Source organism: Lachnoclostridium sp. Marseille-P6806, assembly GCF_964238185.1.
Taxonomy (GTDB): domain Bacteria; phylum Bacillota; class Clostridia; order Lachnospirales; family Lachnospiraceae; genus Brotaphodocola.
The window spans coordinates 403700-460845 of sequence record NZ_CAXSLG010000001.1; the positions used below are offsets into that span (position 1 = coordinate 403700).

Genomic DNA, 57146 nt, shown 5'->3' on the forward strand with positions numbered 1-57146 from the left:
ATTTTCTGACGGAAGCTTCTGATTTTCCGTAAATTTATTCTCGTCAATATAGGATAGCAGCCATCGATATACTCGCTGCCATTTTCTGTTTGAAATATCCATAGTGTCTCACCTGTCCATCTTAGTCCATAATCACAGGCCGGGCTCCCTCTGCTTTTTCAATCCAGTCTAACAGCCGCTTTCTCATATCAGCCTTTGCTTCACTGTAATCCGGACTGGTCACAACATTTTCCAGCTGCCAAGGATCCTTCTTTAAATCATACAGATAATCATCTGCATATCTATCAGAAGCGCCCTTTTCACCGCCGTTTACTCCCGGTGCATATACAGCATACAGGAAATCTGCTGTCCGCACAACCCTTCCGATGCGGCTTTCTGAAATCTGGGCAAATACCTGGTTTTCTCTTCCTTCTGTTCTTCCTTCCGCTACATCCAGAAGATTTTCTCCAATCATCTTGTCACCTACATCAACTCCCGCCATAGCGAGAATGGTTTTGGGAAGACTTTCTGTGCTGACCAGATCCTGAATTGCTTTTCCGCCGGTAAACGGACCGCCTGCAATTACAAGGGGCACGTGGAGAGCCCCGTCATGTCCGGTTCTCTTGTAATCATCGTAACCGTTTAAGTGGCTGTCTGTATTTCTTGTCTTAAAATGAGAGCCATGGTCAGATGCATAAATAATAATTGTATTCTCATATAGTCCCTTTTCTTTCAGCTTTGCCACCAGGCGTCCCAGATTTTCATCCAGGCTCGCACACTGCCCCAGATAATCCGGATATTCCTCTGCTGCATTGCCTTTTAAGACTTCCAGATCATGAGGCAGTACAAAGTTGGCGTATTTCTCCTTGGAGCCTTTCGGTCCCTCATAATGATTATGGTCGTTCTGGTGATGAGGCTCAATTTGGGAAACGGTCATGAAAAACGGCTTTTTCCCATCATACTGATCCAGGTATTCCAGGGCAAAATCGTTAATGCAGTCTGCCCGGTATCCCTTGAAATCTACCCGGTTGTTATTTTCATCAAATACATATCCGTCATAGCCATGGGAGGTAAACTCCAGCACATCTGCAGTTCTCCAGAAGCCTGTGTAGCCGCCTCTCAGCTCTGCAGGAATTGCAGTTATTGTATGATCCACAGTTGGAGCCTTTTCCAGTTCTCCGTCACTGGCCAGATGCCATTTTCCCACATAGGCAGTTTCATAACCAGCCTCCTCAATATAGTTTGCCAGGGTTTTTATCCCTGACGGAAGCATCAGGTTATTGCGGAAACAGCCTGTTTCTGTAGGATATTTTCCTGTCTGGAACAAAGCCCGACAGGGACCGCAGACCGGCTGCGGAGAAAATGCATTGTCAAATTTCACTCCCTCGCCTGCCAGGGCGTCTAGATTGGGAGTAATAGGAAGAGGCTGTCCAAAACAGCCGCAGGTATCCCATCTCTGCTGATCAGAAAAATAAAAAATAATATTATATGCCATAATTGTTGTCCCCTTTATTCTGTCCTGTTATCATGCTCCTTTTGCTGCCTTCTGCTCTTTCAGCTTACCGCGTACAATCGCAGCTACTGCAAATATGATTAAAGCAACAAAGATCCAGCAGAAAATACTGCTGAAGAAAATGCTGGGATTTCCATTGGAAATCAGAAGAGCTCTCCGGAAGTTTGTCTCTGTCATACCTCCCAGAACCATTCCCAGAAGAATCGGTACTGCCGGCAGATCCAGTTTTCTCAGAATCCATGCAAGAACTGCAAATACCAGAGCGATACCTACGTCAAAATAGTTTCCGTTTACAGAGTAAGCGCCTGCAAAACAGAAAATAACAATAATCGGTGTCAGAATTTCCTGAGGAATGGACACAACCTTTGCAAACAGGCTTGTCAGGAATTTACCCTGCAGAAGCATAAACAGGTTTACCAGAATTAGGCCCAGCATAATTGCATACATAATATCGCCGTCTGTGGTAAACAGACTGAGCCCCGGATTCAAACCATTGATCATCAGGGCTGACAACATAATTGCTACCGTTCCATCTCCCGGGATACCAAGAGTCAGAAGCGGAATCAGAGTTGCTCCGGTTACAGCATTGTTCGCGGATTCTGCTGCTGCAATACCTTCTACAGAGCCATGTCCGAACTCTTCCGGATGCTTGGACATATTTTTTGCCTGGGAATAACTGAACCAGGAAGCCTCAGAAGCACCAGTGCCGGGAATGATTCCTACCAGGGAACCAATAATCGAAGACATTACTACAGGACGAATCATCCGCTTGTATTCCTCCTTGGTAATCTTTCCGTCATCCTTGATTTTGGCAGTATCCAGCTTCAGGGAATCCAACCGGCGCTCTGATTTTGCCATAATTTCAACCAGAGCAAAGAGACCAATCAGACACACAGCCAGATCCATTCCAAGATACAGGCGGCTGATACCAAAGGTAAATCTGTCGTAGCTGGTCATGGGATCAGAACCAATACAGGAAATAAACAGACCCAGGCAGGCAGAAATCAGGCCGCGGATAATACTCTTCCCGGATACACCGGCAATAATTGTAAGACCAAATACACATACCATAAAATATTCCGGAGTTCCCAGCTTTGCTGCCATTCTTGCAACCTGAGGCCCTAAGAACAGAAGCATCAAAGCGGAGAATACACCTCCAAAGGTAGAGGCATACAGTGCAATCTTTAAGGCTGCTTTGGTACGGCCCTGCTTTGACAGTGGATGACCGTCCAGCATAGTTGCCGCTGCGTGAGGCGTTCCCGGTGTATTAATCAAAATTGCGGAAACACTGCCGCCATATCCTCCGGCACAGTAAATACCCAACAAAAACATCATTCCAGGAATTGCCGACATGGTATAGGTTACCGGCAAAAACAAAATTACGCAGAGAATTACGCTCAGTCCGGGGATTGCAGCGAATACCGAACCGATAAATACTCCGATATTAATCCACAGGATGTTCTCTAAGGTGAACAAAAGCCCTGTGGCAGGAATCAGATACTGCATCATAACGCTTATTTCCCCCCTTCTTAGAACTCAACATTCAGCACAAAGCGGAATACTGCCCAGATCGCCACAGTCAGTACCAGCGTAATCGCATAATAGCTGCGTTTTGTACACCGGAAATACAAGAGAAAGCCCAGGCTGCAGAAAATTGCTCCGATTACAAACAGACCGGTCAGTTTGCTCAGCATATAGGTGATAAACAGAATACCAAAAATCACCAGCGCCTTGGCTTCTGTCTGAAGATTAATAATCTTCCATTCCAAAGGCTGTTTTTTCACAATTTTGTAAACATCCTTCAAAACAAGAAGTCCGCTGCACAGCATCATAATCCACATCAAAAGAGAGGGAAACGCCCGCCCGTTAATTACGTCTTTTTCTGATACTGCCACCTGCTGCGGCATAATTGCAAGAATAACGATTGCTAAAATGAAAAAAACCGCTCCCGCCGTCATATTGATGGGAATTCGAATTTCCTTTTCTCTGAGCTTGTTCCCTAATACATCCATGCGGTTATGAAACGAATTTGCTCCACTTCCCATTTTCTTTCCTCCTGACTCTCTTTTTTAAAAAACAGAGGGAATGGAAGCCCATTCCCTCCTTGCGTCATTCTTATCAGCCAGTAACAATGTCTTTATATTCGTTAACAATATTTTTTACATTCTCAATATGCTCTTTTACCTGATCCTCGCTCATGGTATCTACTTCCAGAAGCATGGTATCCTGCAGCCATGTCTTTACTTCTTCATCTGCCAGAATGTCATCGTACAGCTTCTTTAACTCTGCAACCTTTTCTGCATCGGTTCCTGCACATGCCATTACGAAGCAGCGATTGCGGAAGTATGGATACCCAAACTCACCCACACCCTGAACGCCTGCGAACGGACCGTGCTCCAGAGGTTTCTCATCAAAGGCACATACAATGCTTACTCCGCCCTGCTGGTATGTTTCCAGAATCTGGGACTGATGAGAAACCGCAAAACTGGTTTCTCCCTTAGCAACTGCCTGTGCTGCCTCTGCGGCAGAAGTATAAGCAACCAGTTTCACCTTGTCGCCTGCTCCCATGGAACCAAACAAAGCTGCTGCCAGGAATGCTTCCGAGCTGGTAGAACCATTGACTGCTACACTGATTTCCGATCCAGTCGATGCAAATTCTTCCAGATCCTCTATATTCTCAATCCCCAGCCCTTTATCTGCTGACAGAACGAAGATAGAAGAATACAGATTTTCTACATACGCAAAGTTGCTGTAATCAAACTGCATTTTTGCCGGATCCAGAATAGAAGTAATGGAAAACAGGCCCTCGCCTGCAAATACCAGCTCTTTGGAATTTGCTTTCGTATCAGCAACCCAGGTATTTACAGTAGCTGCATCTCCCTTTACAGCCTCTGCCACCAGAGTAATTTTTTCTGAATAGCTGGGGGATTTTTCTGCTGCCTTCTGGCTTACCATTGCTGCAACTCCTGACGGAGCCCATGGACAGGTTACTTTCCAGCTTTGCTTCTTAGCTCCTCCGCATCCTGCCAATGCTCCTGCAGCCATTACCACTGCCAGTGTCAGACTTAACAGACGTTTCTTCATGTTTTTTCTCCTCTCTTTTTTCACGCTTCATGTTTTTAGTTAGACAAGTATTGCTATCTGATTACAAAGTTATATGATTTTCAGCGATAAGTCAACAAGTTTGATTATTTTATTTATAAAGTTGTATGTTTTATATTCTTTTTCTTGTTAGTTGTAATTTTTCCCTCATTTATTTCGTCATTTTCTATAAACCGAACCCAGGATTTGTTGTGTTTTTGTTTGTTTTACGTTCCATTATTCTTCTATTTTGTACACTTTTCAACAAAATCCATCTGGCAGAGATACAGGTTGATTCCGAGGCTGCTTCTCGCTCTGGGGAGACTTTTCGCTCTAGGGGCGATTTTCACTCTGGGGCCATGAAGAGTAAAAAACAACTATCCTATCTCATTAAAACTTTATTTATCACATAGCCCAGAAGCTTTTCTATTTGCTTCTGTGCTTATGCTATGCAGGATTTCAAGTTTTCTTCTTTAAATGCACAATCTCTGGCTGAAATTGTGCAAAATCCAGCTTTTTCCGCTGAAAATGCACAATCTCTAGCTGAAATTGTGCAGAATCCAGCTTTTTCCTCAGAAAATGCACAATCTCCAGCTGGGATTGTGCAGAATCCAGCTTTTTCCTCAGAAAATGCACAATCTCCAGCTGAAATTGTGCAGAATCCGGCTTTTTCCTCCGAAAATGCACAATCTCCAGCTGAAATTGTGCAGAATCCGGCTTTTTCCTCCATAAATGCAAAATCTACTCCCTACTTTATGCAGGTTCTCACCTTTTCGCTTGTAAATGCAAAATCCCAATCTAAAATCTACTCTATCAGGTGGGCACGCCAAATATATATTGATATCCTAAATCCTAGCTAGTTCCTTTTTAAGATACAAAAGAAACTATTGATGATATCTAATTCCAAATCATTATTCTGACTGTCCCTTCTTTTCAGACAAACGCTATCTTCTCTTGTATTGATCTTGTTACAATCCAAACAATAAATATAGAGACATTTTATGGTTGAAAAAATTTCATAAGAATCTTTCCGTAATATCTCCCATCCGTCGAATACAGCAAAATTATCTTTTATTCTTTAAGTAATCTCTATCTCTTTTTAGATGTATTTTATTTATAAAATGTAACTATTCAGGACAGCTGAAAAGCTGGCTTGTAAGCAGATTTTTCTGCCAGTTCTCACATCAGAGGCATCTCCGATGCTTCTCGTTCGGCTTTGCAGGACAAAAAATGTCTCGTTCTGAACAGTTACTATAAAACAAAATACTCCTGAATCAAATTTTCAATATTTTGTGAGGTAAGAGGATGTTCTTTAGTTTCATAGGTTGTGATTAAATTAATGGTAGGAATAATGTTATGTTGACAATAGATATTCAATTTCTGAAATGCATTTTTCGAATAACCAGGAGTATCCATAAGACCAAAATGCTCCCAATAAAAATATTCACCTGTTTCGGGGTGGCGAATAGTGAAATCAGGATAATAGGTACTGTTTTCAAGTTTCAAAGCACATTCGTAACGAAAGGGAATTTTATGCATGAACAAAGCCTGAGCAATCAATACTTCTGATTTAGAACGAACCGTATGGCCTGAAAGGCAGGAATGGATCAGGTTTTCTGGATGCAGCAGATTTCTTTCATACTCCGCCCTGCTCCACTCCTTCAAATCCTCTGATACTGGCTGAAAAGCCTGAGCAATAACTGTTTGATAAGAAGACTGTGAAAGTAATTGTTCAACTTTGGAGGAACCTGATTCATAAGATTTTAGAAATGCGTTTACTGCTTTCAGCTCCTTCTGCAAATCCTTAAGAAACGCACATAACAATGCTTTCTCTCCAAGCATCTTTATAAAATCAACATTCTTTTTCGGAATGCAGGTGTACGTTCCATTCAATAAATGTTTATAAACAATATATTTTCCATTTTGGGAACAGCTAAGTTTTCCATCTGGATAAGCTGCCAGAGCATTTTCCAAATTCTGAATCTCCTCTAATAAATTCTTCTTTCTGTTAATCATTTTATAATATAACAATCGGCTTCCTCCTGAATATGTATTACAAAACATCTAGTGACACGTAACCTGAAACGCAACCACTCAAAACGGCTAAAAATTTGGAAAAAACTGTGTCAAGCTTGCTTGTAAACGGATTTTTCCACCAAATTTCACATCGGCGGCATCTCCGATGTTTCCTGTTCGGCAAAGCCGGACAAGAAGATGCTGTCCTGAACAGATTATTCTAAAACATATTTCCAACTACATAATAAAAATCACATAAACACATATACTCGAATGTCATAAAAATACACAAAAAAGGTACAGACTCCGATACACAAAAACCTTTTTATCTGTCGAAATCCATCACAAATTGTTTCATAAAATATTTTGCAAAAAAATGGAAATAATAGAATACCATAAAATTGAGAAATCCTGACACGTAGATAAAACATTTTAAACACAAGAGACGAGTAATCCGTACCCCTATTTTTCTTTATAAAAAGAAGCTCGCTCGCGAGCTTCTCCGCCTGCGGCGGGTCGCTTCTGCGACAAAATTCTCTGCCGCCAGCGTTTGACTGGCGGCATAATTCCCGGCAGATAGCATGTTTTTCCGACAACGGGATGCATCTCGCCCACTTTTCAGCAGTGTTCCTACAGCACATGCCCCTGGGCCTTCATAACCTCAATTACCTGATCTACATAGCTTTCGCACATTTCTTTGGTGGAGGCCTCTACCATTACCCGGACAACCGGCTCTGTGCCTGACTGGCGCAGCAAAATCCGTCCGTTATTTCCCAGAGCCTCTGTCACCTTTGCAACCTCTGCCTGAACAGCCGGATCATCCTGAGCGATCTGCTTATCATGTACCCGGACATTTTTCAGAACCTGGGGATAAATCTCCACTTCTGATGCCAGCTTTGCAAGGCTTTCCTTTTTCTCCAGCATAACCTCCATTACCTTTAAGGAGGTCAGAATTCCATCTCCCGTTGTGGCGTGCTTGCTGAAAATAATATGGCCGGACTGTTCTCCGCCCAGGCAGTTGCCAAACTGGGACATGTTTTCATACACATACTTGTCGCCTACTGCAGTCTTTTCATAAGAAATGCCTTCCCGATCAAAGGCCTTGTAAAGACCAAAGTTAGACATTACGGTAGTAACAACTGTATTATTAAACAGAGTTCCGTTTTCCTTCATATATTTTCCGCAGATATAAAGAATCAGATCTCCGTTGATTTCATTGCCGTTTTCATCTACAGCGATACAGCGGTCTGCGTCTCCGTCATAGGCAAAGCCCACGTCACATCCGGTATCCTTTACATACTGGCAGAGAACTCCAATATGGGTGGAACCACAGTCTGTGTTAATATTCAATCCATTGGGCGCATTGTTAATCACATGAGTTTCTGCTCCCAGAGCATCAAACACATTTTTTGCAATTGCGGAAGCGCTGCCGTTGGAGCAGTCCAGAGCCACCTTTTTGCCCTTAAAGGAACGGGTAGCAATAGAAATCAGATAGCCGATATAGCGGTTTCTTCCTGCGGCATAGTCCACAGTTCTTCCAATATGATCCCGAACAGCATAGGGAATTTCTCCGGTAACTCCGTCCAGATACTTTTCAATCTCCTCAATCACACTTTCTTCCAGCTTTTCTCCCCGTCCGTTAATAACCTTAATTCCATTATCATAATATGGGTTATGGCTGGCGGAAATCATAATACCGCAGTCAAAATCCTCGGTACGCACCACATAGGATACGCTGGGAGTCGTGGTGACATGAAGCAGGTATGCGTCAGCGCCGGAAGCCGTAAGACCGGCTACCAGAGAATACTCAAACATATAGCTGCTTCTTCTTGTGTCCTTGCCGATTACAATCCGGCAACGGCCATCTGGATTGGTCTCTGAGGCCTTTGCCTGCTGTCCATAATACCAGCCGAGGAAACGGCCTACCTTGTAAGCATGCTCTACTGTCAGGTTCACGTTGGCTTCTCCGCGGAAACCGTCTGTTCCAAAATACTTACCCATTCTCTTAATCTCCTTCATAAAGACAGCTGCCGTTCAGAAACGGCTGCCTGATTTATTGTTCGTTTTTCTGAAGCTCCTTCAGGAACCGTCCAAGAGCGTCCTGCCATGCAGGGAGACGTTCAAAACCGTTCTCTGTCAGCTTTTCCTTGCTCATGCGGCTGTTGGAGGGACGGGTTGCCTTTGCCGGAAACTCGCTGCTTCCAACTGGAGTTACCTGTACTTCATCCATTCCGACCTGACGGAAAATCTCCTTTGCAAATTCATACCAGCTGCACAGTCCTTCGTTGGTAGCATGATATCTGCCGTATCTGTCTGTCTGGATCATATCCACCAGAAGACGCGCCAGATCATAGGTATAGGTGGGGGACCCTACCTGATCATCTACAACGCTGACTGCTCCCCGCTCTGCACCCAGGCGCAGCATGGTCTTTATAAAGTTCTTTCCGGCTACGCCAAATACCCAGGCAATCCGGACAGTGAAAAACTTTTCTACCAGTTCCTCCACAGCCAACTCTCCCTCGTACTTGGTCTGTCCGTATACATTCAGCGGATGACGTTCATCATCCGGCTCCCAGGGGCGGGTTCCGGTTCCGTCAAATACATAATCTGTGCTGATGTACATCATCTTAATTCCTGTTTCCCGGCAGGCTAGGGCAACATTTCGTGTTCCCTCGCCATTGATTTTCCGGCACAGCTCCACATTGTCTTCTGCTGCATCTACTGCAGTATATGCAGCACAGTGAATCACTGCGTCAGCTCCCGACTGGCCGATTACACGCATACAGGCATCTCTGTCTGTGATATCCATTTCCTCCACATCTACGCCGATGCTGTCCAGTCCGCGTTTTTCCAGTTCATTCATCAAATCAGCTCCAAGCTGTCCCTTGGCGCCTGTTACCAGTACTTTCATGGTTCTACCTCTATTTTCTCCTATCGGTTTCCATACATCTTTTCATAATAATTCTGATACTCGCCGGAAATAATGGTTTCCCACCACTCCCGGTTTTCCAGATACCACTGAATCGTTTTCTTGATTCCATCGGCAAATTTTGTCTCCGGCAGCCATCCCAGCTCACTGTGAATCTTTGTCGGGTCAATGGCATAACGCATATCATGGCCCTTTCTGTCTGTCACATAGGTAATCAGGCTTTCCGGCTTGTTCAGCTCCTTACAGATGATTTTAACAATATCAATATTTTTCATCTCATTATGACCGCCGATGTTGTAAACCTCTCCTACCCGGCCTTTATGAATAATCAGATCGATTGCCTTGCAGTGATCCTCTACATACAGCCAGTCACGGACATTCAGACCCTCTCCGTATACAGGAAGAGGCTTGTCAGCCAGGGCATTGGCAATCATCAGAGGTATCAGCTTCTCCGGGAAATGATAGGGTCCGTAGTTGTTAGAGCAACGGCTGATTGTAATCGGAAGGCCGTAGGTGCGGTGGTATGCCTGTACCAGAAGATCTGCAGCTGCCTTGGAGGAGCTGTAGGGACTGCTGGTGTGAAGCGGAGTCTCCTCTGTAAAGAACAGATCCGGGCGATCCAAAGGAAGATCTCCGTATACCTCGTCTGTAGAAACCTGGTGATATCTCTGAATTCCGTATTTGCGGCAGGCATCCATTAAAACAGCCGTTCCCTTAATATTGGTATCCAGGAAAACCTCCGGATTCTCAATCGAACGATCCACATGGCTTTCTGCTGCGAAGTTCACAACTACATCCGGATGCTCTTCCTCAAACAGCTGGAAAATAGCATCTCGATCGCAGATATTGATCTTGCAGAACCGGAAATTAGGATTCTTTAAAGCCTCCTCCAGTGTAGACAGATTTCCTGCATAAGTCAGACAGTCCACACAGATAATCCGATAGTCCGGATATTTGTTTAACATATGATAAACAAAATTGGAACCGATAAATCCGGCGCCGCCGGTTACGATAATTTTCATACTGCTTTTCCTCTTTTCTTTTGGTATTCACTTATTTGGGTTCTTATTTCATATCATTTCCATGAAGCTTATCAATATACTTTCCGTCCAGAACATCTTTCAGATACTGACCGTACTGATTTTTCTTCAAAACCTCATAGGCTTCCAGCACCTGTTCTCTGGTGATCCAGCCATTTAACCAGGCAATCTCCTCCAGACAGGCAATCTTTCTGTGCTGGTGCGTCTCAATCGTCTTTACAAAATTTGTTGCCTCTACCAGAGACTCATGGGTTCCTGTATCCAGCCAGGTAAAGCCCTGACCCAGAAGCGTCACCTCAAGCTCGCCGTTTTCCAGATAGATCCGGTTCAGATCTGTAATCTCAAGCTCGCCGCGGGCAGAGGGCTTTAAGGCCTTTGCATACTCTACCACCCGGTTGTCATAGAAATACAGGCCGGTCACACAGTAATTGGACTTGGGATGAGCAGGCTTTTCCTCGATAGAAACTGCTTTTCCCGTATCGTCAAATTCCACAATGCCAAACCGCTCCGGATCGTCTACATAATAGCCGAATACCGTAGCGCCCTTCTCTCTGGCTGCAGCAGCCCGCAGACGTTTCTTTAAGCCCTGACCATGGAAAATATTGTCTCCCAGAACCATGGCTACAGAATCTGTTCCAATAAAGTCCGCACCAATAATAAATGCCTGAGCCAGTCCGTCCGGACTTGGCTGAACCGCATACTGCAGATCCACGCCGAACTGATGTCCGTCTCCCAAAAGGGCCTCAAATCTTGGGGTATCATCGGGGGTAGAAATAATCAGAATTTCCCGGATACCTGCGTTCATCAGCACCGACAGAGGATAATAAATCATGGGCTTATCATAAATCGGAAGCAGCTGCTTAGACGTTACCTTTGTCAATGGATACAGGCGTGTGCCGGATCCTCCTGCAAGTATAATTCCTTTCATATCAAATCTTCTGCTGAAAATCAGCTTTTCCTTTCCTAGTTTCTGGCTATCCCTGATTTTCGGGACTTATGCCGTTGTTTTATCATTGCCATCAGGCTTCTGCATCTTTGTTCATCAGATTCTTCTGGCTGATACCAGTTTTCTAGTTTGTACTATACCATACCGGCACCCAAAATTCAACGCGGGATTCGGAAACAATGATGCGAAAAGAGAAGCCTGCTTTCTCTTAGAAAAAGCGGCTTCTCCATCAGCTCCCTATCCATTCATCTCGTTCATCTTCGCCAGCTTGGCAGCCTGATCTGCCGCAATGCAGGCATCCAGAATTTCCTGAATGTCTCCATTTAATATTTTATCCAGTTTATACAGAGTCAGGTTGATCCGGTGATCCGTAACCCGGCCCTGAGGGAAATTGTAGGTACGGATTTTCTCAGAACGGTCTCCTGTTCCGATCTGGCTGCGGCGCTCTGCAGCCTCTGCATTCATCTTCTTTTCCATTTCCAAATCATACAGCTTGGAGCGGAGCAGACGGAATGCCTTCTCCTTGTTCTGAAGCTGGGATTTCTCTGTCTGGCTGTAAATTACAATTCCTGTCGGCATATGGGTCAGACGAACCGCAGAGTCTGTCGTATTGACACACTGTCCTCCATTTCCAGATGCACGCATAACGTCGATACGGCAGTCGTTCATATCAATCTGAACATCTACTTCTTCCGCCTCCGGCATAACTGCAACCGTAGCCGTAGAGGTGTGAATCCGGCCTCCGGACTCAGTTTCCGGAACACGCTGTACCCGGTGTACGCCGCTTTCATATTTCAGCTTCGAATAAGCGCCCTTTCCGGTAACCATGGCCTGAACCTCTTTAAAACCGCCAATTCCGCTTTCATTTAAGCTGATAATCTCTACCTTCCATCTCTGGCTCTCTGCATAATTGACATACATACGGTAAAGCTCTGCTGCAAACAAAGCAGCCTCATCGCCGCCTGCGCCTGCACGGATCTCCAGAATAATGTTCTTGTCATCGTTGGGATCCTTTGGCAGCAGAAGAATCTTCAGTTCCTGTTCCAGCTCTTCTACCCGTTTCTTGGCGTCAGACAGCTCTTCCTTGGCCAGCTCCCGCATCTCCTCATCGCTTTCTTCCTCCAGAAGCGCCAGACTGTCCTCAATATCCTGCTTTGCCTGTTTGTATGCTTTATATGCTTCCACAATCGGAGCCAAATCTGCCTGCTCCTTCATCAGCTTCCTGAATCGGGTCTGGTTTTCCGTCACATTCGGCTCATTTAATTCCTGCATGACTTCTTCATAATGAATCAGAATATCATCTAATCTGTCGAACATCGCTTCCTCCTGTCTGTTCTCTTCTGCTGCCATACACCGCAGCTACTACCCGGTCCTTTCCCGGCAAATCCTTTACTACCTGTATCTCTGTAAATCCTGCCTCAGCAAGAAGCCCGCTGACTGCCTCTCCCTGGTCATAACCAATTTCCAGATAGATCCGACCTCCGGGCCTCAGCCATCGCCCTGCCTCAGCCGCTATTCTCCGATAAAAATGCAGGCCGTCTGCTGTTCCGTCCAGAGCCAGCATAGGCTCATGATCACGAACCTCCGGTTCCAGTCCCCGTATCACCTCCGTGGGTATATACGGTGGATTCGCTGTAATCACATCAAAAGTCTCTGTATCCTTCTCCAGAGCGTCAAACAGATCCCCCTGGAAAAATTTCATTTCCTGGTTCTCAGGCCGCAGCCTTTCCCAGTTTCGCCGTGCAACCTTCAGAGCCTCTTCTGAAATATCTGCAGCCATTACCTGCCTGTATCCGCCCTTTACCGCCAAACTGACAGCAATACAGCCGGATCCTGTGCACAGATCAAGCAGGCGGATTTCCTGATTCTTCTGCTGCTCTAAGACCAGCTCTACAAGAGTCTCTGTATCCTGCCGCGGAATCAGCACATGCTGATTCACATAAAATTCCAGCCCCATAAATTCCTGACTGCCGAGAATCTGCTGCAGGGGGCAGCGCCTTCTGCGCTTTTCTATCATGCTCCGGTACAGTTCTATACAGGAACGGTTATAATCACTGTCCTCCAGATCCTGCATCCGGTTCAGCAGAAAATGAACCATATCCAGATGAAAGGCTGCCATAAGAAGCTGCCTTGCGTCATGATCCCCATCGGGGTCTCCGGCCTGCTTTAAGGCTCTGCTGCCTTCTGCCAGCAATCGAAACAGCGTCATGCCAGGACCTCCTCCTTTTCCTCCGGAATCACCGTATCCGGAAAATTCTCCCGCAGATAGGCTTTCCAGTCAAATACTGCTTCCACGGCCTCAATGGCAACCTCTATCATAGAATCGTCCGGCTCACTGGTAGTCAGATTCTGCATCCACATTCCCGGTCTGCTCAAAAAATTCACCAGGGCATTGTCTGAACGGCCTGCCAGCCGCAAAAATTCATAGGAAACTCCGGCAATCACCGGCACCAGCACAATCCGGCTGAGTATCCGCAGCCACACATTGTCCACCCGCACCACCATAAAAAATAGGATGCTGATCAGCATGACAATAATCAAAAAGCTGGTTCCGCAGCGTTTGTGCTGCTTAGAGCTTTCCCGCACATGAGCCACAGTAAGGGTCATGCCGTGTTCGATACAGTTGATGCATTTATGCTCTGCGCCGTGATACATAAAGGTCCGGCGGATATCCTCCATTCTGGAAATCAGTTTAATATAGGCTACAAAAATTGCAATTCGGATAGCTCCCTCCAGAAATGCCATCACAGTCTCCGAGTGAATCACCCGGCGAAACAGATTGGCAATCAGCAGCGGAAGCACCATAAAAATGCCAATAGCCATGACCACGGAAAACACCATCACAAAGGCCATCAGCACCTTTTCCACCTGTTCTCCAAACACTTTATCCAGCCACAGCTCCAGCCGTCCCGGCTCTGAATCCTCATCATCTTCAAAAAAGCTGGCAGAAAAGCTCAGGGTTCTCATTCCCAGAATCATAGAATCTGCAAAGCTGAACACGCCCCGGATAAATGGCAGGGCAAAAAACGGAACCTTTTCTGTCATACTGACATAGGTATCCTTTTTCACCTCAATCTCACCGTCAGGACGCCGTACAGCAGTAGCATACTGATCCTTGTTTTTCATCATGATTCCTTCAATGACAGCCTGTCCGCCAATTCCGGAATATTTCATCGTATTTCTCCTCTTTTCCTGCCGGAAAGGAACACGTTCCCTTTCCTATGACATAAAAGAAAAGGTTGAGCCAAAGTGTCTCCACTTACGTCTCAACCTTACCTCGCTCATACTATGCTTATGCGTTCATACCATACTTCTTGTTGAACTTATCGATACGTCCGCGAGCTGAAGCAGTCTTCTGCTGGCCAGTATAGAAAGAATGGCACTTGGAGCAAACCTCCACGTGGATATCTTTCTTGGTAGAACCAGTTACGAACTCGTTTCCGCAGTTGCAGGTAACCTTTGCCTGATAGTAAGCCGGATGGATTCCTTCTCTCATGATTTTCACCTCTTCACTTTTTCAATTATATAGAACTGTGATCATCTAACAGTCTCAGTCGTACTGTTAAAATCACCTCACACCTATAAACAGCTTTGTAAGTATATCACAGAAACCGCCTGTTTGCAAGGAATTTTTTAATAGAATCTCATTTTCTTCACAGATTCCGCAAATTCCCAGTTGTTTTTCGTTCTCGCAAACAATTCCAGGATCTTTTCTACAGATTCCTCCGGTTTCAGAGTATTTGTTGCCTTGCGGATAATATCCACTGCCTCTGCCTCCTCCGCAGTCAGAAGAAGGTCATCCCGGCGGGTTCCGGACTTGAGAATATCCACTGCCGGGAAGATCCGTTTTTCAGAAAGCTTTCTGTCAAGCACCAGCTCCATATTGCCGGTTCCCTTAAATTCCTCATAAATCACATCGTCCATACGGCTTCCCGTATCCACCAGAGCCGTTGCCAGAATTGTCAGGCTTCCGCCCTCCCGCATATTTCTTGCTGCTCCAAAGAAACGCTTAGGCATATGAAGCGCTGCCGGATCTAGACCGCCGGACAGGGTTCTTCCGCTGGGCGGAACAACCAGGTTATAAGCGCGGGCCAGACGGGTAATGCTGTCCAGAAGAATAATCACATCACGTCCATGCTCTACTAAACGCTTTGCCCGTTCAATTACCATCTCAGAAACTCTCTTGTGACGATCCGGAAGCTCGTCGAAGGTAGAATAAATGACCTCCACATTGTCTCCCACAACCGATTCCTTAATATCCGTAACCTCCTCCGGACGTTCGTCAATCAGAAGAATAATCAGATGCATGTCCGGATGATTTGTTGTTACTGCCTGAGCCACCTGCTTCATCAGCGTAGTTTTACCTGCCTTAGGCGGAGAAACAATCATGCCTCGCTGTCCCTTTCCAATGGGAGAAAGCAGATCCACAATTCTCATAGCTGTGCTGCTCTTGCCCGGCACTTCCATATGCAGACGCTGATTGGGGAACACCGGCGTCAAATCCTCAAAGTTGGGACGCCGCTCCACTACGCTGATCGGATATCCGTTTACATTGCGGATATAAAGGAGGGCTGCAAACTTCTCTGCCGCTGTTTTCACACGACGGTTTCCCACAATAATATCGCCTGTTTTCAGATTGAACCGACGAATCTGAGAAGGCGCCACATACACGTCATTGTCACCTGGCAGGAAATTCTCGCAGCGGATAAATCCAAAGCCGTCCGGCATAACCTCCAGAATTCCATTGGCCTCAATGCCGCTGTCTAAATCTGCCACCTCCTGGGCAGATAAGGGCTCCTGCTGCCGGGGCATCTGGCGAATCACCCGTTCGCCGCGTTCCGAATAATACTCCTGGCGTTCCCCTCTGTTTGTTTGTTCACTTTTTTCTGTCCGATCGTTCTTCTCATACCGATCACACCTCTCATTTCGCTCCCCGCGCTCATACCGCTCTGTCTTCTCACTTCGATCCATTCTCTCACTCCGATCTGTTTTCTCATAACGGTCGCTGCGCTCTGCTTTCTCAGTCCGGTCACTCCGCTCCGTTTTTCCATACCGATCGCCGCGGCTTTCTGTCCGCGTCTCAGTCTGGCCCGTCTGACGCAGCTGCGGCGGTGCCACCGCAGTTTTAATAATCTCCTCCTGCTCGGCAAGGCGGCACAATTCATCTATCAGATCTGCCTTTCTCATGCCAGTAACGCCTTTTATCCCCTGCGCTTTCGCCAGCTCCTTCAGCTGTGTCAAAGGCAGAGTCTGTAATTTTTCTCGCATATACTCGCTCCATTTCTATTTATCATTATTATTGGTTCTCATCCTGTATTCTATTGGTCTGTCATGGGTAATATCCTGTTATGAATATCCTATTATGGGTAATAAAAGATTGTTGAGATTTCTTCCAGAGGATGACTTTGGACAGGGATCGCTCTCTGGCGATCCCCAAATCACATTTGTATTATAAAACGAATTATTTAAAAAGAAAAGATGTTTTTCCCTATTTATACATTTTTAACAGAATTTTTCAAAAATTCCAAATGTTCCCTGATGTTTTTTTCATATCCCATCTCTGTAGGGTGATAAAATTTCTGGTTTTCCATGCCATCCGGCAGATATTGCTGTGCCACATAATGATTGGGGTAGTCATGAGCATACAGATATCCTGTACCTCGTCCCAGACTGGCTGAGCCCTTATAATGGGCGTCCTGCAGATGTGCCGGCACCGGCATCGTCGTCTGGTTTTTCACTGCATCCATCGCCTCGCTGACAGCCATATAGGCGGCATTGCTTTTCGGAGCGCTGGCCACATAGGTTACTGCCTGAGACAAAATGATCTGTGCTTCCGGCATTCCGATACGTTCTACAGCCTGAGCGGCGCTGACAGCCACACAGAGAGCCTGAGGATCTGCATTTCCCACATCCTCAGAAGCGCAGATCATGATTCTCCGGGCGATGAATTTAATATCCTCTCCTGCATACAGCATCCTTGCAAGATAATAAACCGCCGCATCTGGATCCGATCCTCTCATACTCTTAATAAAAGCAGAAATGGTATCGTAGTGATTGTCCCCGTCCTTATCGTAGCGGACAGCCCGCTTCTGAATACACTCCTGAGCCACTTCCAGAGTAATATGGATTTTACCATCCTCTGAACGTCCGGTAGTCAGAATTCCCAGCTCCAGGGCATTCAGAGCGCCTCTGGCATCACCGCCGGATACATCCGCCAGAAAATCCGCCGCATCCGGATGAAGCTCCGCCTCGTAGCTCCCCATTCCCTTTTTCTCATCCCGGACTGCCCGGTACAGCAGTTCCTTTACATCCTCCCGCTCCAGAGCTTTTAATTCAAAGATCCTGGATCTGGAAAGCAATGCGCCGTTTACTTCAAAATAAGGATTCTCTGTTGTTGCCCCGATCAGAATCAGAGTTCCGTCCTCTACATAAGGAAGCAGATAATCCTGCTGGCTTTTATTAAAGCGATGAATCTCGTCTACAAACAGAATGGTTTTTTTGCCGTACATTCCCAGAGCGTCCTTCGCTTCCTTCACAACCTCTTCCATGTCCTTTTTTCCAGCCACAGTCGCATTGATCTGGCGGAAATTGGCGCTTGTTGTATTGGCAATCACCTTGGCCAGAGTCGTCTTTCCCGTTCCTGGCGGTCCATAAAAAATCAGGGAGCCCAGCTGATCTGCCTGAATAGCCCGGTAAAGCAGCTTATCCTTCCCGATAATATGTTTTTGTCCCACCACCTCATCCAAGGTCGTGGGACGCATTCTGGAAGCCAGCGGCGACTCTTTTTCCTGAGTGCTGCTGCGCATATAATCAAATAAATTCATATTTTTTGTCCTCCTGAACCAGTCTCTTTCAGTATAGACGGCAGCAGACTATTCGTCAACTGCGGCTCTGAAAATCCTGCCCGGAAAACAGTCCATACAAAAAAATCCGCCCTCAGTCAATCATCAGCTCATCCACCGTAACAAACTGATAGCCCTGGCTCTGCAGTTCATCCACCAGCTGCAGAGCCGCTTCCACGGAAGTAGAAAAAATATCGTGCATCAGAATAATATCTCCGTTTTGCACGGACTTTTCCACACGTTTTACAATTTTTTCCGTGTTTTGCAGCTTCCAGTCCAGAGAATCCACAGTCCAGAATACCGTTTCCAAATCCAGCCTTTCCTCCAGCGCCTCATTCCAGTCTCCATAAGGAGGGCGAAGATACTGAGGATACTGCCCCGTAAGAGCTTTTATCATCTCTCCCGTCTTTTCCACATCCTGGCATACCGCTTCTGCTCCTGCTTGTGTCAGCTTCACATGGCAAAAACTGTGATTTCCAATGAGATGGCCGTCCTGTCGCATCTGCCGGACCAGCGCCTCATTGCCCTCCAGATTTTCTCCCATAAGAAAAAAGGTAGCGTGGATACCGCGCTCCCTTAATCCATCCAAAAGCTGTTTTGTATAAATTTTATGAGGTCCGTCATCAAAGGTCAGGGCTACCACACTGCCCAGGGCAGCAAACCTGGAATTCTCCTTTCCCTCCTCTGCCGTCATTTCCGGACTTCCGGCCGGGAGTATCCTGCCTGTGTCCGGCAGGATCGCCTGCTCTTCTGCCAGAGACAGCTCCTTTCTGGAATCAGCTGCCCCTGCTCTTACCTGCACAGTCCCTGCCATAAGCCCCAAAATTGCCGCATCCAGAACAGCCGCGCAAATTAGAATTTGACACTGTGCCTTCCATCTGTTTCTGTCCACGCTTCACCCCACCTTTTCTTCCGGACTGCTTGTTTTATGCGCTTTTCCGGTTCCCGCTTTCCTACACTATATGCATTCCCTGCAGGATTTCAGACCTCGATCAGTTCCAGAATTCCCCGAATATCATTTACGGCACAGTCTGCTCCTGCTTCCAGGTATTTTTTCCGTGCCTGTTCACAGAGCTGTGCTCTTTCCTCTGGGGAAAGTGCTTCAAATTCTCTCTGAGAAAGCCCCACCACAGAGCTTCCTTCTATAATCCCCACGGTATAAAGGCCAGCATTTTTTCCTTCCCTGATATCAGATACCGTATCTCCCACCTTCATCACCTTCCTTACATCAGAAAGCTTCAGCTCCTCCATATTGCGGAAAATCATATATGGGAATGGCCTCCCTTTCTGCCCCACTGCATCTGGACTGAACCAGCAGTCCGGAGAATATCCCTTTTTCGCAGCTGCAGGAACCACAACCTGCATCATTTCATCTGTATAACCAGTCGTAGAACCAATTTTCAGACCTCTGCGCCGAAGTTCTTCTACGGTTTCCTTCACATAAGGCTTTATATCGGTAAACTGGCCCAGCAGCTCCATGATTCTGCTTTCACTTCTCAGATACACTGCCTCTACGTCCTCTTCTGTGAATTCGGGGCCATGAACCTGTTTCCACAATCCGGAAATCCGTTCCATCTGCAGCATAGTGCGCACATGCTCCCGCTTCAGCATCCCCATTGGCGCCCGAACCTCGTCCATTGTAGGAATCACACCAAATTCTGCAAAGGAATCAGCAAAGGCCTGCACTGGTGCAAAACACCCATAATCTACTGTAGTTCCCGCCCAGTCAAAAATCACTCCGTCAAATTTTGCCATTTCTCACGCCTCCTTCTTCTCGTTTAAAAAATCATGGATAATCTGCGCCAGCTTTTCCATATCCTCCGGATAAATTTCTCCGATATTGCCGATTCGAAAGGTATCTGCATCTGTCACCTTTCCCGGATAAATGGCATAGCCTCTCTCCTTATCAGATATGGTGTAGAAAAGAAATGCACCACATTACAGATTACAATCAAAAAGAAGGTATTTTGAAGCGGTGTTCCGGAAAAGGCGAATAAAAATGCAATACCGATGACCATTCCGGGAATCGTATTGGTTACCAACGCAATACTCTCTATCACTGCCTTTTTCCTTTCTCCAAAACTGCTTCTCGCTGTCACCAGAGCCGCCCCGTACACAACCAGAGACCCGACAAGAGCCGTCAGACCAGCTGTCAGAAGAGAGTTCTTATATACAGTCAAAAGAGAAGAATCTCCCAGTACCGCAGACACATGCTTCCATGTAAAGGAAAGCTGATACGGCCACTCCTCTACTACCGGAACAATAACAATAACTGCAAAAGAGGAAAGCACACAGAGGAGAATTCCAAAGGATACTGCTCCGCAGCACACATCCCGAACCGGATTCTTTTTCAGCTCTACCTGAGAAACTCTGCTGCAACGAATATTATACTTTTCCAGATAGTGAAGGAGCGTGATACTTAAAACAGAAGGCACCATCATCATCATGGCCACTACCGCTCCCCGGTTAAAGTTCGGCATGCTTCCCAGCATCTCGTTGTAAAGTACGGTTGCCACAACCTCATACTGTCCTCCTACAGAAGCCGGAATTCCGTAATCAGTAAAGCAGAGGAAAAAACACTGCACAAAGGATGCGGCCAGGGTTCCCAGAAGCGGTCTTATAATCGTTTCCAGAAAGGTAACCAGCGCGTGATCTCCCATAATTCTGGATACAATCATGAATTTCTTATCAATAAAACTCATAGTATTCAGAATCAGCAGGAAGGATACTGGAAGTGTATAAATCACGTATCCCAGAAGCAGTCCCCAAAAGCCGTAAATATCAAAAAGCTGAAATCCCAGTATTCTGGTTAAAAGTCCCTGTTTTCCAAAAGAATAAATAATGGCAAATCCATATGTAATCGTAGGCAGCAGCATCGGCGCCACAGCCGCCAGTCGAATAACCTTTTTCCATATTCCCGGAAGATTCGTATAATGAATGGTGTAAGCCAGAAAAAAGGCCAGAATCGTTGTGACCACCCCACTGATGGACGCAATCCAGATGCTTCTTCCCAACACTCCGGGAAAATCCTTTCCTGTCAGAATTTCTCCATATCTGGCCAGCGTAAATCCGCTGCTCCCCTCAAAGGATTTTCCCAGAAGAAGCAGAATTGGTATCAGCAGGAAAACCAGAAATACCACAAGCACTGCTGCGTAGATTCCTTTTATTTCCCGTTCTTTTCCATTTCTCATCATGGTATCCCTCTCAAACTGCCTGCATCATGAATGCTGGATTTTGCTCCTGGCGAAACAGGGTAAAAATATTATTTTTCTTAATTTCCAGCTGATTCAGAATGAATTCTTTCACAAAAGAATCTGCCGGATGTTCTATGATTTCCTCCGGCCTTCCAAACTGGGCAATGCCGCCGCGGTTTACAATCAAAACCTTATCCGATAAGGTCAAAGCCTCTTCCGGATCATGGGTTACAATAATCGTAGTCAGCTGAAATTCCCGGGCAATCTCTTTAATTTTCGCTTTGATGGATTCTTTGATTACGCCATCCAAAGCACTTAAGGGCTCATCCAGAAAAAGAATTTTCGGCTTCATAACCATTGTTCTTGCCAGCGCTGTCCGCTGCTTCTGTCCGCCGGAAAGCTGATCAATTTTCTTCTCCAGATGCTCTCTCAGCCCCAGCAAGTCAATGAACTCCTCAACCTCCTGTTTGCTGGAAATCCCCGGCTTGTTTCTCAGCCCATAGGTAATATTCTGATAGACATTCAGATTTGGAAAAAGAGCATAATCCTGAAATACAATGTTAAATCCTCTCTTCTCCATAGGGACCCTGGTAATGTCCTCTCCCTCCAGAAGAATGCTTCCGCTGTCTGCATCTGTCATCCCCAGAATCAAATTTAAAAGTGTTGTTTTTCCACAGCCGGAGGGACCTAAAATAGATACGATTTCTCCTTTCTCAATCTCCAGATTGACATCGTTTAAGATGGTCACGCCGTCGTAAGATTTTTTATATGTTTCAGCTCCAACATGTTTTCTGCTCCTTTCCAAGCAATGTTTCGCTTTCTGGTTTCTGTACTTTTCTCTCTCCAGTTTGTTTCTTAACCGGCTTCTTTTCCGTTCAAACATCCATATTAAATCACAAATTTTCTGGAATTTTCAACAAAATCCAGGTAAGCCTTTTGTAAAGCCACCGTAAATCCGGCATCGAATAAAAAGAAAAGAACCTGTAGTTTTTCTACAGATTCTCTGATACTTTATCTTTACTTTTTTGTATTCTCATATCCATGCTTTCGAACAATCCGGCTGCTCCGATCCAGCCGTTCCGTATATTTTTTATAATCGCTCAGAATCACTCCAACATAAATCATATCTACTACGGCAATTTCTGAAATTCTGGAAAAAATAGCATTTCCATAAAGCATCTGGCGATTTTCCGTACACAAAAGAAGATCTGCCCATTTCCCAATCAATGCATCCTCCTGATTGGTCAGGCATAAAACAGAAGCGCCTGATTTCCTGGCCTGCCGGATTGCATTCACGGTACTTTTTGACGAACCGGAATGAGAAATTCCAATAGCTAAATCCCCTTCTCGCAAATTCGAAGCGCTGATTTCCTGTAAATAAATATCAGAATACATCATACAATTAAACCCCAGATACAAAAGCTTTGTCACCAAATCCTGTGCTACAGAAGCCGAATTTTCCACATAATATACAGCAATCTGACGGGCGCTGCAGATCATTTCTGCCGCCTTCTGAATTTTTTCCGAAGAAATCTGCTTTAACGTATCCCCCAGGCAGGAAATGGCCTGAGAAATGATTCTTCCTGGCATTTCTTCCAGACTGTCTCCCTCTGAGATAGCGTAGCCATACACCAGAGGCGGAGGAAACCCTGCAGAATTTTTTTCATCTTCCCCAATCGCCTCCTGCTCGCCTCTGGCTTTTAATATTGCATATTTAAATTCCTTAAAACCATCAAAGCCCATGGCCTTTACAAAACGCATAACCGAAGGCTGGCTGACACCGGCTTTCTCTGCCAGCGCTGCCAGTGACAGCTCCTCGAAGTCCTTATCCCAGGAAAGATATATATCTGCAACCTTCCGTTCTGACATCCGCAGCCCGGCATAGCGCGCTTTTATCTCAAATTCATACGGTTTCTTCAAAAGATACCCCCTTATCTTTATTTGTAGTTTTTCTACATTTTCTCAAGAAAAAAATTTACTGTCTGCCTTTTCTTTGTCTATAAAATCTCCCTTTTTTCTCAGCCTTGAAGATTGTTCTTTTTTTATACAATCTTTTTTCATTTCTGACACTACTGTTTTTCAAGCTTATTCCGCATCCAATAATCTCTTCTCTTTTCACTTTCTATACCATAGCTTTTTTTCTTTTTTTGCGAAACCGCAGGTATGTAATCATTTCGTTAAATTTCAGTTAAATTCCGGTAGATCTTTTCTCATTTCTCCATTAAAATAGAATCAATTTCAAAAACAGATCTGATTCTGCCCGTATCCGGCAGATAAAAGAGAGGAGGAATTCTTGATGAAATGGGGAATTCTGGCTACTGGAACCATAGCCAAAAAATTTGCAGCAACTGTTTGCCAGATGGATCCATCAGAAGCAGTTCTCACTGCAGTTGGTTCCCGCACTTCGGAATCTGCCAGAGCTTTTGCAGAAGCTTATGGCATTCCCAGGTACTACGGTTCTTATGAGGATTTGGCAAAAGATCCAGAGGTGGAGGCCATCTATATTTCCACTCCCAATCATATGCATTATGAAAACTGTATGATGTGTCTGGAAGCCGGAAAGCATGTTTTGTGCGAAAAACCATTTACTACCAATGCAGCCGAAGCCCGAACCCTTTACCACATGGCAGAGGAAAAAGGACTCTTTATTATGGAGGCCTTCTGGATTCGTTTCCTTCCTCTGTATGACAAGCTGCGGGAGCTTCTGGATCAGGGAATCATCGGAGACGTCCGCCATGCCCGCTGTGAATTTGGGTTTGTTGCCTCAGGCGCCAGAAAGGATCGAAAATTTGATTCCAGCTTAGGGGGCGGAGCCCTTCTGGATATCGGGATCTACAACCTGGGCTTTCTTCATATGATCATGGGCGCTGCTCCGGAGTCCTTCACCTCCCAGGTTCATATCAATGAATATGGAACTGACGATTTCAGCGTCCTTCAGCTTTCCTATCCGAAAGGACGGACTGGACATGCTCTCCAGACCATTGGCATGGAAACAGGGCGAGAAGCCGCTATTTTCGGAACAAAGGGCTCTGTTCACCTGAAGGATTACCAGCAGGCCCAGACTATGACCATACAGACCTTAGATGGGGAATCACAGGAATTTTCCATGCCCTTTGAGATCAACGGATTTGAGTATCAGATCCGGGAAACTGCCCGCTGCATAAAAGCCGGCATGTCCGCCAGCGATCGTTTTTCACCGGAAGACAGTCTTGCTGTCCTTCAGTTAATGGATGATATCCGCCAGTCCTGGGATATGAAATTCACTTACGAAGCCTAAGAAAAAAGAGGCACGGTTCTTTACATAACCGTGCCTCTTTTTATTATTTTATTGTAACTGTTCAGGACGGGGTATCTTCTTGTCCGGCAAAGCCGAACAAGAAGCATCGGAGATTCCTCCGATGTGAGATCTGGCAGGAAAATCCCTTTACAAGCGAGCTTGACAAGAATTTTTCTGTCAGATCTCCCGCCGTCCTGAATAGTTACATTTTATTCAGCCAGAACAGCGTCGTATGCCTTGCTCATGCCCTCAGTCTGAATCATGTTGTACCACTTCTCTACAACAGGAAGCATATCGCTCAGATCCTGGCCCCAGTACTCGGTCTTAGCCAGAATATCAGCAACAGATGCATCCTTCATAAATGCCATAATATCCTCACCGTCATTGGCTTCATCTGTGCGGTAGAATGCAATCAGAGCAGCCAGAGAGAAGGTCAGGCCCTGCGGATAAGCACCTTTTTCTTCTTTATACTCCAGAATGGTCGGCAGAACTCTTGCTTTGAACTTGGAAACAGAGTTCAGCGCAATGGACAGAAGCAGATGTTTAATAAACGGGTTGGAGAAACGCTCCAGAACGGCTGCTCCAAATGCCCGGTTGTCCTCAGTATCTCCGATGGTGGGGATAATCTCCTCGAAGATGCACTTCTTCAGAAGAGCAGATACTTTCTCATCCTTCAGGCACTCACCAACAGTCTCCAGACCGTACAGACGGGCACCCAGTACCATAGAAGTATGAGCACCATTCAGAATACGCACTTTTCTCTTCTTATAAGGATCTACATTGTCTGTCCATACAACATTAAAGCCTGCCTTCTGCAGAGGAAGCTCGTCCTCATGATCGCCCTGGATTACCCACAGATGGAAGATCTCAGCGGTATCCATCATGTTATCCTGCTGACCGATACGCTCGCACAGAGCTGCATGCTCATCTCTCGGGAATCCGGTTACAATACGGTCTACCAGTGTAGAGCAGAAATCATTTTCATTCTTCAGCCATGCCTTAAAATCATCGCCCAGGTTCCACAGATCTGCATACTGCTCACAGCACTTCAGCAGCTCCTCACCATTGTGGTCAATCAGCTCACAGGAAAGGATAATAAAGCCCGGCAGTCCCAGCTGGAATCTCTTATAAAGCAGCTGAGTCAGCTTGCCCGGGAAGGAATGAGCCGGAGCATCCTCAAACTTGTTATCACCTTCAAAGCAAATACCTGCCTCAGTGGTATTGGAAACGATAAAGCGGAAATCCGGGTTCTCAGCCAGAGCCATATAGGCAGCGTTGTCACTGTAGGGATTGACACATCTGGAAATCACATCAATATGAGTATGCTCATCTACAACCTTACCGTCATTGATGCCTCTTAAGAACAGATTGTATTCGCAGCCCTGCTTCTCTAACATCTCGCACATACCTTTTTCAATCGGCTGCACAATCACTACAGAACCGTCAAACAGCTCCTTCTCTTTTAACTTCTGGAAGAAATAATCTACAAATCCACGCAGGAAACCGCCTTCACCAAACTGAATTACTGTTTCTTTCTTGCTCATCGTCTGAAACCTCCACCTTATAATTTGTTATGATTGATTTACTCGTCTTTTCGCCGCTGTCCTTGTCTTCTTCTTCTCCACCCCGGTTTGAGACTGTCCTTAAGGACGGCAGAAAACTTTTCTTTTTTGTAAGTGCTTACAAATTTTCAAAAAGACAAGATTGCGTTTGTTTCATGGATTTATCATACACCATTTGATCTATTATTGCAATAGGTTTTCCAACTTTTTTGTAAGCGTTTACACTTTTTCTTGCAAAAACAATTTTGTCAAAAAGCCTGTGCTGTGTAAATATCTAAAAGGGATTCTCATGAAAAAAGTTCACGAAAATAAAATCTAAAAAGAAGATCGCCGTATACGACGATCTTCTGTCCATGTCTTATTATCCAGACTGCCTGCAAAAGCAGCCATTCTGTATCAAAACAAGGGGTCTGTCAGCGCTCCAATTAAGCTACAACGTGAACATTAACAGCCTGGATACCGCGGTTGCCCTCGGTGGTGTCAAAAGTAACCTTCTGACCATCTTCCAGAGTCTTGTAGCCATCAGCTACGATACCGGAGAAGTGTACGAATACTTCCTCGCCAGTTGCATCGTTGGTGATGAAACCATAACCTTTAGTAGCGTTGAACCATTTAACTGTACCGTTATTCATGAGTGGTACCTCCCTTTATAAAATAGATTTAATTATTTTTGTATTTTCTCTGAATCAAAAAAATCACATATTTTTGTAAATCATGAAATGGTCTTCATGACTTACAAAAATATGTGAATCAAAAGCTCATATCAAAATACATCGTAAGTTTAGCACCTGAGTGCCAATCTGTCAAGTAAATTCTGTCAATTTTGTCCCAACTTTCACGGTTGTGCGCGGTTCTTGCTGTCGCTTCTGCGACAAAATTCTCTTCCAACCCATGGCGATCCCTCGCGGAGCCGAAACAAAAAACGCTGCAGAAAAGCGGTTTCCCGCTTCCTGCAGCGTCCATCTTCTGATGAAGTTAATTACTTCAGGGTAACCTTTGCGCCCTCAGCCTCAAGTTTAGCCTTGATGCCCTCAGCCTCTTCCTTAGAAGCAGCCTCTTTCAGGATCTTCGGAGCGCCGTCAACTACGTCCTTAGCCTCTTTCAGGCCCAGACCGGTAGCTTCACGAACAACCTTGATAACTTTAACCTTGTTCGGGCCAACCTCGGTCAGCTCTACGTCGAACTCGGTCTTCTCTTCAGCTGCCTCAGCTGCCGGGCCTGCTGCTGCTACAACAACACCTGCTGCTGCGGATACGCCAAACTCTTCCTCACAAGCCTTTACCAGCTCGTTCAGCTCTAATACGGATAACTCTTTGATAGCTTCGATAAACTCTGCAGTGGTTAACTTTGCCATTTTATTTTCCTCCATTTGATTAATGTTTTTCCTGGCGCTTCCCTTTCCGGAAGGGCCGAAATAAATTCACAGGAATATGTTCCTATCAGTAAAACTTATGCCTCTGCGCTCTTCTCAGCGATCTGATTAAGCACACGAGCGAAGTTTGCAATCGGAGACTGCATGCTTCCCAGCAAACGGCCCAGAAGAACTTCTCTGGACGGGATGGTTGCGATAACCTGCATTCCCTTTGCGTCGTAATAATTGCCTTCTACAACACCGCCCTTGATTTCCAGCTTGTCAGCCTTCTTTGCGAACTCAGCCAGAATTCTAGCAGCAGCAGTTGCATCTGTCTTGGATACAGCGATTGCAGTCGGTCCCTCTAAATGCGGATCCAGAGCAGCAAATGCAGTACCCTCCGCAGCACGTCTGATCATGGTGTTCTTATATACTTTATAAGTAACACCAGCTTCTCTTAACTGTTTACGCAGCTCGGTATCCTGAGCAACGGTCAGACCACGATAGTCAACCACTACTGCAGTTGCAGCGCCGTCCAGCAGTTCAGAGATCTCTGCTACGATTGGCTGTTTTAACTCAACTTTTGCCATGAATCTTTCCCTCCTGTTTTTTTATATAACTGGAGACTGCAAGGAAAAAGCCTCTCTGTCTCAAAGACAGAGAGGCGCTACAAATTCAAAATTAAAGAAATTGTACGTTCCTCGGCAGGTGGAATAACCTTTATGCCTTACGGCACCTGCTGTCTTCGGCAGTCAATACTTGTGTATGATAACATACTATATTGGAATTGTCAACCGTTTTTCGCAACGATTAGCCAATCATCTTGGCTACGTTCAGCTTAACGCCCGGGCCCATGGTAGAGGTCAGGGTAACGCTCTTTAAGTAAGCACCCTTCAGGGTAGCCGGTTTTGCCTTAACGATTGCATCCATAAGCGTCTGGAAGTTGTCCGCTAACTGCTCCTCAGTGAAAGAAGCTTTACCCACTGGCACGTGGATAATGTTGGTCTTGTCAAGTCTGTACTCAATCTTACCAGCTTTGATATCGTTGATAGCCTTGGTAACATCCATGGTAACGGTACCAGCCTTCGGGTTCGGCATTAAGCCCTTCGGTCCCAGTACACGACCCAGACGTCCAACAACGCCCATCATATCCGGAGTAGCTACAACTACGTCGAAATCTAACCATCCTTCGTTCTGGATCTTCGGGATCAGCTCCTCAGCGCCTACAAAGTCAGCGCCTGCAGCCAGTGCCTCGTCAGCCTTCGGTCCCTTAGCGAATACCAGGATACGAACTACCTTACCAGTACCGTGCGGCAGAACAACTGCACCACGGATCTGCTGGTCAGCGTGACGTCCGTCACAACCGGTTCTGATATGAGCCTCAATGGTTTCATCAAATTTAGCAACAGCAGTTTTCTTTACCAGTGCAATGGCATCTGCTGTATCATAAAGATTCGCACGGTCTACAGATTTAGCCGCTTCTACATATCTTTTTCCATGTTTCATGATAAAATAACCTCCTAGTGGTATTGTCGGGGATGTCCCTCCCACGTCTTTAAATTGTCATCTCGCGTCTATGTGGAATACTGAATTATTCCTCAACAGTGATACCCATACTTCTTGCAGTACCTGCAATCATGCTCATAGCTGCTTCCAGGCTTGCTGCATTTAAGTCAGGCATCTTAGTCTCAGCGATCTTCTGAAGATCAGCCTTGGAGATGGTAGCTACTTTTGTTTTGTTCGGAGTTGCAGAACCGGATTTCAGCTTGCAAGCCTTCTTTAACAAAACAGCAGCCGGCGGAGTCTTAGTAACGAAGCTAAAGCTTCTATCTGCGTATACGGTAATAACAACCGGGATGATTAAATCGCCCTGGTCTGCAGTTCTTGCGTTGAACTCTTTGGTGAACTGCACAATATTAACGCCGTGCTGACCCAGTGCAGGACCAACTGGCGGAGCAGGAGTAGCCTTGCCTGCCGGAATCTGTAATTTGATGTAACCAGTTACTTTCTTTGCCATGATAATGACCTCCTATATTGTGGTATTGTCGGGGATGTCCCTCCCACGAGCCGGCAGCTTGCCAGCTCAGTTTCATGTTACATTTTCTTCACTTCTGTAAAATTCAGTTCAACCGGAGTCTCCCGGCCAAACATCTCGACATTGATAGTAAGAGTTTTCTTACCCTCATTGATGCTCTTAACCGCACCAATGGTATCTTTCCATGCGCCGGCAGTAACCACAACGGTATCGCCCAGCTCATATTCCACTGCAACCTCTTTTTTACTGAAGCCCAGGCCTGCCATCTCCTCCTCACTGAGGGGAACCGGTTTGGAACCCGGTCCGACAAATCCAGTCACGCCGCGGGTATTGCGTACTACATACCATGTGTCATCATTCATGACCATGTGAATCAGCACGTAGCCGGGGAACATCTTCTTGTCCGCCAGCTTTTCCACGCCGTTCTTCAGCTCAGCTACCTCCAACATCGGAACGGATACTTCCAGAATCTGATCCTGAAGATTGCGGTTTTCAATGGTTTTCTCAATGTCTACTTTTACCTTGTTCTCGTAGCCCGAATAGGTATGAACTACATACCATTTTGCTTCTGACATCTTATCACCCTCGCCTTATTTAATAATGAAGCTGAGGCCCCATTTGATAATGAAATCCAGGACTGCGATAATCAGTCCAAGAACAGCAGTTACCGCAAGAACAACTACAGTCTGCTTGCCTACGGTTTCCTGGTCAGGCCATACGATTTTACTGAACTCAGCTTTTACACCCTTGAAAAAGCTCTTCTTCGGGGCTTTCTCAGTTCCTGTAGCTTCTCCCATATTTCACACTCCTTATTTGGTTTCTTTGTGTAAAGTATGAGTTTTGCAGAATCTACAATACTTCTTAGTCTCCATGCGATCCGGATGAGTTTTCTTATCCTTCGTCATGTTGTAGTTGCGTTGTTTACATTCTGTACATGCCAGTGTAATTCTTGTGCGCACGACTTCCACCTCCACTTGATTTTTCGTTGTTTCGGCCTCATTCTCACACGCCTCAGCCTTTGCAGCTAATTTTACGCATAAAAAAAAGACCTAAGTTCTTCCATTCGCCAGATTACTATACCATATGAAGAAAGATTCGTCAACGGGTTTTGCGAAAAAAAGAGGAGACGGAAAAGCCGTCTCCCTCTGATACTGCGTCTATTTTCTTTCTTCCTCCACTGCCCGTTTCAGCTCCTCCGGAATCCTTCTTTCATGCATTCCCGGCGGAAAACTTTTTCCTATGGTATTTTTTGCAATGTTCTTGAACAGTTTCTGAATCCCCTTTACCAGTTCCAGCTTCATATACGTTTCCTCCTTAGTTTTTGTTATGTATTTCAGGAAGCAAAGTCATTGCCTCCAAAACCACCGCACAGACTGCCACGTTTCTCACTTGTTCCAGAAACAGCAGAATAAAATAGTAAACAAGAATGGTCAAAACAGCATCTATCTTTTTTTTCAGAATTCCCTCTGCCGTATAGCAGTCTCTATTCACTGTAACTGGCGCTCTCCATGCCACGCAGGCAGAGACTGCTGCAAATATCCAGCCCATCGCCAGCTCTGATACCGGCGCCGCTTCTCCGCTCAGAATAGAAACTGTCAGCAGCGATGCCATCCACAGACCGCAGCCCCAGCCGGTCGCTGCATGAAGCCCCCCTGCATGGATCCGCAGGCATCCGAATATCAGCAAAAATACAATACACTCCCACCCTTTTCCAAGAGAAAAGCTAATGAGAAGCAGCAAACTCATCCTGGCTGCATTTTCCGCCAGCAGTTCTGCTCCGTACTGAATCATAAGCTGCTCTCCCTCGGTTGTAGGGCTTATTTTCCCGCACCAGGCTACAAACTGTTTTATCATTTGCCAATCCTCACTTCTTTCTCCTATGATTAATCATAACACAAATTTTTCGTTCTGAATGTTTTCGCAGTATTCGCATGTTTTTTACTCCTAACTGCAAATTTTTTCAAAAACACACACAATTCACATTTTTCTGGACGTAATTTCTCGCTGAAAAGTCTCTTGACGAACCTCTGATTATTCAGTAAAATAGCACCATTGTTTTAAGCTCTATCTGGATTTTCTGATTTTAAAAGGAGTGTTCCCGTTCCATGTTTTACTTTATCTACACAATGCTCGGCTCTCTCTGTATATTTTTTTCCTGCATCAACCTTCTGCCTGAAAAGCTGTCCCTTTCCTGCAGGCTGCTTCTGCTTTTTTGGACGCTTCTTTCATCCCAGATTCTGAATCAGCTCCTGGGACAATATTTTGTTTTTATCACGCTTCCTGTCATTCTGCTTATCCTTTATCACCGCACCTCTTCCAAATGGCTTTGCCTTTCATGCTCCATATTTGGATATCTTTTTGCAGTAACCTTTAACTATCTATGTATCTGGAGCCTCCAGAAAATTACTGGAATGACGCTGAGTCAGATACAACATATTCCCGCTATTGCGCTTCCCTTCTCTCTCCTGTATTGTGTGCTGTGCTTTGTCCTTACCAAAACTGCCGGAGCTGCTTTAAACCAGAAAATCGGGATTTCCCGAATTTTCTCCAACCCCCGGCTCTGTATGACCATATTTCTTACCCTGTCGATTCTGGGTATCCTGTTTGTATTTAATTTTTCTTACGGCGAATCTATTGGCTATGGATACGGCGCTATTGCATTTAACGGATGTTTATTCCTTGCCGCCTTCATTGCCATCACTATTCTGCTTAGGACTCTGTATCAGGCCATTCGCCGTCAGGAGGAAAACAACAGTATGGCCGAACAGTATGAAAATCTTCAAACCTATACCCGTAAGCTGGAAGAGCTGTACAATTCCATGCGAAGCTTCAAGCACGACTATGTCAATCTCCTGGCCACTATGTCCGGCTATATGGAAGAAAACAACATGAAAGAGCTGAAATCCTATTTTTACCAGGAAATCCTCCCCATCAGCCATTCCTTTTCCGAAAACAATTCCCGGCTAAGTTCTCTTTCCTTTATAGAAAATCTGGAGCTGAAAGGACTTCTTTCCTCCAAGCTGATCCGGGCAATGGAGCTGGGGCTTCATGTAGAGCTGGAAATCTCCAAGCCTGTATCCGCCTTCTCCATGCGTCCTGTGGATCTGGCCCTTGTTATGGGGATTTTTCTCGATAATGCTATAGAAGCTGCAGAGAATACCGACGAAAAACTCATTCGCTTCGCTGTAATTACTGCGCCTGAGTATCTGCGTTTTCTTCTGCAGAATTCCTCTCTCCCGCCGGAATGTCCTATCAGCAGACTGACGGAATGGGGTGTTTCCACCAAAGGAAAACACCGGGGAATCGGACTTTACAACGCCCGCACCATTCTGGATGCATATCCCCAGGTTCAGTGGGACTTTCATCATGAAAATACGCGCTTTACGCAGGCACTGACTATATTCAGCACCGCAAAGGAGGAGTTATGATATCTGTTTATTTATGTGAGGATGATAAAAGACAATTAGAACAGTATTCCCGGCTGATTCGCAGGTTTCTTGATTTTGAAGGCTATGAAGAAATACCTGTGTATAATTTCCAGGGACCTCATGCCCTTTTAAATGCCGTCAGAAAAAATAGCGGCACCGGACTTTATTTTCTCGATATTCAGCTGAACTCTGATATCGATGGACTGGAGCTGGCCCGGCAAATCCGGCTGTTAAATCCTCTGGGCTACATTATTTTTCTCACAACCCACAGTGAAATGATGGCTCTGACCTTTCAATACCATGTAGAAGCCCTGGATTTCATTACAAAGGATGATCCCAGGCTGTTAGAGCAGAGGCTCAGAGACTGTCTTCGCACTGCAATTTCCTATGAAATCACTGCCAGAAAACAGCAGGATCCATCTGTCGGAATTAAAACAGAAAACATGATCCTCTATATAAATCCGGATGATATCCTGTATATCCGCTCCGATTCCTCTCCTCACAAGGTCACCATCTGCAGCCAGAACGGCATACACCGGGTAACTGGTTCACTCAAGGAATTTCAGGCGCGTCTGGGGCCACGCTTTGTTCGATGCCACACATCTTTTCTTGTGAACATGGATCACGTTTCCTCCTTCTCTGCAAAAATGAGACAGCTTGTTATGGACAATCAGGATGTCTGCCCTGTTGCCCTCCGCTCCCTTCCGCAGATTACCAGGCTCTCTGCCGGAAAGCTTCCTTCCTCCCAGTCAGAATAGGTCAAAGCCCTTTTCCTACTCATCCTGATAAGGCGTATTTTCCAGTCCCCGCTTTTCCAGAATTTTAACAAGTCGGTCTAACAGACGCCTTCCGTTTTTTCTAAGCAGCCTGTTTTTTCCGAAATACACAGCCATTTTCGGGCTGACTGCATAATAAAACCGGATAAAGGCTCTTCCCCATCCGTATTTCTCCAGAATTTGATCCCGAAACCGCCGCAGCACCCATACCTGCGGACAGTCATAGGAGCCATATACAGCTGTGGCAATGTAGCACCCCCGCCGTTTCTTCTCCGGCAGAAAGTGATGAATCCGCTCTGCCGGAAGGGAGGAAAGCGTCTCCATAATTCTCCGCTCAATATAATCTGGCTGAACGCCATAGCTTGTCCAAAAGGTAATCAGAGGAATCCCCGCCTCTTCACAGATATCTGCCACCTTTCTGTCCCGTTCCCGCCGTTCCTGAGCCAAATGGGTCTGATCATTAATTTCAATCAGAAAAACCGGACAGTAATCCAAATCCGTCACAATAAAATCAATATTCCGAAACAGCTCTCCCCGGTATCTGGCCTGATCCGTTCTTGTAATAAAAGCCGCCAGATTTGCCTGAGGAAGCACAAGGTATCCCTCCGGAAGAATCGACTCAATACACTCCAGATATTCCATTTCTGTATCTGTCACCAGAGATTCCTTTAATTCATAAAGAAAAGGAATCTCTTTTTTTTTTTTTCCAAAAATCATATGTTTTCTCTCCCAATCTTTTTTCTCAGTCAGCGTCCCTTTCCAATACAAATCGACATGATATACACCTGCTTTACTCCTGCCGCTTTCAAAACCCGGGTACAGGCTTCCATCGTGCTTCCTGTCGTATAAATATCATCAGCCAGAACCACCCGCCGGGGAATCTGTTCCAGATGGGCTTTGTAAAAATCTGATACCGCAAAGGCTAAACGAAGATTATTCAGCCGTTCTGCAGGATTCAATTCTTTTTGGGGAAGTGTTTTTCGGATGCGGATAAGAAGATCCGCCCTGACCGGGATTCCGGTAAGTAAGCTGATTCGTTCTGCCAGCTCCTCCGCCTGATTAAATCCCCTCTTTCTCCGTCGGGCCGGATGGACCGGAACCGGGATCAGGGCATCAGGCTGAATATGAGACAGCCATTTTCCATAGCGGGAAACCAGTGCCTGACTGTAAAAATCAAGATACTCCCGCCTGTTTTTATATTTTATTGCCGCCATAGATCGGCGGGCTGCTTCGTTATAGTGAAACAGCGCCGCCCCTCCGTCAAAGCTGCGAGGATGTCTCATACAATCCGGACAGTATTCCATCCGGCTTCCTGTCACTTCTTTCCCGCACCGCATACAGACCGGCTGGCGAACCGGAGACAGACTGGCAATGCACTCGGGGCAGATTAGATGCTCCAGAGGAGGCAAAGCCCTCCCCCGGATACTGGATACTCCCGGCACAATATCCCCGCACACAGGACATCTCCGGGGAAACAAAAGCATAATCAGCATTTCCTTCAATCCATATCCTCCTCCATTATCTCCTTCAGCCGTGCCTTCAGTCCCGTATATCTGCGCTGTTCCATTTCATTATTGACCATAGCCTGGAAGGTTTCCGGAATTCCCACCAGGCAGACGCAGGAACGTGCCCGGGTCACTGCCGTATAAATCAGATTTCTTGTCATCAGCATCCGCGGACCGGAATGGACAGGAACCACGACTGCCGGATATTCACTCCCCTGAGACTTGTGGATGGTAATGGCATAAGCCAGTTCCAGTTCCTCTAACTGCCGGAAGCTGTAATCCACCATCTTTCCTTCGTCAAACTCCACGGTCAGATGCTCTGCAAAAGTATTGATAGAACGGATTCTTCCAATATCACCATTGAACACCCCCGTTCCTCCGTCCACAGGAATCCCGTATCGGTTCCGAATTTCCCACTCAATCTGGTAATTGTTCTTAATCTGCATAACCTTATCCCCAACCCGATAAATCACTCCGCCGGATTCCCGCTCCGCCTTATCTGGAGATTTGGGATTTAAGTATTCCTGAAGAATGGAATTCAGACGCTCCACGCCCAGAGCCCCTTTCCGCATCGGCGTCATAATCTGGATCTCGAACGGATCTGCATGGACATACCCTGGCAGCTTTTCCCGGATCAGGGTGATCATCGCGCTGATAATTGCATCCGGATTCTCCCGCCGGATAAAAAGGAAATCCCGGCTTGGTTTTCCCAGAGGAATCTGCTCGCCCCCATTGATCCGATGGGCATTTACAATAATATCGCTTTCTGCCGCCTGACGGAAAATGCGGGTCAGCCGCACCACATTAAAACAGCCGGAAGCAATCAGATCCCGCAGAACATTCCCCGGCCCCACGCTGGGAAGCTGGTTTACATCCCCCACCAGAATCAGCCGCGTTCCCGGATTAACCGCCCGCAAAAGCGCATGCATCAAATAAATGTCAACCATAGAGGTTTCATCAATAATAATTGCATCTGCATCCAGGGGATTTTCTTCATTTCGTTCAAAATGCATCCCTGACGAGGAGCCGCTGTCATCGGGAATCCCTGTCAGCTCCAGCAGCCGGTGCACCGTCCGGGCTTCATAGCCGGTAGCCTCTGTCATCCGTTTTGCCGCCCTGCCTGTAGGCGCTGCCAGAAGAATTTCCATTTCCTCCTGTTCAAAATACCGGATAATCGTGTTGATAGTCGTGGTTTTTCCCGTTCCCGGTCCTCCGGTAATAATCAGCAGTCCACTGTTTACCGCTTCAATCACGGCCTGTATCTGAAGCTCATCCGGCTCAATCTGCTCTTCTGCGCAGATCCGCTCCAGCTTTTTCCTGATTTCCCCCTCTGGCTCCGAACCTCTCAAATTCAAATCGTGAAGCATTCTGGCTGCATTCAGCTCCATGTAATAATACTGGGCCGCATAGATCTCCTGCCCCTTCACCACGATTTTCTTTTCCATCTGCAGATCCACCAGATGCTTTTCCATACTTTCCGGAGCCACATGAAGCAGCTCGGAGGCTCCTGCAAAAAGCTCCTCTTTTGGAAGGTATGTATGTCCGTTTGCCACAGACTGAAGCAGGGTATAAAAGATACCGCTGCGAATCCGGAAATCCGAATCTGTAAAGATTCCTACCCGCTGAGCAATCTCATCTGCCATCTTAAATCCCACACCCTGAATGTCGTCCGCCAGCTTATAGGGATTTTCTTTAATAATGCCGTACAGGCGGGGACCATATTCGTTGTAGATTTTCAAAGCCAGATTCATGGAAATCCCATATTCCTGCAAAAACATCATCGCCTGACGCAAATCCTTTTTCGCTTCCATCTGCTCAGAAATCGACATGGCCATTTTCTCACTGATTCCCTTTACCTCAGCCAGCCGCTCCGGCTCCTCCTCAATAATGCGAAAGGTATCTGCCTTAAACCGGCGGACAATCCGGGCCGCCAGAGCCGTTCCCACACCTTTCACAGCGCCGGATCCAAGATAGCGTTCCATAGACGCCGAATCCTCCGGCGCTTTCAGTTCATAGGTCTCTACCTGAATCTGATCACCGTATACCGGATGCTCTACGCTACGGCCGCTGGCTTCAATAAAATCACCCTCACTGATATAGGGAAAGGTTCCCACCAGCACATATTCCTCTCCGTCACTGTTGACAGAAAGAATAGAATAGCCATTTTCCTCATTTCGAAATTTAATTTTCTCCACATATCCATTTACTGTTGCCATAGACCTGCTCCCGTAAAGACAGAAAAAGCCCCGCGCCAAAAACGGGCCGCGAGACTTTCTTACTGCCATATCTGATTCTGCATCTGCGGAATTCTCAGAAGCTTAAAACTCCTGATTCTTTCCGTCTCCATGCTCAAACTCAATGAACTTACCGGTTCCAACCGCCACAGCCGTCAGAGGATCCTCTGCCACCATAGTAGTAATACCGGTCTTCTCCTCAATCAGCTGATCCAGTCCGTTTAACAGAGAACCGCCGCCGGTCATTACAATACCCCGGTCGAAAATATCAGCTGCCAGCTCCGGTGGTGTCCGCTCCAGTACGTTGTGTACGGCGTCCACAATCTGCATCGCCGGCTCGCGAAGGGCCTCCAGGGTCTCCTCAGAGGTCACCACAATGGTTTTGGGAAGTCCCGTTACCAGATTCCGTCCCCTAACCTCCATGGTCAGCACCTCCGGACGGCGGTAAGAGGAACCGATATTGATCTTGATCTCCTCAGCCGTTCTCTCACCAATCAGAAGATTGTGCTTCTTTCTCATATAGCGCACCAGAGCCTCATCGAAATCATCACCAGCAACCTTGATAGAGGTGCTTACTACAGTACCGCCCAGAGAAATCACGGCAATATCTGCAGTACCGCCTCCGATATCTACGATCATATTTCCACATGCCTTGGAAATATCAATTCCTGCTCCGATAGCGGCTGCAACCGGCTCCTCAATAATCGTTACCTCTCTGGCTCCTGCCTGATAAGTCGCATCCTCGACAGCCTTCTTCTCTACCTCTGTAGCGCCGCTGGGAATGCAGACTGCAATGCGGGGCTTGCGCAGAGTTCTCTTTCCCACAGCTTTATTTATAAAATATTTTAACATCTTCTCCGTCACAGTGTAATCAGAAATCACACCCTGACGCAGCGGGCGAACTGCAATAATGTTGCCCGGAGTTCTTCCTATCATCAGGCGGGCTTCCTCGCCAATGGCCTTGATCCGATTGGTGTCGCGATCAATAGCAACCACGGACGGCTCCTTCAGCACCACGCCTTTTCCCTTGATGTATACTAATATGCTCGCAGTACCTAAATCGATACCGATGTCATTGGATACTAACATTCATTCTTCCTCCTGCCTGTTCCTTGCGTTCCCAATTCTTTCCAAAAAAGAGCAATTTATCCCTGTAAAATAACTTTAATCCCTCTTATTATATACAAACATCGCCTATTTTGAAAGGGTTTTTTTATTTTTTATTTTGTTTATATATTTTTTATAACAGAGACACATTTTTGACACAATTGTTTTTTATACTGTAGTTACATTACTTGAGAGAGTAATGAATCTTATTTCAAGGACCCACTTGAAATAACAAAGCTTTTTCATACTCATACCGGGCAATGAAAATTGCCCGGCCCCCCTAAAAACCATTTTCTTTAATTTGTATACCTACCATTCCCAAGCTGACGCGGTGAGAAAGGACTCCCATCCTTTTTCACCGCGTCAGTCATTTTCCTTATCCTCTCAGGCAGAATTCACTGCAGTCCACTACTCTGGTAGCAAAATCCGCATAAAAATCAGGCTCATGGCAAATCAGAAGAATACTTCCCTTATATGCCTTCAGCGCCCGCTTCAGCTCTTCCTTGGCATCCACATCCAGATGGTTGGTCGGCTCGTCCAGGAGAAGCACATTCGTTTCCCTGTTCATCAGCTTGCATAGGCGTACCTTAGCCTGCTCGCCTCCGGAAAGAACCCGCACCTGGCTTTCAATATGTTTGGTAGTCAGTCCGCATTTTGCAAGAGCAGAACGAACCTGATACTGGGTATAAGATGGAAATTCCTTCCAAAGCTCCTCAATACAGGTATTGGTATTGCCCGGCGCCATTTCCTGCTCAAAATATCCTGTATACAGATAATCTCCCAGCTCCACCTGACCGGATACAGCAGGAATCAGCCCCAGAATACTTTTTAAAAGGGTAGTCTTTCCGATTCCGTTGGAACCCTTCAGGACAACCTTTTCTCCCCTCTCCATAGAAAAATTCAGAGGGCTGGTCAGAGGCTCATCATAGCCAATTACCAGATCCTTGGTCTCAAAAATCATCTTTCCGGCTGCTCTTGCCTCCTGGAAAACAAACTCCGGCTTCGGCTTTTCCTTTGCCAGCTCAATCACTTCCATCTTATCCAGCTTCTTCTGACGGGACATAGCCATATTTCTCGTAGAAACCCGCGCTTTGTTTCTGGCTACAAAATCCTCCAGATCTGCAATTTCCTGCTGCTGTCTCTTATAAGCTGCTTCCAGCTGAGCCTTCTTCACTTCATACACCTGCATGAAATGATCATAATCCCCTACATACCGATCCAGCTTCTGATTTTCCATGTGATAAATCAGATTAATCACACTGTTTAAAAACGGAATATCATGGGAAATCAGAATAAAGGCATTTTCATACTCCTGCAGATACCGCTTCAGCCACTCAATATGCTGCTCATCCAGATAGTTGGTCGGCTCGTCTAAAAGGAGAATATCCGGCTTCTCTAAAAGCAGCTTTCCCAGAAGCACCTTGGTTCTCTGACCGCCGGACAACTCGGAAACATCCTTGTCAAGGCCAATCTCCTGCAGTCCCAGAGCCCGTCCAACCTCCTCTACCTTACTGTCGATAATATAAAAATCATGGGCCATCAGAAGATCCTGGATGGTTCCCAGCTCTTCCATCATTTCATTCATCTCATCCTCGGAGGCCTCACCCATCCGATCACAGATAGCATTCATCTGAGCTTCCATTTCAAACAAAAAAGAAAACGCGCTTTTCAGCACATCGCGGATGGTCATCCCCTTTTCCAGCACTGTATGCTGATCCAGGTATCCGGCCCGCACATGCTTTGCCCACTCTACCTTTCCTTCATCTGGCTGCAGCTTTCCGGTAATAATATTCATAAAAGTAGACTTTCCCTCACCGTTTGCCCCTACCAGGCCAATATGCTCGCCTTTCAGAAGCCGGAAAGAAACGTCCTGAAAAATCGCCCGGTCACCAAATCCGTGGCTTAAATGTTCTACATTTAAAATACTCATTCATTTCTCCTTTATCTCACAGTGGTTCTCGCCATCTCCGGCAAGTATGCTTTCTGTCTCTGTGCTGTACCTGCACTCGCTTTTCATTCTATAAGGAAGTCTGGAGAAAAGCAAGCAGAAAAAGAATGTGCCTTGGCAATTTCCCATGAACTAAAAAATGGAGCCGGGCACTTTCATGCACTGCTCCACCTTAGAATCCGTCTCTGTCTACTGCTCCTCACCGTCTTCATCGTCAATAATGCCGCCGATTGAGCTGAGCATTGTAGACACCACCACAGCCACTACAAATAAAACCAGCAGAATCAGTCCGCCACCGGCTATTAAAAGAAACTCCATCTTCCAGCCTCCTGTTCCAGATCATTCTTATTTCTGCAATCTGATGCCAGTATAGCACATATTTTCAGCAAATTCAATAACCTCAGATCATCCCTTTCGGTTCTTCGCTCTGCTGAGTCAGCCAGTTACTCCATTCCCATTTCTTCATTGATTTTGTCTTCACAATCCCGCATAGCCTGAATTGTCTTTTCCATCAGCTCATCTAACTCCCATCCAAGCCGCTCTGCTCCCTGGCGAATCACATCTCTGGAACAGCCGGCTGCAAACCGTTTATCCTTAAATTTCTTTTTTAAACTGGATAATTCCATATCCTTTGTACTTTTTGACGGTCTCATACGGGCTGCTGCTCCAATCAGTCCAGTCAGCTCATCTGACGCAAACAGCACCTTCTCCATCTCATGCTCCGGTTCAATATCGCTGCAAATACCATATCCGTGAGAGCAGATGGAACGAATCATGTCTTCTCCCACTCCGGCCGGACGTAAAAGCTCCGGCGCTTTTACACAATGCTGTTCTGGATACTGCTCAAAATCAATATCGTGAAGCAGTCCCACAATCCCCCAAAAATCTTCTTCCTCTCCATATCCCAATTCTCTGGCATACCAGCGCATTACGCCTTCTACAGTAAGCCCATGTAAAATATGAAACGGCTCCTGATTATATTGTTTCAGCAGATCTAAGGCCTCATCTCTTGCGATTGTACTTTTCTTTATCATTATGCTCTCCTCTTCTCCGGTTTTTATACCTTCCGACTTTGTCGTTTTAATAGATATTTTATCGCACTTTTTTCACTTGTTAAGTTGAATTTTCCAGTCAACTGTAGTATACTAAGCAGGTACGCAGATGTAGTTCATCGGTAGAACATCAGCTTCCCAAGCTGAGGAGGCGGGTTCGATTCCCGTCATCTGCTCTTTTAAAACAGAGGAGCCTTCACTGCAGGACTCCTCTGTTTTTTTATCATATCTGGAATTTTTATCCTACGAGACCGCTGGAATCACCGGCTGCACATCTTCCTTCTCTGCCTTCCGGTAAGCCAGCATCAAATCCACCATTCGCCCGTAGCTTTTCACCCCGTCTGTCTGGTTATTCATTTTCAGGTAGGTGTCATTCCACTGGTTCGCCGCCTCAGCAACCTTGCCCTCATACCTTTCCCAGAAAACACTGTTCTCTCGCAGATCCATACGGGCGCTTTCACATAGCTTTCCATGAAGCTGCACATAGGTCTCCATATCTGCCTCTGCCAGGGCATTTCCTGCATACACCCACCCGGTCAGATAGCCGCTGTACTGAAAAGCAGGATTTTGCGAAGCAATACAGGCCAGATAGCCGATAAAATTTGCCTCATCCTCCCGCATAAAGCCTTTTAAATGGGACAGCTCGTGACACATGGTATGGGGAATATTATAATCAGGCATATCACCATTGTAATTCGCCTCTATTGTAAATGGCGAATAAATTCCACACAGCTGCTGCACAGATAAAATCCAGGAAACAGCCACCTCCTTTGGTCGGGGATAATATCCCCCCAGCACAGGATGCTGTTCTCCGGCCGCCTGCATGGCAGCAACACTTTCCTGATGCCACTGACTGCGATTTTCCTGATATCGATAAGCCTGGTTCTTCTCAGTGCCCTCTTGCGGCAATTCCGGAGCTGTCTCATTCACCCTTTCCGTCAGATATTCACACAGCTCAACCAGCTCCTCCCTGGTATATTTTCCCGGATTCAACCCTGCATATTCGGAAAACGCCCCAGCGTAATAATTGATTCCACAGCAAGTCATATAGGAAAACAGAAGGATTCCTGACAAAAAAATACCACGGCACGCAATCCTTCCAGGTTTGGAAATATGCTTTACCAGGTACCAGAGTGAACCTGCCGCCAGAGCATACAGCCCGATCTCCACAACAGAAAAGGGCAGAAATCCCGAAAAGCCCCCAATCCCTTTTACAAGAACAGGATAAATCCTGTGGGCATACCAGTCTGCAAAGCTTTGTGCATACCGGGCACACAGCTGAAGCAGTGCCGCAGCTGTCAGCAGAAGCAGTCCCGCGGCTGCATACCGGATTGATTTTCTTTTTTCCGGATTCATTCTTCTGTTTTCCTGCTGCCCCTTCTTTTGTTCTTCCGTTTTCTTTTCTCCTTGCTCTCTCATTGTTTTCTGGTATCTCTCCATCCTTTTTGCTGTTTATCTCTGCAATTTTGCCCGTTTCGCCTGTTTCCGGCTCTCTGCCGCCTTTTTCTGTCCTGAAGTTCTTCCTCTGCCGCCTCCTGCCGCTCTATCTGTTTATTGTAGCAGGGGAAAGGACGAAACACCAGTTATTTTTCAAAACAGTTCTCATCTCCAATCCGTTTTTCCGCCTCCTCTTATCTCCCTTCCTGAAATCCTTCTCCGAACACTTCCTTTGTCGGAGATACAATCACAAAGGCTCTGGGATCATGGCGATCAATGATTTCCTTTACCTGATAAAACTGCTTTCTGTCTACAGCGCAGGTCAAGGTTTCGCATTCCTTCCCGCTGTATCCGCCAATACTTTTATAAAAGGTAGTTCCCCGGTTCATGGTGCGCATAATCTCCTCTGCGATTTCTCTGTTTTTATCTGAATGAATCGTAATCATGCTTCCCCGGTTCATGCCATAAAGCAGCATATCAATCGTCTGCGTCGTGCAGACAATCGATATCAGGCCATACATTGCCGCTTCAATCTCCCGAAATACCAGGACAGAACCTCCTACAACAAAAAAATCAATGACCATAATTGCATATCCCGTCTGCATATAAGGGCGAAATTTCTGCAGCAGCTTCGCGAGAATATCCCCGCCGCCTGTAGTTGAATTCCGCATAAATACCACAGCCATTCCCGCTCCTGTAAAAATGCCGCCAAAGGCAGCTCCAATCAGCCGATCCCCCGTATACTGCGGTATGCCCAACCAGCCAAATCCGTCCAGTATCACGCTCATCCACACTACAGTACCTATCGTTTTCCATGTCATCCGGCGTTCCAGAAACAGCCAGGACGCAGCAAACAGCGGAAGATTGATCAGCAGACTCAGAGCTCCGATTGGAAGCCCTGACACATAATTGATCATCAGCGCAATTCCGGATACGCCTCCCGGTGCAATCTGGCAGGTATCAATAAAGCACCACATCCCCACTGCCTGCAAAATTCCTCCTGCAATATCGTAAACCAAATCCTTTCCCCGCTCCCACAGACTTGACTGAAACTCTCTCTTCATTCTGTATCCCCTCCTCATTCTCTGTTCTCCGCCTGCGCCGGCCGCTTCAGAAACCAAATCCATTTTCGTCCATAGCCCTCCTGGCGAAGTATATTCCTATCACAGGCTCTTTTCCTATCACAGAAAAAAAGAAAAGGACAGAAATTTTTCCTTCTCTGTCCTTTATCATACACCAATATTGGTTTATTGATTCTTTTTCTTGTTTTCCGCAAATTCTTCTTTTACCTGATCCATCAGGCCATCTGTCATAATTAAATCCATAGACGCGCCGGCAATAGCCTTAGCTCCGTATAAGATACAATTATGAGCCGCCTCTGTCTTTCCGGCATCTACAAATTCCTGAGAATGGGACGACGTTCCTTCCGGCACAAATGCCACACGAATACAGGAGCCGGGAATCTCATACATTACATTGCCGAAATCTGTGGATCCTGTCTTCTCTCTGGGCGGCGCCAGCTGAGGCGCACCGGCCAGCTTGGCATTGTTCATCAGCAGCTCATTTAACTTCAGCACTGGAATCTTATTAAAGAAGAAGGTTCCCTCCTTGATTTCATAATCCACTCCGGCAATCAGAGACGCGCCCTTGATAATATCCAGGAACCGTTCGCAGACTCCCTCCAGAGTCTTTCTGGAAAAGGAACGGATCGCAAATTCTCCCTCTGCCTCTGCCGGAACCACATTTGCCGGTCCCGGAAGCTTTGCTACAGTATAGTGCATTCTCACATCATCCGGCACATGCTCTCTTAAAAATTCAATTCCCTGGAACGCTGCAAGCAGCGCATCAAAAGCGCTTCTTCCCTTATCCGGAGCCAGCGCTGCATGGGCGCGTTTTCCATGGAAGGTAACATGAAAGCTTCTCTGAGCCAGACAGCGCACATCCGTACAGGTATTGGGGCCACCATGCATCATAAAGGCCACATCCAAATCATGGAAGCACCCTTTTTTGATCATATCGCATTTTGAGCCCAATGTTTCCTCCGCCGGAGTTCCATACACCACAATCTGGAAGGGACGATCCGTATCCAGATTTTTAAGAGCAACCGCAGCGCCCAGACAGCCAGGCCCCTGCATATGGTGGCCGCATCCATGGCCCAGTCCACGTAGCGCATCATACTCACAGAGAATTCCAATCACCGGACCGCCTTCTCCGTGACTGTACACTGCCCGGAAAGCTGTTTTATAGCCGCCAACTCCCATTTCTACGGAAAATCCGTTTTTTCTTAAATAATCTGTCAGCAGACCAGCGGCAAAAACCTCTTCTCCCTCATACTCCGGATTGTCGAAAATCTGATCCGCCATGGACCAGAGTTCCTCTCGCTCCTCGTCAATCCGCTGGAATAACTCTTCCTTCCTCATAACAGTTCCTCCTTACATAGGTCCAAAATGAATCAGCTGCGCTCCGATTAGCAGCACAGTTCCCACAATCAGCCACAGAATGAAAATCTTCCACATAAACCGCATCCATCTGTCATAAGGAATATTGCAGGCGCTGATAATTCCCATCAGAGCAGTAGAAGTCGGAAGAATATAGTTACAGAATCCATCGCCAAAGTTAAATGCCAGAATCGCTGTCTGTCTTGTTACCCCAATCAAATCAGACAGGGGAACCATAATCGGCATCACCGCTGCTGCCTGACCAGAACCGGAGGTCAGGAATACATTGATAACGGTATTGGCAATCAGCATAGCCGGAGCCTGGAGAATGGTGGGTACACTGCCAAGTCCGCCTGCCAGAGTATGAACAACCGTATCAATGATTTTTCCGTCGCTCATGATCGCGCTGATAGACTGAGCCAGTCCAATGATGATCATGGCAGACATCATTTTCTTGCAGCCCTCCAGGAAGTTTTTAGAAATTGTTGCGCTGTCAAATCCCGAAATAACGCCAACAATAATTGCCAGCCAGATAAACATAGCAGCCATCTCCGGCATATCCCAGCCCCATTTGATGCTGCCGAATACAACAACCACAAGAGAAACCACCAGCGCAATTACATTCAAAATCTTTCTCAGATCGATGGTTCCAAAGCTTTCCAGATCTCCGCCCTTATTCAGCTCATTATCCTTATCCAGATCATACATGGGGCTGACAGTCGGATCTTTTTTCACCTTTAATGCATACCGGATCAAGGCAATATTGGTGAATACATAATACACAGCAAAGCAGATCCAGCGGTATCCGATACCAGAATACGGCGGAAGCTCTGCAATCTTCTGAGCTACCAGGGTTGTGTTGGGATTCAGGGTACCGGTAGAAAATCCAATGGCACCGCCCAGCAGAATAATCGCCGCACCTGTAATCGAATCAAGACCAATGGCCAAAGACAGCATCACCATAACCGGTGCAAAAGCAATAAACATATTAACGCCCTGAGTTGTACAGATCAGACCAAACATCAGCGTCAGAATCGGAATAAACACATAGAGATTGTTGGAGAATTTCTTCGCCAGCTTTGCAATCACAGCCTGCAGAGAACCGGACTGGGTCAGCATATGAAAAGCTCCGCCGGAAAACAAAATGACCAGCATCAAATCTACCCGCTTAACAAATGCCTTCACAATGTACATGGGAATCAGCAGCGGATTCACCGGAGAGCGCTCCAGGTACTGGAACTGAGTCGGATCAATGACCTTGATTCCGTCTGCATTCTCAATCCGGACATATTCCCCTGCCGGGAGAATCCAGGTCATGGCTACTGCCGCAACAATGATCGTAAACACAATCACAAAGCTGTGCGGCATCTTAAAACGTTTTTTCTTTTTCTCACTCATAAAAAGCCACCTCCTAAGTATACTGTTTTTATTATACCTAGGGGCGGCTTTCGTGACCATTAGCAAAAACTGAAAGCAAGATTAAATTTTTTATATTGTAGAAACAAAAATGAATTTTTAGTATTGTTTCCGCACGGTTTCGTACAGAATCTCAATCAGCCGATTTTCACATTCCGTTAAGACACGTCCCTTCCGGTAGGCAAGAATCAGTCTGGAATAAAAGGAATCTCTTCCTATATAGTAATATCTTACATTCTGAAATCGGGACATATTTTTTATGTACCCAAGACGGTTAAATCCTATTCCCAATCCCAGCTCAACCATACTGATAATAATATCAAAATGGGCTACCTCCAGGATTCTTCTGGGCCGGATATGGTTCTGCTCAAAAATCCTCTCCGCTGTTTTCCGCATACTCTGTGCCATAGTCGGAAGAATAAAGGTTTCTCTGTCCAGATGGATCATATCCAGATGCAGATAATCATCACCGTCTTCCTGGTATGCATATGCGTTAGCCGGATGATCTGCCGGAAGCGCTACCAGAACCTGCTCCTTTGCCAGTTCCCGGTAGGTTACATCGGCCAGTTCATCCCGGTACATAGTCACCACAAAATCCACCGTTCCTTCCCGATACATGGCTGCCAGTTCCTCCTGGTTTCCATCCCGGAAAATAATTTCCACATCCGGATATTCTTCCATAAACCTCTTTAGCAGCTCCGGCGCTATAGAGATTGCCCGCCTCTGCTGAATGCCAATTCGAATGGACGGATGAGCCTTGCGCCTGGCATGATCCACCAGACAGTCAAACTCATCCTTCATTTCCAGCATTTTTCTGGCTCTGGACACATATTCCTCTCCAATCGGCGTCAGCACAAAGGAGCGGCCTGTCCGGAGAAAAAGAGAAATGCCCAGATATTTTTCCAGATTACTGATATAAACACTGAGAGCTGACGGAGAAATATAAAGCTCTTCTGCCGCTTTAGAAATTGTCTGGCACCTGGCCAGAGTACACACATACTGCTGTTCCTTTAAGTTCATACACACTCTCCGAAGGCGTCCATTTCCGCCCAGTCTGTCATTTGCTTACAGGATTTGTCATAATCCATATTCCAACATGGCCCCGGCTGAAAAGCCGGGGCCATAAGTCTTGCTTCATTTATCAGGTTCTTTGCCTCTCCTGACAAAGAACTCATTCTTTCATTTCCAGACGTACCAGAGCTCTCTTTAAGGCCATCTCTGCGCGAAGCACATCAAGATTTGCATCTTTAGAAGCCAGCCGGTGCTCTGCACGGCTGCGGGCTTCTTCTGCACGCTTAAAGTCAATCTCATCCGGCCATTCTACCACTTCAGCCATAATCGTCACTGTCTCCGGCAGGATAGTAATAAATCCGGAATGCAGGGCAGCCACTTTGACTTCTCCTGCCTCATGGATCTTCAATACGCCCGGAGCCACAACCGCAGTCAGCGGAATGTGGTTGGGATAAATACCAATATCGCCCTCCGTAGTTGTCAGCTCTACCATAGTAACCTCTCCATCGTAGAACCGCTCCGTAGGAGTGACAATCTGTAATTTCATTCCATCAGCCATAGACGTACCCCCTATTTCACACGGGCAAGAACGTCATCAATATTTCCGGCATTGAGGAAATACTGCTCCGGAATATCATCATGCTTTCCTTCCAGAATCTCCTTAAAGCCCTGAATCGTCTCGCTGAGAGGTACATAACGTCCTTCCAGACCAGTAAACTGTCCTGCAACGAAGAAGGGCTGAGACAGGAATCTCTGAATCTTTCTTGCACGGGATACAGTCAGCTTATCTTCCTCAGAAAGCTCATCCATACCCAGCATAGCGATAATATCCTGCAGCTCTTTATATTTCTGAAGTACCTCCTGTACTCCACGGGCTACCTTATAGTGCTCCTCACCTACCACACGGGGATCCAGAATGCGGGAGGTAGACTCCAGCGGATCCACTGCCGGGTAAATACCCAGCTCAACGATGGAACGGCTCAGTACGGTGGTTGCATCCAGATGTGCAAAGGTATTTGCCGGAGCCGGGTCAGTCAGGTCATCTGCAGGTACATAAACAGCCTGTACAGATGTGATAGAACCGTTCTTGGTAGAGGTGATACGCTCCTGAAGAGCGCCCATCTCTGTCTGCAGCGTCGGCTGATATCCTACTGCGGACGGCATACGTCCCAGCAGAGCAGATACCTCAGAACCTGCCTGAGTGAAACGGAAAATATTATCAATAAACAGCAGTACGTCCTTACCGCCCTGATCACGGAAATACTCTGCCATAGTAAGTCCTGTCAGACCTACTCTCATACGTGCTCCCGGCGGCTCGTTCATCTGACCGAATACCATGGTGGTTTTATTGATAACTCCGGAATCAGTCATCTCATAGTAAAGGTCATTTCCTTCACGGGTACGCTCGCCTACGCCGGTGAATACAGAATATCCGCCGTGCTCTGTGGCGATGTTACGAATCAGCTCCTGAATCAGTACGGTTTTGCCTACGCCGGCGCCGCCGAACAGACCGATTTTACCACCCTTCTGATAGGGGCACAAAAGGTCAACGACCTTGATACCTGTCTCCAGAATCTCTGTCTCTGTAGACTGTTCCTCAAAGGTAGGAGCTTTTCTGTGGATTGGAAGATATTCTTCCACCTGTGGCTTTTCTTTATTGTCAATGGGCTCGCCCAGCACGTTGAAAATACGCCCCAGCGTATTCTCACCAACCGGAACCGTAATCGGCGCTCCGGTTGCAATGGCGTCCATACCACGTCTTAATCCGTCGGTTGTTCCCATAGCGATACATCTGACCGTATCGTCACCAAGATCCTGGGCAACCTCAACAACCAGCTCACCGCCGGTTTCCAGCGGAATTTTGATTGCCTCGTTGATTTCCGGGATCTTGCCCTGGGAGAACTTGATGTCCATAACCGCACCGATAATCTGTGTGATTTTACCAGTATTTTGCTCTGCCATCTTGCTTCTCCTTATATTTATTGTAACAGCTCAGCCATGCATCTTATTGTCCGCTGTAAGCGGGCAATAAGTACCGGGCGTCTGCCCCGTGAACCGTTACGATTTATTGGTTTCGCAGCAGCCCGTTTTTGTCGGACTGCCGCTTTCTTGTGCATCATTTATCAGCTGATTGCATTGGCGCCTGCAATAATCTCCGTCAGCTCCTGAGTAATGGAGCCCTGACGGGCGCGGTTATACTGCAGCTCCAGCTTGCCCAGCATCTCTTCTGCATTGTTTGTTGCCGAATCCATGGCCGTCATACGTGCGCCGTTTTCACTGGCTACTGCCTCCTGAAGCGCGCCGAAAATCAGACTGCTCATGTATTTGGGAATAATCATATCCAACACAGTCTCTTCATTGGGCTCATAGTTCATAAGAGCCTGAGCCTTCTCTGTCTCATGTTCTCCGTCTTCTCCTGCCTCCATAGTAAAGGGAAGGAGCTTAATCAGCTTCGGAATATGGACAACCGTATTTTTGAAAGAGGTATATGCCAGATAAATTTCGCCAATTTCGCCCCGGCCAAAGGAGCCCAGCAGTTCTTTTGTCAGATCCGCCGCATCCTGATACACCGGTTCATTGATTACCTCAGAGTAATCTCCCTTGATCTCGTAGCCTTTTTTTGACAATCCGTCACGGCCCTTCCGTCCGATTGCGTACACACAGGTGTCTTCTGCCTTCAGCTCCGGATTTCCCACAATCAGCTTGACGATATTGTTGTTATATCCGCCTGCCAGACCGCGGTTAGAGGTAATGGCAATCACTGCCTTTTTCCCGCTTCCGCCGGCCTTTAAATACTTGTGGTCAATATTTCCGGATCTTTTCAGCATGGACGAAATGGTTCCATACATCATGTCAAAGTAAGGTTTGGAATTTTCCGCCTTCTGTCTTGATTTCTGCAGCTTTACTGTAGAAACCAGCTTCATGGCCTTGGTAATCTGTCCGGTGCTCTGGATACTGGCTTTCCTGCGTTTTATATCTCTCATGGATGCCATGATATTTACCTCACTTTCGTGTCAGCTCACAGCTTTCACGGCTTTTGTCCGCCCGGCGTTCCCTTTCTGCCGCTTCCGGCCTGTTCTGCCTGACGCGCCTTTGCCTACCGCTGTGCCTTACACTCCTTGATTGCCTTTACCAGAAGCTCCTCTGTCTCCTCCGTCAGTACCTTGGTATCGCGGATAGAAGCCGGAATCTCAGGATATTTTGTATCAATGTATTTGAATAATTCTTTCTCAAAACCAAGTATATCTGCAACCGGAATATCCAGAAGATATTTCTTGGTAGCTGCGTAAATGATGATTACCTGGTACTCAACCGGCATGGGCTGATACTGAGGCTGCTTTAAAACCTCACGGATACGCTCACCCTGAGCCAGCTGCTCCGTAGTAGCCGCATCCAGCTCGGAACCGAACTGAGCAAAACTTGCCAGCTCACGGTACTGAGCCAGCTCTACACGGATAGGAGCTGCAATCTTTTTAATTGCCTTAATCTGTGCTGCACCTCCTACACGGGATACAGACAGACCTGCATTGATTGCCGGACGGAAACCAGAGTTAAACATCTCAGTCTCCAGATAAATCTGACCATCTGTAATAGAAATTACGTTGGTCGGAATATATGCGGATACGTCGCCTGCCTGGGTTTCGATAATCGGCAGTGCAGTCAGGGAGCCGCCGCCTAAATCGTCAGAAAGACGGGAAGCACGCTCCAGCAGTCTGGAATGCAGGTAGAATACGTCGCCCGGGTAAGCCTCACGTCCCGGCGGTCTCTTCAGCAGAAGGGACAGGGTACGGTAAGCAGCTGCATGCTTGGTCAGGTCATCATAAACCACCAGCACGTCCTCTCCGTTTTCCATCCATTCCTCACCGATCGCACAGCCGGAGTAAGGAGCAATATACTGCAGAGGAGCCAGATCGGAAGCAGTGGATACTACGATAGTAGTATAATCCATGGCGCCGAACTCCTCTAAGGTTCTTACAATATTGGCTACTGTGGAAGCCTTCTGGCCAATCGCAACGTAAATACAGTGTACGCCCTGGCCCTTCTGGTTAATAATGGTATCAATGGCAATCGCAGTTTTACCAGTCTGACGGTCACCGATAATCAGCTCACGCTGTCCTCTTCCAATCGGAATCATGGCGTCAATCGCCTTGATACCGGTCTGAAGGGGGGTGTCTACGGATTTTCTCTCAATAACACCGTGTGCCACACGCTCAATGCGGCGGAATTTCTCAGTCTCGATGGGACCCTTGCCGTCAATCGGCTGTCCCAGAGCATTGACCACGCGGCCGGTCAGGGCATCGCCTACCGGAACCTCAACTACGCGGCCAGTGGTCTTTACAATGTCGCCTTCACTGATGCTGCTGCTGTCACCTAACAGAACAACACCTACGTTATCCTCCTCCAGGTTCAGGACCATGCCGTAGTTCTCTCCCGGGAATTCCAGAAGCTCACCCTGCATGGCTTTTTCCAGACCATGGATACGGGCGATACCGTCCGCAACCGTGATAACTGTGCCGACATCCGAGACTTCCAGTTTGGTAGAATATTTCGCAATCTGTTCTTTAATTACCGAACTGATTTCTTCTGGTCTCAAATTCATTTTGCAGTTTCCTTTCTGACTGTTTATGCTAACTGAAGACTGGAAAGCTCCTTCTTCAGTTCATAAAGCCGTGTTTTAATGCTGCTGTCCACTACGTGATCTCCAATGCGGATTACCATACCGCCCAGCAGAGCCGGGTCTACAGAATAGTGCATCTCAAAGGCCACATAGGCGGTTGTTTCCAGCAGCTTCTTTTCCAGACCTGCCTTCTGCTCCGGCTTCAGCTCCACCGCGCTTGTCACGTAAGCGGCGCCGATTTTCTTGTACTCCTTCACCCGCTGGATGAAATAGTCCAGTACCGGAATCAACTCACTTTGTCTGTCTTTTTCGACAATGATTGCTAAAAAGCCCATCAGCTCGATTTCCACCCGGTTTTCAAATACCTGGCGGATAATCGCTACCTTATCCTCCTTCACAATCTGAGGATTGCCAAGAAGAGCAAGGAGCTCCGGGTTCTCCTTTAAAATGGGAATCAGGGCGTTTACTTCCTCATAAAGGGTGTCCACCTTATTATTTTCCATGGCGGTCTCAAACAATGCATCGCCGTACACCTTTGACACTAGCTTTGCCATGTGCTCTCACCCATCTCTTTCAAAGTCTCATCAATCAGCGCATCCTGAATCTTTCCATTCATGGAGCAGCCTACAACCTTTTCAGCCATCAGAGCAGCAATGTTGACAACCTCCTGTTTCATGTCGTCAACAGCTTTCTTCTTCTCCAGCTCAATCTCACGGTTTGCCCGCTCAATGATTCTGGCTGCCTCTGCCCTGGCCTCTTCCAGCATTTCCTCCTCACGGGCTTTTGCTTTTCTCCGTGCGGTTTCCAGAATGCTCTCTGCTTCTTTGTTCACGTCCCTAAGCTTTGCTTCATACTCTTCTTTCAGAGCTGCCGCAGACGCCTGATCCTGCGCCGCCGAAGCCAGTTCGCCGGCAATCTTCTGTCTTCTCTTTTCCAGCACGTCACGAACCGGATTGAAAAGCAGATAGGACAGTGCAAAGAACAGGATAAAGATATTGATACCAGTCAGCACCGCATCATGCAGAAGCTGCGGGTCAAATCCTATCAGTCTGTCCAAGTCTTTAGCCTCCTTTCGCTACATTCTCCTGTCTGTTCTGTCTATTAAGCGGAAAACGGCTTAACGAACATCAGGATGATTGCAACAACCAGGCCGTACAGACCGGTGGTCTCGGCTACTGCCTGACCAAGCAGCATGGTAGAAGTAATATCAGACTTTGCGCCCGGATTGCGGCCTACTGCTGCAGCGCCGTGTCCTGCTGCGATACCCTGTCCAACACCAGGTCCGATACCGGCGATCATTGCCAGACCTGCACCAATTGCGGAACAACCAAAGATAAAGTCCTGTCCTGAAATATTCATAAATGTAGTCCTCCTAAATCAATTTAAACGTAAAATATGAAGTGTTGTATTTCACTGCATGTTCCCGCCATTATTCCATCTTATCATTAATATATACCATCGTAAGCATACAGAATACGTACGTCTGGATACATCCTGAGAATAAATCGCAGTAAACATGGAGTGCTGCCGGAATACCGATGTTTGCGAAAATTGGCATCATTCCATACCACAGTCCCATAATGATAACGCCTGACAGCAGGTTCGCAAACAGACGCAGGGAAATGGATAGCGGGTTGGCCAGCTCACCGATTAAGTTAATCGGGAACAAAATAGGCGTAGGCTCAAACAGGCTTGTGAAATGACGCATGCCGCGGTTTTTGATTCCCTGGTAGTTCACAATGAAGAAGGTGACCATACCAAGCAGAAATGTAACGCCATAGTCTGCAGTGGGCGCACGAAGTCCCAGCATACCGCTCAGGTTGCAAAACAAAATAAACAGGAAAATCGTACCAATATAGTTGATAAACCTTCTTGCATTGCCGCCCAGAATACCGCCAGCCATATTGGCAAGGGCTTCATAGGCCATCTCCAGCGCATTCTGGAACATCCCCGGTTCATCCGTTGCCTTTTTCAGGGTCCGGTTTGCCAGAAATGCAATCAGCAGAATTAAAGCAGAGACAATCCACATTCCAATGGTGGTTGTTGTAATCCAAAAATCCTGTCCGAACATATGATACTCAAAAACGCCATGTATCATAAAGTCAGGTTCATTGGACATCAGCATTCCCATTCCTATTCTCATACACTGTCCTCCTTTCTTCTGTATTCCAATACTTTTCTACCGGTTTTTCAGAGCTGCCTGAACTAAACTGCTCCCGGATACTTCTGATTCTCCGTCTCTGACGGCTCTTCCAGCTCCTCCAGAATGGCTTTTGCAGGCTCCTCCTGATATCCCGATATTTTGCGGACCAGCGGCTGCAGATAAGCTCCCGCCTTCATTCCCATGGCTCCCAGCACCGCTGCCAGCAGGTCAATCTTCAGCACACGCCAGAAGAAAAACAGGGCAGCTACAAACATTACCTTCCGGAGAAGGTTCTGAGCCACAGTAAGCTTGCTGGCGTAGTTTTCACTCTGACTGTCCAGGGCCCGCTCTGTTATGACAGCCATATGAACCAGCATCATCATGGCACCTGCCGCTCCCACTATAAGCCCCAGAATTACCGGAACTACCGGATAGGAAAATCCGGGAAGAAACAGGACTGCCAGAACCGCCAGAATCACATTCCACAGGATCACTCCTACAGACATCTCCAGAAGCAGCCGTTTTGTTGGTCTGCTAAGCCATATCATCTTTCGTCTGCCTCCTTCATTCTATTCTTCGGTTCCTCCGACTGTCCTGCCGCAAAAATACGGCTGGACTGCTTTGGCTTGCTGATTCCCGTTCTTGATGTCAGAGCTCTGCTCTCCTTTCGGATGCGTTCGTCCTCCTTCTTCTCCTGTTCCAGAGTCCGCTTTGCCATCCCCCAGGCACACCGTCCCCCTGACAGCACACCGAGAATCACCATTGGAATCATCACACTTCCCCCCAGATGGGAGTCCACCTGATATCCAATGAAAACACACAGAAAGACAGGTGTGATTACGCACAGGCCAAGCTGCGTTATCATCGCAAGGCTCCGAAATACACTTTTTTTGTAATGCATCACTGTCCACCCTTCTCTGTATTTTTGCATGTACCTACTATTATACCCAATACTTTTTATTTTGTCCATTATTCATAGGAATTTCGTAAAAATAACATTCAGATTGTACAACACTTTAAAGATTGTCACAAATTTATCATTATTATCACCAATCCTGTCCATATTATTTTGTTAATTTTCCATAGAAATCCAGAAAGTTTATGGATTTTACACTTTTTAAATCACAAAATTTTTCAGGTACACCGATAGTTTTTTCCTTTTCCAGGCCATATATCAAAATTCTGTTAAGGTTCCTCTCTGATTATATGATTTTTGTCAACAAATCATACAGGTTCCGTTAAGAGTCCGGAAAACCTATTTTCATCTGAGGGATTACCGTCTAAAATACAAAACAGTGATTGCCGATATTTCATTCACATAAATCCATATTTTGAGAGAGGAGATTTTGTCTTATGAACAGTATTTTAATCTGGATGATTACTATTTTATATGGAGTAATCGGAGGCGTTTCCACCCTGGCTCTTGTCGCAGGTATTCCAGCCATCATCTTCTGGAAATTCTACCGCCGGGCAGCTCTGAAAATCTCTATTATGGATTAACGATTTGCCTATTTCTACACTTCCTTTCTTTCGGAACATCCGAAAGACAAATTCGCCGGAGAGACAAAGAGGTGCTTTTATACGCACAGCTTCGTTTCTCCGACGAATTTTTATTTTTCATAATTATAACCGTTTTACAGAGCCTGACGAATCTTCTCCGCAATCTCTTCGCACTGGGCATCGTCAAATACGACTCTTCCCGGATTCATCTCAAAGGTTCCGCCATACTCGAATTCACCCTCATACTTGGGAACAAGATGCATATGCAGATGGCAGCCGGTATCTCCGTAAGCGCCGTAGTTTACTTTCTTAGGATGGTAAACCTTGTGAATGGCGCGGGCAGCTTTTGCCACATCTGCAAAAAATGCATTTCTCTCCTCGTCCGTCAGTTCAATCATCTCGCTGATATGCTTGTCATGAGCCAGAATCAGACGTCCCGGATGACTCTGCTCCTTAAATACATACAGAAAGCCTGTATCCATCTTACAGATAGGGTAAGCGAACTTTGCAACCAAATCTCCCTGCATACAGTATGCGCAATTTACATCTTTCATGTCTTGTACCTTCCTTCTTCAGATTAGCCGTAGCAGCTGTATTACTGCTTCTATTCTACTCCTGTTCCCGCTCATGCGCAAGTAAAACTGGCGAAAAGAAAAGCCGAAGTCTTCCGACTCCGGCCTTTCTTGATACAGGTCTTTTTTATCAGCCTGCCATGGGATGTACTCCCTCATTATTTTCTTCCTTCTCTTCAGACTCCTCAGTCGGCTT

59 protein-coding genes, 1 tRNA gene, 3 pseudogenes and 1 other annotated feature (2 of these 64 running past the window's edge) are annotated in these 57146 nt (G+C 46.4%); of the genes and pseudogenes, 5 read left to right on the plus strand and 58 right to left on the minus strand.

Annotation, left to right across the window (positions count from 1 at the left end; all coding sequences use genetic code 11):
- The 23 genes and pseudogenes from ACESON_RS01790 to ACESON_RS01900 form a co-directional block, all read right to left on the minus strand.
- Positions 1 to 102: the beginning of a substrate-binding domain-containing protein gene (locus ACESON_RS01790; RefSeq protein ID WP_177958755.1), read on the minus strand. It extends 1026 nt beyond the left edge of the window; 102 of the gene's 1128 nt are visible here — the first part of the coding sequence; the start codon lies at positions 100 to 102; the stop codon falls past the left edge of the window.
- Between the two features lie 19 nt (positions 103 to 121).
- The gene (locus tag ACESON_RS01795) at positions 122 to 1474 is read right to left on the minus strand and encodes a sulfatase-like hydrolase/transferase (protein WP_177958754.1); all 1353 of its coding nucleotides are present in this window, start codon (positions 1472 to 1474) and stop codon (positions 122 to 124) included.
- Between the two features lie 30 nt (positions 1475 to 1504).
- Entirely contained in the window at positions 1505 to 3001 is a 1497-nt protein-coding gene (locus tag ACESON_RS01800; RefSeq protein WP_177958753.1) for a tripartite tricarboxylate transporter permease, read from the minus strand.
- Positions 3002 to 3021: 20 nt separating this feature from the next.
- Positions 3022 to 3537, minus strand: a complete 516-nt coding sequence (locus ACESON_RS01805; RefSeq protein WP_177958752.1) for a tripartite tricarboxylate transporter TctB family protein — start codon at positions 3535 to 3537, stop codon at positions 3022 to 3024.
- A 73-nt stretch (positions 3538 to 3610) separates the two neighbouring features.
- Positions 3611 to 4576: a hypothetical protein gene (locus ACESON_RS01810; RefSeq protein WP_373108239.1), complete on the minus strand. Its 966-nt coding sequence runs from the start codon at positions 4574 to 4576 to the stop codon at positions 3611 to 3613.
- Positions 4577 to 5015: 439 nt separating this feature from the next.
- The gene (locus tag ACESON_RS01815; protein ID WP_373108241.1) at positions 5016 to 5303 is read right to left on the minus strand and encodes a hypothetical protein; all 288 of its coding nucleotides are present in this window, start codon (positions 5301 to 5303) and stop codon (positions 5016 to 5018) included.
- 521 nt (positions 5304 to 5824) lie between these two features.
- On the minus strand, positions 5825 to 6604 hold the full coding sequence (locus ACESON_RS01820; protein ID WP_177959906.1) for a hypothetical protein: 780 nt from the start codon (positions 6602 to 6604) through the stop codon (positions 5825 to 5827).
- A gap of 615 nt (positions 6605 to 7219) precedes the next feature.
- Positions 7220 to 8590, minus strand: a complete 1371-nt coding sequence (glmM, locus tag ACESON_RS01825) for a phosphoglucosamine mutase (RefSeq protein WP_177959907.1) — start codon at positions 8588 to 8590, stop codon at positions 7220 to 7222.
- Between the two features lie 52 nt (positions 8591 to 8642).
- Complete coding sequence (gene rfbD / locus ACESON_RS01830; protein WP_373108244.1) at positions 8643 to 9500, minus strand: dTDP-4-dehydrorhamnose reductase; 858 nt, start codon at positions 9498 to 9500, stop codon at positions 8643 to 8645.
- A 20-nt stretch (positions 9501 to 9520) separates the two neighbouring features.
- Positions 9521 to 10540, minus strand: a complete 1020-nt coding sequence (gene rfbB, locus ACESON_RS01835; protein WP_177959909.1) for a dTDP-glucose 4,6-dehydratase — start codon at positions 10538 to 10540, stop codon at positions 9521 to 9523.
- Positions 10541 to 10583: 43 nt separating this feature from the next.
- Entirely contained in the window at positions 10584 to 11486 is a 903-nt protein-coding gene (gene rfbA, locus ACESON_RS01840; protein ID WP_177959910.1) for a glucose-1-phosphate thymidylyltransferase RfbA, read from the minus strand.
- 255 nt (positions 11487 to 11741) lie between these two features.
- The gene (prfA, locus tag ACESON_RS01845; RefSeq protein ID WP_177959911.1) at positions 11742 to 12821 is read right to left on the minus strand and encodes a peptide chain release factor 1; all 1080 of its coding nucleotides are present in this window, start codon (positions 12819 to 12821) and stop codon (positions 11742 to 11744) included.
- Positions 12802 to 13713, minus strand: a complete 912-nt coding sequence (prmC, locus tag ACESON_RS01850; RefSeq protein WP_373108249.1) for a peptide chain release factor N(5)-glutamine methyltransferase — start codon at positions 13711 to 13713, stop codon at positions 12802 to 12804. Before prmC ends, prfA begins: the two co-directional genes overlap by 20 nt.
- Positions 13710 to 14678, minus strand: coding sequence for a DUF1385 domain-containing protein (locus ACESON_RS01855; RefSeq protein WP_177959913.1), 969 nt, complete (start codon positions 14676 to 14678; stop codon positions 13710 to 13712). The genes prmC and ACESON_RS01855 overlap by 4 nt, the downstream gene beginning before the upstream one ends.
- Positions 14679 to 14796: 118 nt before the next feature.
- The gene (gene rpmE, locus ACESON_RS01860; protein ID WP_177959914.1) at positions 14797 to 15000 is read right to left on the minus strand and encodes a 50S ribosomal protein L31; all 204 of its coding nucleotides are present in this window, start codon (positions 14998 to 15000) and stop codon (positions 14797 to 14799) included.
- Between the two features lie 137 nt (positions 15001 to 15137).
- Positions 15138 to 16772, minus strand: a complete 1635-nt coding sequence (gene rho, locus ACESON_RS01865; RefSeq protein ID WP_373108252.1) for a transcription termination factor Rho — start codon at positions 16770 to 16772, stop codon at positions 15138 to 15140.
- A gap of 224 nt (positions 16773 to 16996) precedes the next feature.
- The gene (locus tag ACESON_RS01870) at positions 16997 to 18328 is read right to left on the minus strand and encodes an AAA family ATPase (protein ID WP_177959916.1); all 1332 of its coding nucleotides are present in this window, start codon (positions 18326 to 18328) and stop codon (positions 16997 to 16999) included.
- 112 nt (positions 18329 to 18440) lie between these two features.
- Complete coding sequence (locus tag ACESON_RS01875; protein WP_373108254.1) at positions 18441 to 19238, minus strand: polysaccharide deacetylase family protein; 798 nt, start codon at positions 19236 to 19238, stop codon at positions 18441 to 18443.
- A gap of 89 nt (positions 19239 to 19327) precedes the next feature.
- Positions 19328 to 20101: a phosphonoacetaldehyde hydrolase gene (gene phnX / locus ACESON_RS01880; protein ID WP_373108255.1), complete on the minus strand. Its 774-nt coding sequence runs from the start codon at positions 20099 to 20101 to the stop codon at positions 19328 to 19330.
- Positions 20102 to 20104: 3 nt separating this feature from the next.
- Positions 20105 to 20251, minus strand: a pseudogene (locus tag ACESON_RS01885) (2-aminoethylphosphonate--pyruvate transaminase); the annotation flags it as partial.
- Positions 20236 to 21537, minus strand: a pseudogene (locus tag ACESON_RS01890) (DNA-binding protein); the annotation flags it as partial. The pseudogenes ACESON_RS01885 and ACESON_RS01890, both read right to left, overlap by 16 nt.
- A gap of 13 nt (positions 21538 to 21550) precedes the next feature.
- A pseudogene (locus ACESON_RS01895) lies at positions 21551 to 22326 on the minus strand (ABC transporter ATP-binding protein).
- Positions 22327 to 22557: 231 nt separating this feature from the next.
- The gene (locus tag ACESON_RS01900) at positions 22558 to 23460 is read right to left on the minus strand and encodes a MurR/RpiR family transcriptional regulator (RefSeq protein ID WP_373108257.1); all 903 of its coding nucleotides are present in this window, start codon (positions 23458 to 23460) and stop codon (positions 22558 to 22560) included.
- Between the two features lie 376 nt (positions 23461 to 23836).
- On the opposite strand from ACESON_RS01900, the gene ACESON_RS01905 reads away from it, so the two are divergent.
- Complete coding sequence (locus tag ACESON_RS01905) at positions 23837 to 24817, plus strand: Gfo/Idh/MocA family protein (protein ID WP_373108258.1); 981 nt, start codon at positions 23837 to 23839, stop codon at positions 24815 to 24817.
- A gap of 209 nt (positions 24818 to 25026) precedes the next feature.
- Here the strand turns inward: ACESON_RS01905 and ACESON_RS01910 are convergent, their stop codons facing one another.
- The 11 genes from ACESON_RS01910 to ACESON_RS01960 all read right to left on the minus strand — a co-directional run bounded on the left by ACESON_RS01910 (position 25027) and on the right by ACESON_RS01960 (position 31619).
- Positions 25027 to 26361 carry a tagaturonate reductase gene (locus ACESON_RS01910; RefSeq protein WP_373108260.1) on the minus strand — a complete coding sequence of 445 codons (1335 nt, stop codon included), beginning with the start codon at positions 26359 to 26361 and terminating at the stop codon, positions 25027 to 25029.
- A 443-nt stretch (positions 26362 to 26804) separates the two neighbouring features.
- Positions 26805 to 27011, minus strand: coding sequence for a cold shock domain-containing protein (locus ACESON_RS01915; protein WP_177959922.1), 207 nt, complete (start codon positions 27009 to 27011; stop codon positions 26805 to 26807).
- A gap of 347 nt (positions 27012 to 27358) precedes the next feature.
- Positions 27359 to 27733, minus strand: a complete 375-nt coding sequence (gene rplL, locus ACESON_RS01920) for a 50S ribosomal protein L7/L12 (protein WP_177959923.1) — start codon at positions 27731 to 27733, stop codon at positions 27359 to 27361.
- Between the two features lie 95 nt (positions 27734 to 27828).
- Complete coding sequence (gene rplJ, locus ACESON_RS01925; protein ID WP_177959924.1) at positions 27829 to 28320, minus strand: 50S ribosomal protein L10; 492 nt, start codon at positions 28318 to 28320, stop codon at positions 27829 to 27831.
- 34 nt (positions 28321 to 28354) lie between these two features.
- Positions 28355 to 28497 (minus strand) — a sequence feature (ribosomal protein L10 leader region).
- A 43-nt stretch (positions 28498 to 28540) separates the two neighbouring features.
- Positions 28541 to 29236 (minus strand): 50S ribosomal protein L1, encoded by a 696-nt coding sequence (gene rplA, locus ACESON_RS01930; RefSeq protein WP_177959925.1) that lies wholly within the window; start codon positions 29234 to 29236, stop codon positions 28541 to 28543.
- Between the two features lie 85 nt (positions 29237 to 29321).
- Entirely contained in the window at positions 29322 to 29747 is a 426-nt protein-coding gene (gene rplK, locus ACESON_RS01935) for a 50S ribosomal protein L11 (RefSeq protein ID WP_177959926.1), read from the minus strand.
- Between the two features lie 77 nt (positions 29748 to 29824).
- Complete coding sequence (gene nusG / locus ACESON_RS01940) at positions 29825 to 30340, minus strand: transcription termination/antitermination protein NusG (protein ID WP_373108261.1); 516 nt, start codon at positions 30338 to 30340, stop codon at positions 29825 to 29827.
- A gap of 15 nt (positions 30341 to 30355) precedes the next feature.
- Positions 30356 to 30562, minus strand: a complete 207-nt coding sequence (gene secE / locus ACESON_RS01945; RefSeq protein WP_177959928.1) for a preprotein translocase subunit SecE — start codon at positions 30560 to 30562, stop codon at positions 30356 to 30358.
- Positions 30563 to 30574: 12 nt separating this feature from the next.
- The gene (gene rpmG / locus ACESON_RS01950; protein WP_021640493.1) at positions 30575 to 30724 is read right to left on the minus strand and encodes a 50S ribosomal protein L33; all 150 of its coding nucleotides are present in this window, start codon (positions 30722 to 30724) and stop codon (positions 30575 to 30577) included.
- 198 nt (positions 30725 to 30922) lie between these two features.
- Positions 30923 to 31066 (minus strand): exodeoxyribonuclease V subunit alpha, encoded by a 144-nt coding sequence (locus tag ACESON_RS01955; RefSeq protein ID WP_177959929.1) that lies wholly within the window; start codon positions 31064 to 31066, stop codon positions 30923 to 30925.
- 13 nt (positions 31067 to 31079) lie between these two features.
- Positions 31080 to 31619: an accessory gene regulator B family protein gene (locus ACESON_RS01960; protein WP_177959930.1), complete on the minus strand. Its 540-nt coding sequence runs from the start codon at positions 31617 to 31619 to the stop codon at positions 31080 to 31082.
- A gap of 557 nt (positions 31620 to 32176) precedes the next feature.
- Here ACESON_RS01960 and ACESON_RS01965 point away from each other — a divergent pair.
- Together ACESON_RS01965 and ACESON_RS01970 are read left to right on the plus strand one after the other, a co-directional pair.
- Complete coding sequence (locus ACESON_RS01965) at positions 32177 to 33193, plus strand: GHKL domain-containing protein (protein WP_177959931.1); 1017 nt, start codon at positions 32177 to 32179, stop codon at positions 33191 to 33193.
- Positions 33190 to 33951, plus strand: a complete 762-nt coding sequence (locus ACESON_RS01970; protein ID WP_177959932.1) for a LytTR family transcriptional regulator DNA-binding domain-containing protein — start codon at positions 33190 to 33192, stop codon at positions 33949 to 33951. Before ACESON_RS01965 ends, ACESON_RS01970 begins: the two co-directional genes overlap by 4 nt.
- 15 nt (positions 33952 to 33966) lie before the next feature.
- Here ACESON_RS01970 and ACESON_RS01975 read toward each other — a convergent pair whose 3' ends face one another.
- The 7 genes from ACESON_RS01975 to ACESON_RS02005 all read right to left on the minus strand — a co-directional run bounded on the left by ACESON_RS01975 (position 33967) and on the right by ACESON_RS02005 (position 41797).
- Positions 33967 to 34686 (minus strand): CFI-box-CTERM domain-containing protein, encoded by a 720-nt coding sequence (locus ACESON_RS01975; protein WP_177959933.1) that lies wholly within the window; start codon positions 34684 to 34686, stop codon positions 33967 to 33969.
- A gap of 29 nt (positions 34687 to 34715) precedes the next feature.
- The gene (locus ACESON_RS01980) at positions 34716 to 35462 is read right to left on the minus strand and encodes a double zinc ribbon domain-containing protein (protein ID WP_373108300.1); all 747 of its coding nucleotides are present in this window, start codon (positions 35460 to 35462) and stop codon (positions 34716 to 34718) included.
- Between the two features lie 5 nt (positions 35463 to 35467).
- Positions 35468 to 37690 (minus strand): ATP-dependent RecD-like DNA helicase, encoded by a 2223-nt coding sequence (locus tag ACESON_RS01985; RefSeq protein ID WP_177959934.1) that lies wholly within the window; start codon positions 37688 to 37690, stop codon positions 35468 to 35470.
- Positions 37691 to 37792: 102 nt separating this feature from the next.
- Positions 37793 to 38797: a rod shape-determining protein MreB gene (locus ACESON_RS01990; RefSeq protein WP_177959935.1), complete on the minus strand. Its 1005-nt coding sequence runs from the start codon at positions 38795 to 38797 to the stop codon at positions 37793 to 37795.
- Between the two features lie 394 nt (positions 38798 to 39191).
- Positions 39192 to 40745, minus strand: coding sequence for an ATP-binding cassette domain-containing protein (locus ACESON_RS01995; protein ID WP_177959936.1), 1554 nt, complete (start codon positions 40743 to 40745; stop codon positions 39192 to 39194).
- A 207-nt stretch (positions 40746 to 40952) separates the two neighbouring features.
- The gene (locus tag ACESON_RS02000) at positions 40953 to 41081 is read right to left on the minus strand and encodes a hypothetical protein (RefSeq protein WP_373108264.1); all 129 of its coding nucleotides are present in this window, start codon (positions 41079 to 41081) and stop codon (positions 40953 to 40955) included.
- 125 nt (positions 41082 to 41206) lie between these two features.
- Positions 41207 to 41797 carry a hydrolase gene (locus ACESON_RS02005; protein ID WP_177959937.1) on the minus strand — a complete coding sequence of 197 codons (591 nt, stop codon included), beginning with the start codon at positions 41795 to 41797 and terminating at the stop codon, positions 41207 to 41209.
- A gap of 123 nt (positions 41798 to 41920) precedes the next feature.
- On the opposite strand from ACESON_RS02005, the gene ACESON_RS02010 reads away from it, so the two are divergent.
- Positions 41921 to 41991 (plus strand) — tRNA-Gly (locus ACESON_RS02010).
- Between the two features lie 67 nt (positions 41992 to 42058).
- Here the strand turns inward: ACESON_RS02010 and ACESON_RS02015 are convergent.
- From ACESON_RS02015 to ACESON_RS02085, 15 genes are all read right to left on the minus strand, one after another.
- Entirely contained in the window at positions 42059 to 43234 is a 1176-nt protein-coding gene (locus ACESON_RS02015; RefSeq protein ID WP_373108266.1) for a DUF3810 domain-containing protein, read from the minus strand.
- A 212-nt stretch (positions 43235 to 43446) separates the two neighbouring features.
- Positions 43447 to 44316 (minus strand): YitT family protein, encoded by an 870-nt coding sequence (locus tag ACESON_RS02020; RefSeq protein WP_177959938.1) that lies wholly within the window; start codon positions 44314 to 44316, stop codon positions 43447 to 43449.
- A gap of 183 nt (positions 44317 to 44499) precedes the next feature.
- Positions 44500 to 45672 (minus strand): M20 family metallopeptidase, encoded by a 1173-nt coding sequence (locus ACESON_RS02025; RefSeq protein WP_373108268.1) that lies wholly within the window; start codon positions 45670 to 45672, stop codon positions 44500 to 44502.
- Positions 45673 to 45684: 12 nt separating this feature from the next.
- A complete protein-coding gene (locus tag ACESON_RS02030) occupies positions 45685 to 47088 on the minus strand; it encodes a Na+/H+ antiporter NhaC family protein (RefSeq protein ID WP_177958236.1) in 1404 nt (467 codons plus the stop codon).
- Between the two features lie 117 nt (positions 47089 to 47205).
- Entirely contained in the window at positions 47206 to 48126 is a 921-nt protein-coding gene (locus tag ACESON_RS02035; protein ID WP_177958235.1) for a LysR substrate-binding domain-containing protein, read from the minus strand.
- A gap of 151 nt (positions 48127 to 48277) precedes the next feature.
- Entirely contained in the window at positions 48278 to 48676 is a 399-nt protein-coding gene (gene atpC, locus ACESON_RS02040; protein WP_177958234.1) for an ATP synthase F1 subunit epsilon, read from the minus strand.
- An 11-nt stretch (positions 48677 to 48687) separates the two neighbouring features.
- Positions 48688 to 50079, minus strand: coding sequence for a F0F1 ATP synthase subunit beta (gene atpD / locus ACESON_RS02045; protein ID WP_177958233.1), 1392 nt, complete (start codon positions 50077 to 50079; stop codon positions 48688 to 48690).
- Between the two features lie 161 nt (positions 50080 to 50240).
- Positions 50241 to 51110, minus strand: a complete 870-nt coding sequence (gene atpG, locus ACESON_RS02050) for an ATP synthase F1 subunit gamma (RefSeq protein ID WP_373108270.1) — start codon at positions 51108 to 51110, stop codon at positions 50241 to 50243.
- 104 nt (positions 51111 to 51214) lie between these two features.
- The gene (atpA, locus tag ACESON_RS02055) at positions 51215 to 52717 is read right to left on the minus strand and encodes a F0F1 ATP synthase subunit alpha (RefSeq protein WP_177958231.1); all 1503 of its coding nucleotides are present in this window, start codon (positions 52715 to 52717) and stop codon (positions 51215 to 51217) included.
- Positions 52718 to 52740: 23 nt separating this feature from the next.
- The gene (atpH, locus tag ACESON_RS02060) at positions 52741 to 53289 is read right to left on the minus strand and encodes an ATP synthase F1 subunit delta (RefSeq protein ID WP_177958230.1); all 549 of its coding nucleotides are present in this window, start codon (positions 53287 to 53289) and stop codon (positions 52741 to 52743) included.
- Positions 53277 to 53792, minus strand: a complete 516-nt coding sequence (gene atpF, locus ACESON_RS02065; RefSeq protein ID WP_373108273.1) for a F0F1 ATP synthase subunit B — start codon at positions 53790 to 53792, stop codon at positions 53277 to 53279. The genes atpH and atpF overlap by 13 nt, the downstream gene beginning before the upstream one ends.
- A 44-nt stretch (positions 53793 to 53836) precedes the next feature.
- A complete protein-coding gene (gene atpE, locus ACESON_RS02070; protein WP_177958228.1) occupies positions 53837 to 54094 on the minus strand; it encodes an ATP synthase F0 subunit C in 258 nt (85 codons plus the stop codon).
- A 70-nt stretch (positions 54095 to 54164) separates the two neighbouring features.
- Positions 54165 to 54878 (minus strand): F0F1 ATP synthase subunit A, encoded by a 714-nt coding sequence (gene atpB / locus ACESON_RS02075; RefSeq protein ID WP_373108274.1) that lies wholly within the window; start codon positions 54876 to 54878, stop codon positions 54165 to 54167.
- 62 nt (positions 54879 to 54940) lie between these two features.
- Positions 54941 to 55426, minus strand: a complete 486-nt coding sequence (locus ACESON_RS02080; protein WP_177958227.1) for a hypothetical protein — start codon at positions 55424 to 55426, stop codon at positions 54941 to 54943.
- Positions 55423 to 55779, minus strand: a complete 357-nt coding sequence (locus tag ACESON_RS02085; RefSeq protein ID WP_177958226.1) for an AtpZ/AtpI family protein — start codon at positions 55777 to 55779, stop codon at positions 55423 to 55425. The genes ACESON_RS02080 and ACESON_RS02085 overlap by 4 nt, the downstream gene beginning before the upstream one ends.
- Positions 55780 to 56231: 452 nt before the next feature.
- On the opposite strand from ACESON_RS02085, the gene ACESON_RS02090 reads away from it, so the two are divergent.
- On the plus strand, positions 56232 to 56378 hold the full coding sequence (locus ACESON_RS02090) for a hypothetical protein (RefSeq protein WP_177958225.1): 147 nt from the start codon (positions 56232 to 56234) through the stop codon (positions 56376 to 56378).
- 134 nt (positions 56379 to 56512) lie between these two features.
- Here the strand turns inward: ACESON_RS02090 and ACESON_RS02095 are convergent, their stop codons facing one another.
- Together ACESON_RS02095 and ACESON_RS02100 are read right to left on the minus strand one after the other, a co-directional pair.
- Positions 56513 to 56932: an HIT domain-containing protein gene (locus ACESON_RS02095; protein ID WP_177958224.1), complete on the minus strand. Its 420-nt coding sequence runs from the start codon at positions 56930 to 56932 to the stop codon at positions 56513 to 56515.
- Between the two features lie 148 nt (positions 56933 to 57080).
- On the minus strand, positions 57081 to 57146 hold the end of the coding sequence (locus ACESON_RS02100) for an ABC transporter permease (RefSeq protein WP_177958223.1). It continues 1419 nt past the right edge of the window; the window shows 66 of its 1485 coding nt (coding positions 1420-1485); the start codon falls outside the window, past its right edge; it ends in the stop codon at positions 57081 to 57083.

What these genes read in the sequence shown, in the direction of transcription:
- ACESON_RS01795 (WP_177958754.1), bottom strand. Translation starts at nt 1,474, where the DNA reads ATGGCATATAATATTATTTTTTATTTTTCTGATCAGCAGAGATGGGAT.
- ACESON_RS01800 (WP_177958753.1), bottom strand. Translation starts at nt 3,001, where the DNA reads ATGATGCAGTATCTGATTCCTGCCACAGGGCTTTTGTTCACCTTAGAG.
- ACESON_RS01805 (WP_177958752.1), bottom strand. Translation starts at nt 3,537, where the DNA reads ATGGGAAGTGGAGCAAATTCGTTTCATAACCGCATGGATGTATTAGGG.
- ACESON_RS01810 (WP_373108239.1), bottom strand. Translation starts at nt 4,576, where the DNA reads ATGAAGAAACGTCTGTTAAGTCTGACACTGGCAGTGGTAATGGCTGCA.
- ACESON_RS01815 (WP_373108241.1), bottom strand. Translation starts at nt 5,303, where the DNA reads ATGGAGGAAAAAGCCGGATTCTGCACAATTTCAGCTGGAGATTGTGCA.
- glmM (WP_177959907.1), bottom strand. Translation starts at nt 8,590, where the DNA reads ATGGGTAAGTATTTTGGAACAGACGGTTTCCGCGGAGAAGCCAACGTG.
- rfbD (WP_373108244.1), bottom strand. Translation starts at nt 9,500, where the DNA reads ATGAAAGTACTGGTAACAGGCGCCAAGGGACAGCTTGGAGCTGATTTG.
- rfbB (WP_177959909.1), bottom strand. Translation starts at nt 10,540, where the DNA reads ATGAAAATTATCGTAACCGGCGGCGCCGGATTTATCGGTTCCAATTTT.
- rfbA (WP_177959910.1), bottom strand. Translation starts at nt 11,486, where the DNA reads ATGAAAGGAATTATACTTGCAGGAGGATCCGGCACACGCCTGTATCCA.
- prfA (WP_177959911.1), bottom strand. Translation starts at nt 12,821, where the DNA reads ATGTTCGACAGATTAGATGATATTCTGATTCATTATGAAGAAGTCATG.
- prmC (WP_373108249.1), bottom strand. Translation starts at nt 13,713, where the DNA reads ATGACGCTGTTTCGATTGCTGGCAGAAGGCAGCAGAGCCTTAAAGCAG.
- ACESON_RS01855 (WP_177959913.1), bottom strand. Translation starts at nt 14,678, where the DNA reads ATGAAATATTCCGGAATTGGCGGACAGGCTGTCATTGAAGGAATCATG.
- rpmE (WP_177959914.1), bottom strand. Translation starts at nt 15,000, where the DNA reads ATGAGAGAAGGAATCCATCCGGCTTACTATCAGGCAAAGGTTACCTGC.
- rho (WP_373108252.1), bottom strand. Translation starts at nt 16,772, where the DNA reads ATGCGAGAAAAATTACAGACTCTGCCTTTGACACAGCTGAAGGAGCTG.
- ACESON_RS01870 (WP_177959916.1), bottom strand. Translation starts at nt 18,328, where the DNA reads ATGAATTTATTTGATTATATGCGCAGCAGCACTCAGGAAAAAGAGTCG.
- phnX (WP_373108255.1), bottom strand. Translation starts at nt 20,101, where the DNA reads ATGGCAAAATTTGACGGAGTGATTTTTGACTGGGCGGGAACTACAGTA.
- ACESON_RS01905 (WP_373108258.1), top strand. Translation starts at nt 23,837, where the DNA reads ATGAAATGGGGAATTCTGGCTACTGGAACCATAGCCAAAAAATTTGCA.
- ACESON_RS01910 (WP_373108260.1), bottom strand. Translation starts at nt 26,361, where the DNA reads ATGAGCAAGAAAGAAACAGTAATTCAGTTTGGTGAAGGCGGTTTCCTG.
- ACESON_RS01915 (WP_177959922.1), bottom strand. Translation starts at nt 27,011, where the DNA reads ATGAATAACGGTACAGTTAAATGGTTCAACGCTACTAAAGGTTATGGT.
- rplL (WP_177959923.1), bottom strand. Translation starts at nt 27,733, where the DNA reads ATGGCAAAGTTAACCACTGCAGAGTTTATCGAAGCTATCAAAGAGTTA.
- rplJ (WP_177959924.1), bottom strand. Translation starts at nt 28,320, where the DNA reads ATGGCAAAAGTTGAGTTAAAACAGCCAATCGTAGCAGAGATCTCTGAA.
- rplA (WP_177959925.1), bottom strand. Translation starts at nt 29,236, where the DNA reads ATGAAACATGGAAAAAGATATGTAGAAGCGGCTAAATCTGTAGACCGT.
- rplK (WP_177959926.1), bottom strand. Translation starts at nt 29,747, where the DNA reads ATGGCAAAGAAAGTAACTGGTTACATCAAATTACAGATTCCGGCAGGC.
- nusG (WP_373108261.1), bottom strand. Translation starts at nt 30,340, where the DNA reads ATGTCAGAAGCAAAATGGTATGTAGTTCATACCTATTCGGGCTACGAG.
- secE (WP_177959928.1), bottom strand. Translation starts at nt 30,562, where the DNA reads ATGGGAGAAGCTACAGGAACTGAGAAAGCCCCGAAGAAGAGCTTTTTC.
- ACESON_RS01955 (WP_177959929.1), bottom strand. Translation starts at nt 31,066, where the DNA reads ATGAAGCTGGAACTGGTAAAGGGGATTCAGAAACTGTTCAAGAACATT.
- ACESON_RS01960 (WP_177959930.1), bottom strand. Translation starts at nt 31,619, where the DNA reads ATGATAAAACAGTTTGTAGCCTGGTGCGGGAAAATAAGCCCTACAACC.
- ACESON_RS01965 (WP_177959931.1), top strand. Translation starts at nt 32,177, where the DNA reads ATGACGCTGAGTCAGATACAACATATTCCCGCTATTGCGCTTCCCTTC.
- ACESON_RS01970 (WP_177959932.1), top strand. Translation starts at nt 33,190, where the DNA reads ATGATATCTGTTTATTTATGTGAGGATGATAAAAGACAATTAGAACAG.
- ACESON_RS01975 (WP_177959933.1), bottom strand. Translation starts at nt 34,686, where the DNA reads ATGATTTTTGGAAAAAAAAAAAAAGAGATTCCTTTTCTTTATGAATTA.
- ACESON_RS01980 (WP_373108300.1), bottom strand. Translation starts at nt 35,462, where the DNA reads ATGCTGATTATGCTTTTGTTTCCCCGGAGATGTCCTGTGTGCGGGGAT.
- ACESON_RS01985 (WP_177959934.1), bottom strand. Translation starts at nt 37,690, where the DNA reads ATGGCAACAGTAAATGGATATGTGGAGAAAATTAAATTTCGAAATGAG.
- ACESON_RS01990 (WP_177959935.1), bottom strand. Translation starts at nt 38,797, where the DNA reads ATGTTAGTATCCAATGACATCGGTATCGATTTAGGTACTGCGAGCATA.
- ACESON_RS01995 (WP_177959936.1), bottom strand. Translation starts at nt 40,745, where the DNA reads ATGAGTATTTTAAATGTAGAACATTTAAGCCACGGATTTGGTGACCGG.
- ACESON_RS02000 (WP_373108264.1), bottom strand. Translation starts at nt 41,081, where the DNA reads ATGGAGTTTCTTTTAATAGCCGGTGGCGGACTGATTCTGCTGGTTTTA.
- ACESON_RS02005 (WP_177959937.1), bottom strand. Translation starts at nt 41,797, where the DNA reads ATGATAAAGAAAAGTACAATCGCAAGAGATGAGGCCTTAGATCTGCTG.
- ACESON_RS02015 (WP_373108266.1), bottom strand. Translation starts at nt 43,234, where the DNA reads ATGAGAGAGCAAGGAGAAAAGAAAACGGAAGAACAAAAGAAGGGGCAG.
- ACESON_RS02020 (WP_177959938.1), bottom strand. Translation starts at nt 44,316, where the DNA reads ATGAAGAGAGAGTTTCAGTCAAGTCTGTGGGAGCGGGGAAAGGATTTG.
- ACESON_RS02025 (WP_373108268.1), bottom strand. Translation starts at nt 45,672, where the DNA reads ATGAGGAAGGAAGAGTTATTCCAGCGGATTGACGAGGAGCGAGAGGAA.
- ACESON_RS02030 (WP_177958236.1), bottom strand. Translation starts at nt 47,088, where the DNA reads ATGAGTGAGAAAAAGAAAAAACGTTTTAAGATGCCGCACAGCTTTGTG.
- ACESON_RS02035 (WP_177958235.1), bottom strand. Translation starts at nt 48,126, where the DNA reads ATGAACTTAAAGGAACAGCAGTATGTGTGTACTCTGGCCAGGTGCCAG.
- atpC (WP_177958234.1), bottom strand. Translation starts at nt 48,676, where the DNA reads ATGGCTGATGGAATGAAATTACAGATTGTCACTCCTACGGAGCGGTTC.
- atpD (WP_177958233.1), bottom strand. Translation starts at nt 50,079, where the DNA reads ATGGCAGAGCAAAATACTGGTAAAATCACACAGATTATCGGTGCGGTT.
- atpG (WP_373108270.1), bottom strand. Translation starts at nt 51,110, where the DNA reads ATGGCATCCATGAGAGATATAAAACGCAGGAAAGCCAGTATCCAGAGC.
- atpA (WP_177958231.1), bottom strand. Translation starts at nt 52,717, where the DNA reads ATGAATTTGAGACCAGAAGAAATCAGTTCGGTAATTAAAGAACAGATT.
- atpH (WP_177958230.1), bottom strand. Translation starts at nt 53,289, where the DNA reads ATGGCAAAGCTAGTGTCAAAGGTGTACGGCGATGCATTGTTTGAGACC.
- atpE (WP_177958228.1), bottom strand. Translation starts at nt 54,094, where the DNA reads ATGAATATTTCAGGACAGGACTTTATCTTTGGTTGTTCCGCAATTGGT.
- atpB (WP_373108274.1), bottom strand. Translation starts at nt 54,878, where the DNA reads ATGAGAATAGGAATGGGAATGCTGATGTCCAATGAACCTGACTTTATG.
- ACESON_RS02080 (WP_177958227.1), bottom strand. Translation starts at nt 55,426, where the DNA reads ATGATATGGCTTAGCAGACCAACAAAACGGCTGCTTCTGGAGATGTCT.
- ACESON_RS02085 (WP_177958226.1), bottom strand. Translation starts at nt 55,779, where the DNA reads ATGCATTACAAAAAAAGTGTATTTCGGAGCCTTGCGATGATAACGCAG.
- ACESON_RS02090 (WP_177958225.1), top strand. Translation starts at nt 56,232, where the DNA reads ATGAACAGTATTTTAATCTGGATGATTACTATTTTATATGGAGTAATC.
- ACESON_RS02095 (WP_177958224.1), bottom strand. Translation starts at nt 56,932, where the DNA reads ATGAAAGATGTAAATTGCGCATACTGTATGCAGGGAGATTTGGTTGCA.